General features: G+C 65.8%; 59 protein-coding genes, 1 pseudogene and 1 riboswitch (1 of these 61 cut by a window edge). Of the genes and pseudogenes, 27 read left to right on the forward strand and 33 right to left on the reverse strand.

The annotated features are described in order from the left end of the window. Positions 1-973 (reverse strand): aldehyde dehydrogenase family protein (locus G9373_RS10435; protein ID WP_167115056.1); only part of this gene is annotated, 973 nt, incomplete at its 3' end. Positions 974-1105: 132 nt separating this feature from the next. Between G9373_RS10435 and G9373_RS10440 the strand changes: the two genes are divergently transcribed. The 3 genes from G9373_RS10440 to G9373_RS10450 all read left to right on the forward strand — a co-directional run bounded on the left by G9373_RS10440 (position 1106) and on the right by G9373_RS10450 (position 4963). Then, positions 1106-2713 (forward strand): PucR family transcriptional regulator, encoded by a 1608-nt coding sequence (locus tag G9373_RS10440; protein ID WP_054248942.1) that lies wholly within the window; start codon positions 1106-1108, stop codon positions 2711-2713. A gap of 213 nt (positions 2714-2926) precedes the next feature. Next, a complete protein-coding gene (ald, locus tag G9373_RS10445; RefSeq protein WP_065488952.1) occupies positions 2927-4024 on the forward strand; it encodes an alanine dehydrogenase in 1098 nt (365 codons plus the stop codon). Positions 4025-4081: 57 nt separating this feature from the next. Continuing rightward, positions 4082-4963, forward strand: coding sequence for a biotin-dependent carboxyltransferase family protein (locus tag G9373_RS10450; protein ID WP_005262239.1), 882 nt, complete (start codon positions 4082-4084; stop codon positions 4961-4963). 4 nt (positions 4964-4967) lie between these two features. On the opposite strand, the gene G9373_RS10455 is transcribed toward G9373_RS10450, so the two are convergent. The 6 genes from G9373_RS10455 to carD all read right to left on the reverse strand — a co-directional run bounded on the left by G9373_RS10455 (position 4968) and on the right by carD (position 10377). Then, positions 4968-6164 (reverse strand): fatty acid desaturase, encoded by a 1197-nt coding sequence (locus G9373_RS10455; RefSeq protein ID WP_005262238.1) that lies wholly within the window; start codon positions 6162-6164, stop codon positions 4968-4970. Between the two features lie 172 nt (positions 6165-6336). Beyond that, complete coding sequence (gene rlmB, locus G9373_RS10460; RefSeq protein WP_005262235.1) at positions 6337-7305, reverse strand: 23S rRNA (guanosine(2251)-2'-O)-methyltransferase RlmB; 969 nt, start codon at positions 7303-7305, stop codon at positions 6337-6339. Between the two features lie 2 nt (positions 7306-7307). Beyond that, positions 7308-8702, reverse strand: coding sequence for a cysteine--tRNA ligase (gene cysS / locus G9373_RS10465; RefSeq protein ID WP_005262233.1), 1395 nt, complete (start codon positions 8700-8702; stop codon positions 7308-7310). 11 nt (positions 8703-8713) lie between these two features. Then, positions 8714-9190: a 2-C-methyl-D-erythritol 2,4-cyclodiphosphate synthase gene (ispF, locus tag G9373_RS10470; protein WP_005244898.1), complete on the reverse strand. Its 477-nt coding sequence runs from the start codon at positions 9188-9190 to the stop codon at positions 8714-8716. Then, the gene (ispD, locus tag G9373_RS10475; RefSeq protein ID WP_167115059.1) at positions 9190-9870 is read right to left on the reverse strand and encodes a 2-C-methyl-D-erythritol 4-phosphate cytidylyltransferase; all 681 of its coding nucleotides are present in this window, start codon (positions 9868-9870) and stop codon (positions 9190-9192) included. Before ispD ends, ispF begins: the two co-directional genes overlap by 1 nt. 18 nt (positions 9871-9888) lie before the next feature. Further along, positions 9889-10377 carry an RNA polymerase-binding transcription factor CarD gene (gene carD / locus G9373_RS10480; protein WP_005262216.1) on the reverse strand — a complete coding sequence of 163 codons (489 nt, stop codon included), beginning with the start codon at positions 10375-10377 and terminating at the stop codon, positions 9889-9891. A 263-nt stretch (positions 10378-10640) separates the two neighbouring features. Between carD and G9373_RS10485 the strand changes: the two genes are divergently transcribed. Next, positions 10641-11273, forward strand: coding sequence for an LpqE protein (locus G9373_RS10485; RefSeq protein ID WP_043794101.1), 633 nt, complete (start codon positions 10641-10643; stop codon positions 11271-11273). Positions 11274-11319: 46 nt separating this feature from the next. Continuing rightward, positions 11320-12702 carry a DNA repair protein RadA gene (radA, locus tag G9373_RS10490; protein WP_037206067.1) on the forward strand — a complete coding sequence of 461 codons (1383 nt, stop codon included), beginning with the start codon at positions 11320-11322 and terminating at the stop codon, positions 12700-12702. Positions 12703-12722: 20 nt separating this feature from the next. On the opposite strand, the gene G9373_RS10495 is transcribed toward radA, so the two are convergent. Further along, positions 12723-13286 carry a PaaI family thioesterase gene (locus tag G9373_RS10495; RefSeq protein ID WP_037179973.1) on the reverse strand — a complete coding sequence of 188 codons (564 nt, stop codon included), beginning with the start codon at positions 13284-13286 and terminating at the stop codon, positions 12723-12725. Positions 13287-13371: 85 nt separating this feature from the next. Between G9373_RS10495 and disA the strand changes: the two genes are divergently transcribed. Next, complete coding sequence (gene disA, locus G9373_RS10500) at positions 13372-14457, forward strand: DNA integrity scanning diadenylate cyclase DisA (protein WP_005572507.1); 1086 nt, start codon at positions 13372-13374, stop codon at positions 14455-14457. A 17-nt stretch (positions 14458-14474) separates the two neighbouring features. On the opposite strand, the gene G9373_RS10505 is transcribed toward disA, so the two are convergent. Together G9373_RS10505 and G9373_RS10510 are read right to left on the reverse strand one after the other, a co-directional pair. Then, entirely contained in the window at positions 14475-15260 is a 786-nt protein-coding gene (locus G9373_RS10505) for an aldolase/citrate lyase family protein (RefSeq protein ID WP_005572509.1), read from the reverse strand. 56 nt (positions 15261-15316) lie between these two features. Then, positions 15317-16036, reverse strand: a complete 720-nt coding sequence (locus G9373_RS10510) for a FadR/GntR family transcriptional regulator (RefSeq protein ID WP_005262204.1) — start codon at positions 16034-16036, stop codon at positions 15317-15319. 221 nt (positions 16037-16257) lie between these two features. Here G9373_RS10510 and G9373_RS10515 point away from each other — a divergent pair, with 221 nt between their 5' ends. From G9373_RS10515 to G9373_RS10525, 3 genes are read left to right on the forward strand one after another with little or no spacing between them, the layout of a single operon-like run. Further along, positions 16258-17706, forward strand: a complete 1449-nt coding sequence (locus G9373_RS10515; RefSeq protein WP_005572510.1) for an aspartate ammonia-lyase — start codon at positions 16258-16260, stop codon at positions 17704-17706. Then, positions 17703-19148 carry an amino acid permease gene (locus G9373_RS10520; protein ID WP_005262200.1) on the forward strand — a complete coding sequence of 482 codons (1446 nt, stop codon included), beginning with the start codon at positions 17703-17705 and terminating at the stop codon, positions 19146-19148. Before G9373_RS10515 ends, G9373_RS10520 begins: the two co-directional genes overlap by 4 nt. Positions 19149-19163: 15 nt before the next feature. Continuing rightward, positions 19164-20126, forward strand: coding sequence for an asparaginase (locus G9373_RS10525; RefSeq protein WP_005572514.1), 963 nt, complete (start codon positions 19164-19166; stop codon positions 20124-20126). Here G9373_RS10525 and G9373_RS10530 read toward each other — a convergent pair. Both G9373_RS10530 and G9373_RS10535 read right to left on the reverse strand, forming a co-directional pair. Then, the gene (locus G9373_RS10530) at positions 20119-20886 is read right to left on the reverse strand and encodes a hypothetical protein (protein ID WP_167115062.1); all 768 of its coding nucleotides are present in this window, start codon (positions 20884-20886) and stop codon (positions 20119-20121) included. The genes G9373_RS10525 and G9373_RS10530 overlap by 8 nt on opposite strands. A gap of 59 nt (positions 20887-20945) precedes the next feature. After that, on the reverse strand, positions 20946-21572 hold the full coding sequence (locus tag G9373_RS10535) for a carbonic anhydrase (protein WP_005262194.1): 627 nt from the start codon (positions 21570-21572) through the stop codon (positions 20946-20948). 100 nt (positions 21573-21672) lie between these two features. Here G9373_RS10535 and G9373_RS10540 point away from each other — a divergent pair, with 100 nt between their 5' ends. Beyond that, positions 21673-22551, forward strand: coding sequence for an A/G-specific adenine glycosylase (locus G9373_RS10540; protein WP_005572517.1), 879 nt, complete (start codon positions 21673-21675; stop codon positions 22549-22551). A gap of 1 nt (position 22552) precedes the next feature. On the opposite strand, the gene G9373_RS10545 is transcribed toward G9373_RS10540, so the two are convergent. Further along, positions 22553-23254: a methyltransferase gene (locus G9373_RS10545; RefSeq protein WP_240960454.1), complete on the reverse strand. Its 702-nt coding sequence runs from the start codon at positions 23252-23254 to the stop codon at positions 22553-22555. A 12-nt stretch (positions 23255-23266) separates the two neighbouring features. On the opposite strand from G9373_RS10545, the gene G9373_RS46340 reads away from it, so the two are divergent. Continuing rightward, entirely contained in the window at positions 23267-23485 is a 219-nt protein-coding gene (locus G9373_RS46340; protein WP_005572519.1) for a hypothetical protein, read from the forward strand. 65 nt (positions 23486-23550) lie between these two features. On the opposite strand, the gene G9373_RS10550 is transcribed toward G9373_RS46340, so the two are convergent. Further along, entirely contained in the window at positions 23551-24807 is a 1257-nt protein-coding gene (locus G9373_RS10550; RefSeq protein ID WP_167115065.1) for a hypothetical protein, read from the reverse strand. A 217-nt stretch (positions 24808-25024) separates the two neighbouring features. On the opposite strand from G9373_RS10550, the gene G9373_RS10555 reads away from it, so the two are divergent. The 6 genes and pseudogenes from G9373_RS10555 to G9373_RS10580 all read left to right on the forward strand — a co-directional run. Next, a complete protein-coding gene (locus G9373_RS10555; protein WP_005572524.1) occupies positions 25025-26077 on the forward strand; it encodes a cupin domain-containing protein in 1053 nt (350 codons plus the stop codon). Next, the gene (locus tag G9373_RS10560; RefSeq protein WP_005572526.1) at positions 26071-29514 is read left to right on the forward strand and encodes an ATP-binding cassette domain-containing protein; all 3444 of its coding nucleotides are present in this window, start codon (positions 26071-26073) and stop codon (positions 29512-29514) included. The genes G9373_RS10555 and G9373_RS10560 overlap by 7 nt, the downstream gene beginning before the upstream one ends. Beyond that, positions 29480-30406, forward strand: coding sequence for a hypothetical protein (locus tag G9373_RS10565; RefSeq protein ID WP_005572528.1), 927 nt, complete (start codon positions 29480-29482; stop codon positions 30404-30406). Before G9373_RS10560 ends, G9373_RS10565 begins: the two co-directional genes overlap by 35 nt. A gap of 37 nt (positions 30407-30443) precedes the next feature. After that, a complete protein-coding gene (locus G9373_RS10570) occupies positions 30444-31262 on the forward strand; it encodes an aminotransferase class IV (RefSeq protein WP_005262186.1) in 819 nt (272 codons plus the stop codon). 125 nt (positions 31263-31387) lie between these two features. Then, positions 31388-32647: a hypothetical protein gene (locus G9373_RS10575; RefSeq protein WP_005572530.1), complete on the forward strand. Its 1260-nt coding sequence runs from the start codon at positions 31388-31390 to the stop codon at positions 32645-32647. A 100-nt stretch (positions 32648-32747) separates the two neighbouring features. Continuing rightward, positions 32748-33922, forward strand: a pseudogene (locus G9373_RS10580) (zinc ribbon domain-containing protein); the annotation flags it as partial. On the opposite strand, the gene G9373_RS10585 reads toward G9373_RS10580, so the two are convergent. From G9373_RS10585 to G9373_RS10605, 5 genes are all read right to left on the reverse strand, one after another. Then, positions 33877-35103 (reverse strand): ATP-grasp domain-containing protein, encoded by a 1227-nt coding sequence (locus G9373_RS10585; RefSeq protein WP_167115068.1) that lies wholly within the window; start codon positions 35101-35103, stop codon positions 33877-33879. The pseudogene G9373_RS10580 and the gene G9373_RS10585 overlap by 46 nt on opposite strands. Before the next feature lie 58 nt (positions 35104-35161). Continuing rightward, positions 35162-36181 carry a methyltransferase gene (locus tag G9373_RS10590; protein ID WP_005262179.1) on the reverse strand — a complete coding sequence of 340 codons (1020 nt, stop codon included), beginning with the start codon at positions 36179-36181 and terminating at the stop codon, positions 35162-35164. A gap of 143 nt (positions 36182-36324) precedes the next feature. Next, on the reverse strand, positions 36325-36582 hold the full coding sequence (locus G9373_RS10595) for a hypothetical protein (protein WP_120659835.1): 258 nt from the start codon (positions 36580-36582) through the stop codon (positions 36325-36327). A 382-nt stretch (positions 36583-36964) separates the two neighbouring features. Further along, positions 36965-37423 (reverse strand): helix-turn-helix domain-containing protein, encoded by a 459-nt coding sequence (locus tag G9373_RS10600; protein WP_005573485.1) that lies wholly within the window; start codon positions 37421-37423, stop codon positions 36965-36967. A gap of 60 nt (positions 37424-37483) precedes the next feature. Next, positions 37484-38239: an alpha/beta hydrolase gene (locus tag G9373_RS10605; protein WP_005573486.1), complete on the reverse strand. Its 756-nt coding sequence runs from the start codon at positions 38237-38239 to the stop codon at positions 37484-37486. Positions 38240-38271: 32 nt separating this feature from the next. Here G9373_RS10605 and G9373_RS10610 point away from each other — a divergent pair, with 32 nt between their 5' ends. From G9373_RS10610 to G9373_RS10620, 3 genes are all read left to right on the forward strand, one after another. Beyond that, positions 38272-38586, forward strand: a complete 315-nt coding sequence (locus G9373_RS10610) for an antibiotic biosynthesis monooxygenase (protein WP_005262175.1) — start codon at positions 38272-38274, stop codon at positions 38584-38586. A gap of 51 nt (positions 38587-38637) precedes the next feature. Further along, positions 38638-38771: riboswitch (cobalamin riboswitch) on the forward strand. A gap of 22 nt (positions 38772-38793) precedes the next feature. After that, a complete protein-coding gene (locus G9373_RS10615; protein WP_005244930.1) occupies positions 38794-38988 on the forward strand; it encodes a CbtB domain-containing protein in 195 nt (64 codons plus the stop codon). Beyond that, complete coding sequence (locus tag G9373_RS10620; protein ID WP_167115070.1) at positions 38979-39770, forward strand: CbtA family protein; 792 nt, start codon at positions 38979-38981, stop codon at positions 39768-39770. Before G9373_RS10615 ends, G9373_RS10620 begins: the two co-directional genes overlap by 10 nt. 15 nt (positions 39771-39785) lie before the next feature. On the opposite strand, the gene G9373_RS10625 is transcribed toward G9373_RS10620, so the two are convergent. After that, entirely contained in the window at positions 39786-40727 is a 942-nt protein-coding gene (locus G9373_RS10625; RefSeq protein WP_167115073.1) for a DUF5996 family protein, read from the reverse strand. Between the two features lie 143 nt (positions 40728-40870). Here G9373_RS10625 and G9373_RS10630 point away from each other — a divergent pair, with 143 nt between their 5' ends. Further along, positions 40871-41326: a hypothetical protein gene (locus G9373_RS10630; RefSeq protein WP_133985998.1), complete on the forward strand. Its 456-nt coding sequence runs from the start codon at positions 40871-40873 to the stop codon at positions 41324-41326. On the opposite strand, the gene G9373_RS10635 is transcribed toward G9373_RS10630, so the two are convergent. Continuing rightward, positions 41323-41988, reverse strand: a complete 666-nt coding sequence (locus G9373_RS10635) for a DsbA family oxidoreductase (RefSeq protein ID WP_167115077.1) — start codon at positions 41986-41988, stop codon at positions 41323-41325. The genes G9373_RS10630 and G9373_RS10635 overlap by 4 nt on opposite strands. Before the next feature lie 236 nt (positions 41989-42224). Between G9373_RS10635 and G9373_RS10640 the strand changes: the two genes are divergently transcribed. The 5 genes from G9373_RS10640 to G9373_RS10660 are packed head-to-tail and all read left to right on the forward strand — an operon-like array spanning position 42225 to position 44203. After that, on the forward strand, positions 42225-42419 hold the full coding sequence (locus tag G9373_RS10640) for a CbtB domain-containing protein (RefSeq protein ID WP_005244942.1): 195 nt from the start codon (positions 42225-42227) through the stop codon (positions 42417-42419). 26 nt (positions 42420-42445) lie between these two features. Continuing rightward, on the forward strand, positions 42446-42889 hold the full coding sequence (locus G9373_RS47640) for an SH3-like domain-containing protein (protein ID WP_133985996.1): 444 nt from the start codon (positions 42446-42448) through the stop codon (positions 42887-42889). Continuing rightward, on the forward strand, positions 42886-43185 hold the full coding sequence (locus tag G9373_RS47645; protein ID WP_005262167.1) for an SH3-like domain-containing protein: 300 nt from the start codon (positions 42886-42888) through the stop codon (positions 43183-43185). Before G9373_RS47640 ends, G9373_RS47645 begins: the two co-directional genes overlap by 4 nt. Next, positions 43182-43871 (forward strand): thiocyanate hydrolase subunit gamma, encoded by a 690-nt coding sequence (scnC, locus tag G9373_RS10655; protein ID WP_133985995.1) that lies wholly within the window; start codon positions 43182-43184, stop codon positions 43869-43871. Before G9373_RS47645 ends, scnC begins: the two co-directional genes overlap by 4 nt. Further along, positions 43868-44203, forward strand: a complete 336-nt coding sequence (locus tag G9373_RS10660; RefSeq protein WP_043793481.1) for an SH3-like domain-containing protein — start codon at positions 43868-43870, stop codon at positions 44201-44203. Before scnC ends, G9373_RS10660 begins: the two co-directional genes overlap by 4 nt. A 10-nt stretch (positions 44204-44213) precedes the next feature. Here the strand turns inward: G9373_RS10660 and G9373_RS10665 are convergent, their stop codons facing one another. Then, positions 44214-44651: an OsmC family protein gene (locus G9373_RS10665; RefSeq protein ID WP_005244949.1), complete on the reverse strand. Its 438-nt coding sequence runs from the start codon at positions 44649-44651 to the stop codon at positions 44214-44216. Between the two features lie 39 nt (positions 44652-44690). Further along, positions 44691-45641 carry a YafY family protein gene (locus tag G9373_RS10670; RefSeq protein ID WP_167115080.1) on the reverse strand — a complete coding sequence of 317 codons (951 nt, stop codon included), beginning with the start codon at positions 45639-45641 and terminating at the stop codon, positions 44691-44693. Between the two features lie 61 nt (positions 45642-45702). Here G9373_RS10670 and G9373_RS10675 point away from each other — a divergent pair, with 61 nt between their 5' ends. Further along, entirely contained in the window at positions 45703-46284 is a 582-nt protein-coding gene (locus tag G9373_RS10675; protein WP_064079914.1) for a TIGR03086 family metal-binding protein, read from the forward strand. Between the two features lie 69 nt (positions 46285-46353). On the opposite strand, the gene G9373_RS10680 is transcribed toward G9373_RS10675, so the two are convergent. The 10 genes from G9373_RS10680 to G9373_RS10725 form a co-directional block, all read right to left on the reverse strand. Then, positions 46354-48891 carry an ATP-dependent Clp protease ATP-binding subunit gene (locus G9373_RS10680; RefSeq protein WP_005244954.1) on the reverse strand — a complete coding sequence of 846 codons (2538 nt, stop codon included), beginning with the start codon at positions 48889-48891 and terminating at the stop codon, positions 46354-46356. Positions 48892-49497: 606 nt separating this feature from the next. Then, positions 49498-50433 (reverse strand): alpha/beta fold hydrolase, encoded by a 936-nt coding sequence (locus G9373_RS10685; RefSeq protein ID WP_043794042.1) that lies wholly within the window; start codon positions 50431-50433, stop codon positions 49498-49500. 100 nt (positions 50434-50533) lie between these two features. Beyond that, complete coding sequence (locus tag G9373_RS10690) at positions 50534-50884, reverse strand: Lsr2 family protein (protein ID WP_005262159.1); 351 nt, start codon at positions 50882-50884, stop codon at positions 50534-50536. A gap of 138 nt (positions 50885-51022) precedes the next feature. Next, entirely contained in the window at positions 51023-52534 is a 1512-nt protein-coding gene (gene lysS / locus G9373_RS10695) for a lysine--tRNA ligase (protein WP_167115083.1), read from the reverse strand. A 61-nt stretch (positions 52535-52595) separates the two neighbouring features. Next, entirely contained in the window at positions 52596-53018 is a 423-nt protein-coding gene (locus tag G9373_RS10700; RefSeq protein WP_005244960.1) for a rhodanese-like domain-containing protein, read from the reverse strand. Further along, entirely contained in the window at positions 53015-53548 is a 534-nt protein-coding gene (locus G9373_RS10705) for a cysteine dioxygenase (RefSeq protein WP_005574778.1), read from the reverse strand. Before G9373_RS10705 ends, G9373_RS10700 begins: the two co-directional genes overlap by 4 nt. Before the next feature lie 122 nt (positions 53549-53670). Further along, on the reverse strand, positions 53671-54486 hold the full coding sequence (locus G9373_RS10710) for a type III pantothenate kinase (RefSeq protein ID WP_005244962.1): 816 nt from the start codon (positions 54484-54486) through the stop codon (positions 53671-53673). A gap of 3 nt (positions 54487-54489) precedes the next feature. Beyond that, positions 54490-54936, reverse strand: coding sequence for an aspartate 1-decarboxylase (gene panD / locus G9373_RS10715; protein WP_005262154.1), 447 nt, complete (start codon positions 54934-54936; stop codon positions 54490-54492). An 18-nt stretch (positions 54937-54954) separates the two neighbouring features. Next, a complete protein-coding gene (panC, locus tag G9373_RS10720) occupies positions 54955-55887 on the reverse strand; it encodes a pantoate--beta-alanine ligase (protein ID WP_054246599.1) in 933 nt (310 codons plus the stop codon). 5 nt (positions 55888-55892) lie between these two features. Next, positions 55893-56527, reverse strand: partial view of a DUF2520 domain-containing protein gene (locus tag G9373_RS10725; protein WP_037242324.1) — the 3' portion only. The gene runs 292 nt beyond the window's last position; 635 of the gene's 927 nt are visible here — the last part of the coding sequence; its start codon lies beyond the right edge, outside the window; its stop codon occupies positions 55893-55895.

Below are 56527 nucleotides of genomic sequence, written 5' to 3' on the forward strand. Positions count from 1 at the left end.
TGTCGGTGCGGTCCTTGATCTTGGCGACGAGTTCGTCGGCGATGTCGCCGACCGCGACCAGGGCGCTGATGGCCATGCAGCGTTCGCCGGCGGAGCCGAAGCCGGCGTTGACCATGGCGTCGGCGGCCAGGTCGAGGTCGGCGTCCGGGAGGACGATGGCGTGGTTCTTCGCCCCACCCAACGCTTGGACGCGTTTGCCGTGGGCGGTGCCGGTGGCGTAGACGTACTGGGCGATGGGGGTGGAGCCGACGAAACTGATGGCCTTGATGGCGGGGTGGGTGAGCAGTTCGTCGACGGCGGTCTTGTCGCCCTGCAGGACGTTGAACACCCCGGCGGGCAGTCCGGCTTCGGCCCAGAGTTCGGCCATCCAGATCGCGGCGGTCGGGTCCTTCTCGGACGGCTTCAACACCACGGTGTTGCCGGCGGCGATGGCGATGGGGAAGAACCACATCGGGACCATGGCGGGGAAGTTGAACGGGGAGATGATCCCGACCGGGCCGACGGGCTGGCGGATCGAGGAGACGTCGATGTTGGTGGAGGCGTTTTCGGTCATGCCGCCCTTGAGCAGGTGCGCGATGCCGCAGGCGAATTCGACGACTTCCTGGCCGCGGGAGACCTCACCGAGTGCGTCGGAGACGACCTTGCCGTGCTCGGCGGTGATGATCTCGGCCAACTCGCCTTTGCGGGCGTTGAGCAGTTCCCGGAAGTTGAAGATCACCTGGGTGCGCTTGGCGAGGGAGGTGTCGCGCCAGGCGGGGAACGCGGCGGCGGCGGCGTCGATCACGGCGCGGGCGTCCTCGACGCTGGCCAGGGCGACCTGACCGGTCACGGCACCGGTCGCCGGATTCGTGACCGGGGCGGTGTTGCCGCTGGTACCGGCGAACGTCTTGTTGTCGAACCAGTGCGAGATGGTCCGGCCTTCGGCGGAGGGCGAGATGGTCCGGGTCTGCGCTGCGCCATCGCTGTGTGTCATGGGTGTCCTTACCGAGAGAGCCGATACGCGGAAACTCCGCGCGAAGTGCGATGTCTTCACTGTGGTCCGTCAACGAGCGCCCGGAGCCCGACGATCTGTAAGGAAATCCGACCTCTGCTTTACACTGCGTAAATGCAGCCCACCATCGTCGACATCCTGGCGCTCCCGGTCGTGCAGGCGGGAACACCCGAGGTGATCGGCGGCGGACCGCTCGACAAGCCGGTGCGTTGGGTGCACGTCAGCGATCTACCCGATTTGTCGAACCTCCTCCAGGGTGGCGAACTCGTCCTCACCACCGGCCGGCCGCTCGCGGACGACTCGTCGAGCGTGGCGTACCTGGAGGGACTGGCCGCGGCGGGCGCAGCCGGACTCGTCGTCGAACTCGGCGTCCACGTCGACACTGTGCCGGAAGGGGTGGCGCGCGCCGCCGACAGACTGTCGTTCCCCGTCATCGCACTGCACCGCCAGATCCGGTTCGTCGAGGTCACCGAGGAAGTGCACCGATCGATCGTCGCGGAGCAGTACGACGAGGTCGCGTTCGCCCGGCACGTGCACGAGGTCTTCACCGACCTGAGCATGAAGCGGGCATCGCTCGGTGAGATCGTCGACGCCGCGGCCGGAATGCTCGGCGCCCCGATCGTGCTCGAGGACCTCAACCGGCAGGTGCTGGCCTTCGCGGCGCAGGGAACCACGGCGGCGGATCTCCTCGCCGAGTGGGAACGTCGGTCGCGGCTGACGCCCGTATCGCATCAGACCGCGATCGACGGCCCGGAGTCGTGGACGACGACGCCCGTCGGCGCGCATCGGCAGGAATGGGGACGACTCGTCGCCCCTCGCCCCGTCGCCGCCGAAGGTCGGGCGCGGATGGCCCTCGAGCGTGCCGCGCAGGCGCTCGCACTGAACCGCATGGTCGAGCAGGACCGGACCGCGCTCGAGCAGCAGGCCCAGAGCGGGCTCATCGACGAACTCCGCCGCGGACGCGTCCAGGACGAGGCCGAGGCGACGGCGCGCGCCCATGCGCTCGGCCTCCGGCCGGCACTGACCTACCTGCCGATGACGGTCCGGGTCAGCGAAACCGCCAGCGCCGACCAGGTTCTCGCGCAGCGGCGGCGTGTGAACATGCTGGACGCCGTCCGCCACGCGGTCCGGACGTCGCGGCAAACCGCACTCACCGCGAACACCCGCGCCGGACAGATCGACCTGCTCCTGTCGCATCCGCCGGCGTCGACACCCGACGCGCTGTCCGAACTCTGTGCGGCGATCCGTGCCGCGCTCACCCGGCTCGACGGCGTCCTCCACTGCACGATCGGCGTCGGTCCCGAATCGACCCGGCTCCTGGACGCCGCGGGCGGCCTGACGGAATCGGCTCACATCGCCGAGGTCGCGCTGTCGTTGCCACCGGGCGACAAGGTCTTTCACCGAGCTGCCGACATCCGGTTGCGCGGTCTGCTCGCCCTCATCCGGACCGATCCGCGGGTGCAGGCCTTCGCCGAGACCGAACTCCGCGGCCTGCTGGAGCATCAGGCGCGACACGGCGGCGACAGCGTCGACGTCCTGCGCAGCTTCCTCGAACTCGGTGGCAACAAGACGGAACTCGCGAAACAACTTCACCTCTCTCGCCCCACGCTCTACGCGAAACTGGCCACGATCCAGCGCCTGCTCGGTGTCGACCTGGACGACGCCGAGTCCCGGACGTCGCTGCACACGGCCATGCTGATCCTGCGGCTCCGCCACCCGTGAGTACTTGTTAACGGCGGGCGGTTAATAAGTACTCACGGGGCGGAGCCACTCTCCGAACATCCTTCGACGACGACCGGATCAGGGTGTCGGCATTCGAATAGCCGCGAGCCAGTACCCCAGTATCAAGAATTATCTTCACAACTATTGGCAGGAATGGACGCTTTCTTCACCATTGGCACCTACCAATCGAATTTCCGACAGCACGGAGCTCTCATGAAGATCGGCATCCCCCGCGAAATCAAGAACCACGAATACCGGGTGGCCATCACCCCCGCCGGTGTCCACGAACTCACCGAACGCGGCCATGAGGTGATCATCGAATCCGAAGCCGGCATCGGCTCCTCCTTCGCCGATGAGGACTTCAAAGCCGCAGGCGCCCACATCCTCCAGGCCGCCGACCAGGTATGGGACACCGCCGACCTGCTCCTGAAGGTCAAAGAACCCATCGCCGAGGAATACACCCGCCTGCGCCAGGACCAGGTGCTCTTCACTTACCTGCACCTCGCCGCCTCCAAGGACTGCACCGACGCCCTGCTCGCGTCCAAGACCACCGCCATCGCCTACGAAACCGTCATCGGCACCGACGGCTCCCTCCCCCTGCTCGCCCCGATGAGCGAGGTCGCCGGACGCCTCGCCCCACAGGCCGGCGCCTACCACCTCATGCGCCAGGGCGGCGGCCGCGGCGTCCTGATGGGCGGCGTCCCCGGCGTACGCCCGGCCAAGGTCGTCGTCATCGGCGCCGGCGTCTCCGGCCGCAACGCCATCGCCATCGCCCACGGCATGCACGCCGACGTCACCGTCCTCGACCTGTCCATCGCCCGCCTCCGCGAGATCGACGCCCTCTACCACGGCCAGGTCAAGACCATCACCTCCAACAGCCTCGAACTCGAACAGGCCGTCGAGGGCGCCGACCTGGTCATCGGCGCCGTCCTCGTCCCCGGCGCCAAGGCCCCCACCCTCGTCTCCAACAACCTCGTCTCACGGATGAAGCCCGGCTCGGTGCTCGTCGACATCGCCATCGACCAGGGCGGCTGCTTCGAGGACTCACGTCCCACCACCCACGCCGAACCCACCTACCAGGTCCACGACTCCGTCTTCTACTGCGTCGCCAACATGCCCGGCGCCGTCCCCCGCACCTCCACCTACGCCCTCACCAACGCCACCCTCCCCTACGTCGCCGCCCTCGCCGACAAGGGCTGGAAAGAGGCCACCGCGACCGTCCCCGGACTCGCCGAGGGCCTGTCCACCCACGACGGACAACTGCTGTCCGCCGAAGTCGCTGCCGCGCACAGCTACACCGCAGTCTCCTGAGCGATTGATCCGTCGAGAGCGTATCCAGCAGACCTGCGGTTGCGGGACAATCGAACGATGGCTTGGCTCGAGGTCGTGCGCACCGGACCCTTCACCACCGTGCAGGATCGGGGCCGCCCCGGTTACGCGTCGATCGGCGTCGGCGAGTCCGGTGCCGCCGACCGAGACGCACACGACAGCGCAAACAGGTTGGTGGGCAACCATTCCGGCGCAGCCACGCTGGAGGTCACACTGGGCGGGCTCGCGGTACGTGCGGCCGGGACCGTCTCTGTCGCCGTCACGGGCGCCCGGAACCCCGTCACCGTCAATTCCGAACCCCGGCCCACCTACACGATGCTGCACCTGAACACCGGCGACCTGCTGGAGATCGCGTTCACATCGGAAGGACTCCGCAGCTATGTCGCGGTGCGCGGAGGTTTCGACGTGCCCGCGGTGATGGGGAGCCGGTCCACCGACACTCTGTCGGGGATCGGCCCCGATCCCGTCGCCGAGGGTGATCGGCTGCTGGTCGGTGCGGATGCCGGCGACTGGCCTGCGGACGAGATCATCCCCCCACCGGCCGCCCCCGAGGATCCGCTGATGATGCGCGTCCGGCTCGGACCGCGGGACGACTGGTTCACCCCCGCGTCCGTCGAAGCCCTTCTCCGCGAGACGTGGACGGTCAGCTCCGACACCAATCGCGTGGGGGCACGACTCGAGGGTCCGGGACCGTTGCACCGCGCGGTGACGGAGGAGATGCCGAGCGAGGCCATGGTGGCGGGGGCGCTGCAGGTGCCGCCCAACGGTCAGCCCATCCTGTTCCTGGCCGATCATCCGGTGACCGGCGGCTATCCGGTGATCGCCGTGGTCGCCGAGGCCGATTTGCCGGTGGCCGCGCAGTTGCGGCCCGGGCACCGGGTCCGCTTCCACCGGATGGTGGCGCCGACCATTCCGCGGTGACGCCCTACCTCGCTGCCAGCGCGGTTCGGAGCCCGCGAAGCCGTCCGGTCACGGGATCGGCCCCGACCGCCGCCCGCCCACGGAACTTCACTTCCGAGGCCGTCTCCGGCGCGTCGTCCGACGTCGCCCGGAGGAATCGGTTGGGCAGCGCCAGTTTGTGAATGGTGCGCAGCGTCAGAAGGTATTGCCGCGCAAGCGAACCGGTGGTGTACGGCAGGTCGTACTTCTCGCACAGGCCGCGCACCGCGGTCGAGATCTCGGCGTACCGATTGCTGGGAATGTCAGGGAAGAGATGGTGCTCGATCTGATAGCACAGGTTGCCGCTCATGAAGGCCATGACGGCGCCGGCCCGGAAGTTCGCGGTGCCGAGCATCTGGCGGAGATACCACTCGGCCCGGCTTTCGTCCTCGAGTTCCGCAAGCGTGAACTTTTCGGCTCCGTCGGGGAAGTGCCCGCAGAAGATCACGACGTACGACCACACGTTCCGCAGCAGGTTGGCAACGAGATTCGCCTTCAACGTTCGTCGCCACCGCCGCCCGCTGAGAACGGGGAACAACACGTAGTCCTTGCCCATCTGCCGCGCGATCTTGCCGAGCAGATCTCGCACCGGTGGACGCAGACGCCGGCTCGCTTTGTCTTCGGCACTGGGCGGAAGCAGATCGTGGAGCGCGATGCCCCATTCGAACGACGCCGCGAGCAGAAGATTCTGAATCGGCTGTAGCAGGTGGATCGGACGCCATTCCTGATCACGAGTGACGCGCATGACGCCGAACCCGACGTCATCGTCCATCCCGAGCACGTTGGTGTACTTGTGGTGACGGAAGTTGTGCGCATACTTCCACTGCGACGACGGACCCACCTGATCCCACTCCCAGGTGCTCGAGTGGATCTCGGGATCGTTCATCCAGTCCCACTGCCCGTGCGAGACGTTGTGGCCGATCTCCATGTTCTCGACGCTCTTGGCCACACCCAGTGCCGTCGTCCCGAGGACCACGCCCGTGGACGACCGGCTGCCGTGGATCATCAGTCGGGCGAGTCCGTCGAGCACGCGCTGGAACGCGATGGTGCGGCGGATGTACGTCGCGTCCTTCGCCCCGAGGGACTCCGCGACGTCGCGGCGTAGTGCGTCGAGTTCGAATCCGAGCGCCTCGACGTCCTGCTGGGTGAGGTGCGCGTATTCCTTGATATCGGTGATTGCCACGACCGGCCTCCAACCTCGCGGTCACTGATGACCTCAGTGAACGCCGCTGGTAGCAGCCTGTCAACACTGTAGGTCTACGGTAGGTGCCGACAGTGTTGAAGCGGCACCCTCAGCCCGCTACCGACCGTGCGGGCTTGCCCGACGACGACCTGCTGTTCGCGGGTCGGGGAGCCTAGCCGCGGCGACGACGGGCGATGTCGGCGAGCACGACACCCGCGGCGACGGACGCGTTGAGCGATTCGACGGGGCCCGCCATCGGAATGCTGAGGATGGCGTCGCAGTTCTCGCGGACCAGGCGCGACAGTCCCTTGCCCTCCGAGCCGACCACGACCACCACGGGGCCGCTGCCGTCGAACTCGTCGAGGGTGGTATCGCCGCCCGCATCGAGACCAACCACCTGGACGCCCTTGGACGCCCAATCCTTCAGTGTGCGAGTGAGGTTGGTGGCGCGGGCGATCGGCAGGCGGGCTGCCGCGCCGGCGCTCGTCCGCCACGCGACCGCGGTGACCGACGCACTGCGGCGCTCCGGGATCACCACACCGTGACCACCGAACGCGGCCACCGAACGCACGACGGCACCGAGGTTGCGGGGATCGGTGATGTTGTCGAGGGCCACGAGCAGCGGCGCCTCCTGATGCTTGCGGGCTTCCGCGATCAGGTCGTCGGGGTGCGCGTAACGGTACGGGGGCACCTGCAACGCGATGCCCTGGTGCATGCCGTTGGCGCTGAGCCGGTCGAGATCGGTCCGGGGAACCTCGAGGATGGAGATGCCCGCGTCGGCAGCCCGCTGAACGGATTCCTTCAGGCGATCGTCGCTCTCGGTCCCGACCGCGACGTACAGCGCGGTCGCGGGGACGCCGGCGCGCAGGCACTCGACGACGGGGTTGCGGCCCAGCACGTTCTCGGGGCCGTCGAGCACCTTGCGTCCGGCGGTCTGACGACCGCGGCCGGGCTGCTTGTCGGCTTCCCTGGCCGCGCGGGCGGCGCGCTTGGCGGCGGGGTGCTTGGTGCGGGATTCCGCGGGCGGGGTGGCGCCGCGGCCTTCCAGTCCCTTGCGGCGCTGGCCACCGGAACCGGCGACCTGCCCCTTCTTGGTACCGGCCTTGCGGATGGCTCCGCGCCTACTCGAATTTCCAGCCATTACTACTGTCCTGCCTTGAGAGACCACTCGGGCCCGTTGGGGGTATCGGTGACCTCGATGCCCGCCCGGATGAGACGGTCACGCACCTCGTCGGCCACAGCCCAGTTCTTCTCGGCGCGGGCACTCTGCCTGCGCTCGAGTTCGGCCCGGACCAGAACGTCCAGGGCATCGGTTGCCGCGGACGCATCCGCGGTCTCCTGAGTCCAGTGCTCGTCCAGCGGGTCGACGCCGAGGATTCCGAGCATGGCCCGGACCTGCGACGCGATCTCGCGCGCACCCTCGAGATCTCCGCCGTCGAGGGCGATGTTGCCCTCGCGGACCTTGCCGTGCACCTCGGCGAGCGCGGCGGGGACGGCGAGGTCGTCGTCGAGCGCGCGAGCGAATGCCTCCGTCCACCGACCGACCGGCACCTCACCGGCACGCTCCTGCGTGCGCATGACGAACGACTCGATCCGGCGGAACGCCGCGGCCCCCTCGTCGAGCGCGGTGTCGGAGTACTCGAGCATCGACCGGTAGTGGGCACTGCCCAGGTAGTAGCGAAGCTCTTGCGGCCGAACCTTTTTCAACACGTTCGGCACCGAGAGAACGTTGCCGAGCGACTTCGACATCTTCTCGCCACCCATGGTGACCCAGCCGTTGTGCAGCCAGTACTGCGCGAAGTCGTCGCCGGAGCACTTGGCCTGCGCGATCTCGTTCTCGTGGTGCGGGAACACCAGGTCCAGGCCACCGCAGTGGATGTCGAACGCCGCCCCGAGATAGAACTCGGCCATCGCCGAGCACTCGAGGTGCCAGCCAGGCCGGCCCCGGCCCCACGGCGTCGGCCACGACGGCTCGCCCGGCTTCTCCGCCTTCCACAGCGTGAAGTCGCGGGGATCACGCTTGCATTCGCCGGCGCTCTCGCCCTGGTGCACGTCGTCGAGCTTGTGCCCGGACAGGCTGCCGTACCGGGGGTAGCTGCGGACGTCGAAGTAGACGTCCCCGCCCGCGGCGTACGCGTGGCCGTTGTCGATGAGGCGCTGCATCATCTCGACCATCTGCGTGATGTGACCGGTGGCTCGCGGCTCGACGGACGGCGGCAGCACACCCAGCTGCTGATAGGCCCACGTGAAGGACCGCTCGAACGTGGCGGCCCACTCCCACCACGGCCTGCCCGCCTCCGCGGCCTTGTTCAGGATCTTGTCTTCGATGTCCGTGACGTTGCGGACGAACGCCACGTCGTAGTCGTGGGCGAGCAGCCAGCGTCGCAGCACGTCGAATGCGACGCCGCTGCGTACGTGGCCGATATGGGGGTCGCCCTGCACCGTGGCGCCACACAGGTACACCGATGCGTGTCCAGGGGCCAGCGGAACGAAGTCACGCATGGCCCGCGTCTCGGTGTCGAATAGGCGCAGGGTCACGACCAGCGATCCTACCTGGCGCTTCGATCGGGAATGACCAACGCGGTGGCCATGGCGGCGATCCCCTCGCCGCGCCCGGTGAGGCCGAGCCCGTCCGTGGTGGTCGCGGACACCGAAACCGGCGCGCCCAAAATGTCGCTGAGCACCTTCTGCGCCTCGTTTCGGCGCGGGCCGATCTTCGGCCGGTTCCCGATTACCTGGACCGCGGCGTTGGCGACACCGAAGTCGTCTTCTTCGAGGAGGCGGCGTACCTCGGCGAGCATCGCGGCACCGCTCACCCCGGACCATTCGGGCCTGCCGGTTCCGAAGACGGAGCCGAGATCGCCGAGTCCGGCGGCGGAGAGGAGGGCGTCGCAGAGTGCGTGAACGGCCACGTCGCCGTCGGAATGGCCCGCGCAGCCGTTCTCGTCCTCGAAGAGCAGGCCGGCCATCCAGCACGGCCGTCCCTGCTCGATCGGGTGGACGTCCGTCCCGATTCCGACTCGCACTAGTGCGCTCCCTCTTCCACCAGCGCGCGGGCCAGCACGAGGTCCAGCGGCGTGGTGATCTTGAATGCTGTGGGTTCTCCGACGATGCTGCGGACCCGTTCCCCGAGGCGCTCCACCAGTCCGGCGTCGTCCGTGGCGATGCCGTCGGCGGCGTCGTAGGCGCGCCGGAGCAGTTCCGCGGTGAAACCCTGCGGCGTCTGCACGGCCCGCAGTTCGGACCGCTCGGGGGTGCCGGTGACCGAACCGAGAACGTCTACGGTCTTGATGGTGTCCGCCACCGGGAGGACTGGGATGACGGCGCTGCGGCCGCAGCGCAGCTCCGCGACCACCCGCGCGATGAGCGACGGTGGTGTGAGCGCTCGGGCGGCGTCGTGCACTAGCACGTATTCGGCGTCGTCCGCGACGGCGAGTCCGGCGCGAACCGAATCGGTCCGCTCGCTTCCGCCGGCCACGACGGTGACTTCACCGGGGAGGAGGGTTCGCGTCGACTCGACGAGCTCCTCCGGAACGATCACGACGACGCGGTCGACAGCCCCCGACTGCAGGAGCCCGTCGACCGCGCGTGTAAGCATGGTCGTCCCACCCAGATCAACGAATGCCTTGGGCTTGTTCTCGCCCAAACGCACTCCCTGACCTGCGGCGGGAACCAGTGCGACTACAGGACCTTTTCCCTCGGCCACTGTGGGTATCGCGACTGTCTAGGACGCGGCCGCGAGGACCTCGTCGAGGATGGTCTCGGCCTTGTCGCTGTCGGTGCCTTCGGCCAGTGCGAGTTCGCCGACAAGAATCTGCCGCGCCTTCGCGAGCATGCGCTTCTCTCCTGCGGACAGGCCGCGATCCTGCTCGCGACGCCACAGGTCCCGAACGACCTCGGCGACCTTGTTGACGTCACCTGACGCGAGCTTTTCGAGATTCGCCTTGTAACGGCGCGACCAGTTGGTGGGTTCTTCGGTGTGCGGTGCCCGCAGTACCTGGAAGACCTTGTCGAGACCTTCCTGGCCGACGACGTCGCGTACGCCCACGTACTCTGCGTTGTCTGCGGGAACCCGTACGGTGAGATCGCCCTGAGCAACCTTGAGAACGAGATATTCCTTCTGCTCACCCTTGATGGTGCGGGTTTCAATAGCTTCGATCAGCGCCGCACCGTGATGGGGGTATACGACGGTGTCTCCGACCTTAAAAATCATCTGTCCCGTGCCCCTTTCGATCATTCGAGTTTAACACGTGTCCGGAACCTGGTCTCATCAACGGTGCAGGTCAGGGGCATCATGGCCTGACCGTAGGGGTTGACAGGGTCCCCGATACGTGCATTCCGGACACCCCGATCGGGCGGTTCTCCAGCGCCGAAACCGCACGCAGACAACCATTGTGAGTACCCAGCGAGCAGGCCACGCGGACGAACTACTACTCTGCCTAGTTGAAGTGCGAACCTGACACCGGAGGACAACTCGTGACTGCTCTCGACAAGTCGACTCGCCGAGTCGCTACCGCCGTCGCTCTCGCTGCCGGCGCAGCACTCGTGCTGTCCGCCTGCAGCGCGGGCCAGATCACTCAGACGTCGAGTCAGGTCGCCGCGGTCAACGGCAACAGCGCGGACGTCGGGTCGATCGCCCTGCGCAACGTGCACGTGGTCTACCCCAACTCCGCCGAGTACAGCCTCGAGCCGGGCGGCACCGCCGTCCTCGCGTTCACCGCGATCAACAACAACGAGGACACCCCGGACAAGCTGACCCGGATCAGCACCGACTTCGCGCAGTCCGTCACCCTCGGCGACAAGGCGGGCGGCCTCGAGATCGCGCCGCAGACCGCGCTCGTCGCCGGACTTCCGGGCGAGGAAGCCGCTGAGGGCGCGGAGGCCGCGGGCCAGAAGGACGCCAGTGCCGACGCACCGGCCGACGTCGTCCTCGTCACCCTGGACGGCCTGAAGGAAGGCGTCCGCCCGGGCCTCACCTTCCCCGTCACGTTCGCGTTCGAGAAGGCCGGCGACGTCACCGTGTCCGTTCCCGTCGACGCGGGCCACGAGACCGAGCGCCACGTCTCCGACACGTCCCCCGGAGCCGAAGCCGAGGGCGGCGGACACTAGCAGCCGGACCGGGTCCGCTGTCGGACCCGATACCTAGGCTGGCCCGGTGGCCAAACTCAAAACCAGCTTCCGCTGCTCGTCGTGCCAGTGCACCGTTCCCAAATGGGTCGGCCGGTGCCCCGAGTGCGGTAGCTGGGGATCGATGGACGAGGCCCCGATCGTTGCGTCCGTCGCCAGCCGCCCCGGCGCCTCGCTCGCAAAAGCCGGGGCCGGAGCGGTACTTCCGTCCACCCCGGCCACTCCGATCACGCGGATCGACAGCACCTCCACCCGTGCCAAGCCCACGGGCATCGACGAACTGGACCGTGTCCTCGGCGGCGGGGTGGTGCCCGGTTCCGTCGTTCTCCTCGCCGGCGAACCCGGCGTCGGCAAGTCCACCCTCCTCCTCGAGGTGGTCCACCAGTGGGCCCGCCGCGGCCCGGACGACCGGTCCCTCTACGTCACCGGTGAGGAATCCGCCGGACAGGTGCGACTGCGGGCCGACCGCACCGGCGCCGTTCACGAGCGGGTCTATCTCGCCGCCGAATCCGACCTCGCGACCATCCTCGGCCACGTGGAGCAGGTGCGTCCCACCCTGCTGATCGTCGACTCCGTGCAGACCATGCTGGCCGCGGACGTCGACGGCGTGGTCGGCGGAGTCACCCAGGTGAAGGCCGTCACCAGCGCCCTCACCTCCCTCGCCAAGGCCAGCGGCGTGCCAGTGCTCCTCATCGGCCACGTCACCAAGGACGGCGCGGTCGCCGGACCGCGGTCGCTCGAGCATCTCGTCGACGTGGTGCTGCACTTCGAGGGCGACAAACACTCCACGCTGCGGATGGTGCGCGGCGTCAAGAACCGTTTCGGCGCCGCCGACGAGGTCGGTTGCTTCGAACTGCGGGAAGACGGCATCGCCGGCATCAGCGACCCGTCCGGACTGTTCCTCCATCACCGTGCCGAGGCCGTTCCCGGAACCGCCGTCACCGTCATGATGGACGGCAAACGGCCCCTCCTCGGTGAGGTGCAGGCCCTCGTGGCCGCCACGTCCATGCCCGCACCCCGGCGTGCCGTGAGCGGACTCGACAGCGCCCGCGTGGCCATGGTGCTGGCCGTGCTCGACCGCCGGTGCGGGGTGCCGATCGCGAAGAACGACGTCTACGCGGCCACCGTCGGCGGAATGCGGATGACCGAGCCCTCCGCCGATCTCGCGTTGGCGCTCGCCGTCGCGTCCGCCGTGAAGGACAAGCCCGTTCCCGACGGACTGGTGATCCTCGGCGAAGTGGGACTGGCCGGCGAGGTTCGCCGGGTACCCGGCGTCGGGCGCAGGCTCGCCGAGGCCTACCGCCTCGGATTCACCCGCGCGATCGTTCCCCTCGACTCCGGGGCGGCCCCGAAGGGCATGAAGGTCACCGAGGTCGGAAACCTGGGGGCAGCCATCGCGTCACTGCGGTGACGCTCGGATCGCGGTGACGCTCAGATCGACGACGTGCCGAACGGGCGCTCCGGCACACCGTCGACGAAGTCCTTGGTCTTCTCGAAGTGCTCGGCCGTCACGGTGAGGAACAGCCCCCGCGACGTCGCCACGACCACGTCGGGATCGGCCGTCGGCCCCTCGACGATGCGCGCCTCGGCGCTCGCGTACACCTTGCGGCGGATCGACCCGTCGATGCGCGCGTGGAATTCGAGGACGGAACCCAGCGGGATGGGCTTGGCGAAGTCGATCTCCAGATGACCCGTCACCACCGGTCCGTCGACGATCGATCGGCACACCATCCCCAGCGCCTCATCGAACGCGGTCGAGAGGATGCCGCCGTGGATCACTCCCGGACCGCCCTGGTAGCGAGGAGCCACCTCGAGCCGGCCCCACACGTCGAGCCCTTCCCCGGCCGTGAAGCTCATCGACATCCCGGCAGGCGACTGGTCGCCGCACCCGAAGCACCGTGACCAGTGCTGCGGCACGGGCTGACCTGCAGCGGGGAAGCTGCCGACCGGTGCGGGCAGGGTCAGGTCGTCGGGCAAAGTCCAGGTACTACTCATGGATAGGTAATCTAAACGCGGGTCCGGACGTGTTTCCGCGGCGGGCCCCGACAAGTGACGTCTACCTCAGCGGGAGTATTGCGCGATGAACGATGCCGAGTCGTCGTCTGCGCTGCGCGAAACGATAGCCCGGCTGGCTCCCGGAACGGCACTCCGCGACGGCCTGGAGCGCATTCTGCGCGGACGCACGGGCGCCCTGATCGTCCTCGGCTACGACGAGCAGATGGAAGAGATCTGCGACGGCGGCTTCGAGCTCGACGTGGAGTTCGCGCCGACCCGCCTGCGTGAGCTGTCGAAGATGGACGGCGCCGTGGTTCTGTCCACCGACGGGTCCCGCATCGTGCGCGCCAACGTCCAGCTGGTCCCCGACCACAAGATCCCGACCGTCGAGTCCGGCACGCGTCACCGCGCCGCCGAGCGGACGGCCATGCAGACCGGGTACCCCGTGGTGTCGGTCAGCCAGTCGATGAGCATCGTCAGCGTGTACGTCGGCGGCATCCGGCACGTCATCGACGGGTCCGCCACGATCCTGTCGCGTGCCAATCAGGCGGTGGCCACCCTCGAGCGGTACAAGGCGCGGCTCGACGAGGTGACCCGCCAGCTGTCGGTGGTCGAGATCGAGGATTTCGTCACGCTCCGCGACGCCCTGACCGTGGTGCAGCGACTGGAGATGGTGCGGCGCGTGTCCGTCGAGATCGAGCAGGACGTGCTCGAGCTCGGCACGGACGGACGTCAGCTCGCACTGCAACTCGAGGAACTCGTCGGCGACAACGACGTGGCGAGGGAACTCATCGTGCGCGACTACCTGGCCGGCACCGGCCCGGCGCCCGCGGAGGACGTCGAGAAGTCGCTCGCCGCGCTCGACAGGATCACGGACGCAGACCTCCTCGACCTCACGACGTTGGCCCGGGCATTCGGGTACCCGGGCACCATCGAAGCGCTCGAGGCGCCGATGAGTCCTCGCGGCTACCGCGTCCTCACCCGCGTTCCCCGACTGCAGTTCAACCAGATTCACCGGCTCGTCGGCTCGTTCGGGACGCTGCAGTCACTGCTGGCCGCGACGGCCGCCGATCTGCAGTCGGTGGAGGGGATCGGCGGGCTGTGGGCCCGGCACATCCGCGAGGGCCTGTCCCGGCTCGCCGAGACATCGATCTCGGGCCCGTACGACTAGATCTCCGGTCCGGACGACTAGTAGGACAGCCGCAGCGCGTCCAGGCGGGTGCGGATGGTCAGTGCACGCGCGAGTTGCGGGCGGTCGCTGCCACTCCGGACACCCGAACCGTCGACGCCGAGACGGTCGATCACCTCGGCCGCCCAGGCCGCGTCCGCGGCGGAGGGGCTCAGCTCGCGGTTGACGTCGCCCGTGTGCGCGGCCTTCATGCACAGTTTTCCGGACATTCCCATCGACCGCGTGACGCCCAGATCCGCGATCCGGGTGCGCTGGTCGTCGACCAGAGTCGGTCCGTCGACGGGTGCCGCGATACCGGCGGCGCCGCTCGCGACGACGAGGCGTCCCCGGGCGTAGGCAAGCGCGTCCGGCTCTGCGCTCGCGCCGGTGTCCCGCCGGAAATCGCCACTGCCGAACGCCAATCGCAGTGTTGCCGGCTCGCAGGCGATCTCGAACGCGAACTCGATTCCCCGCGCGGACTCGACGAGGGCGAGCACCGGAACCGCACCGCCGAGCCGGGCAGCGGTGTCCCGGACCTGTTGCCCCGATTCACTTTTCGCCAGCATGACACCCTGCAACCCGGGGAGGCCGCGGAGCGCGTCCACGTCGGCCCACCAGTCTTCGGTGGTCGCGGCGTTGATCCGGACCCAGGCGGCGCCGCCACCGGACAGCCACGCGGCGACCGACCGCCGGGCATCGGAGCGTTCCGCGGTGACCACACCGTCCTCCAGATCGAGGATGACGGCGTCGGCGCCGCTGCGTTCGGCGAGGTCGAAATCCTCGGTCCGCGAGGCAGATACCAGCAACCATGACCTCGCGTGCCGAGCGTCGAGGGGAGTCGTTGTGAGAATGGTTCTCGTCCTTACTGTCGGTGGTCCGGGCCGGCTTCTCCGACCACGGTTTCCAGTGCGATCCGGACGGCATCCAGGTGTTCGGCCATGGCGCGGGCGGCCTTGTCGTAACTCTTGGAGGCGATGCCCTCCACGATCCGGTCGTGCTCGTCGTTCGACTTCTGCTGCCGCCCCGCAACGAGATTCAGCGTCTCGGACTGCCGGGTGAGGGCCTCGCGAATATCGACGATCACGGATTCGAACACGCGGTTGCGGCTCGTCCTGGCGATGAACGCGTGGAACTGCGCATCCAGGGACACCCACACGAGGGGATCGTCCTCGTCCCGCATCTGGTCCACGAGGCCGCGCAGGGCGGCCAGGTCTTCGGCGGTGTGCCGCTGCGCCGCCCATCCGGCGGCGGGAATCTCCACGTGCGGACGCGCCTCCACGAGCTCGTTGGCCGCGTAGTTCCCGAAGTCGAGGTCGCGAGCGATCGAATCGCTGACGACGAACGTTCCGAGGCCCGACTTCGTCTCCGTGAGCCCGAGCGCATGGCAGGACCGCAGGGCCTCCCGGATCACCGACCGGCTGACCCCGTGCCGCGCGGCGAGGGACGCTTCGGAGGGAAGTCGTTCGCCGACCGTCAGCTCACCCGACGTGATCGCGGCACGAAGGTCCGCGAGGACCGCCTCCGCGGCGCTGACCCGCGCCGTGACCGGGCGCCTGGCTGCCCAGCTGTCTGACAGGTTCATGTGGATATTCTGCTCACGCACCGGCGACAACGTCAATACGAGGCACTGCCGGGGGTTGACGCCTGCGAGTGAGCGCGGTAACAATTGCACCTGTCTGACAGCCTGGCAGGTGGATAGCCGGGTGGCTCGACCGAGAAATCTACCCTCTTCGAGCAGCAGACTCCATCCGCCGCATCCGTGCAGAGCAACGGCTCGCGCGAATCCCCGTGAGGAATGATCAAGTGCTCGAAACGCGAACAGAACACGATCTGCTCGGCGACCGCCAAGTGCCCGCGGATTCCTACTGGGGAATCCACACGCTGCGGGCCGTGGAGAACTTCCCCATTACCGGCCGGCCGATCTCCACCAACCCGTATCTGATTCGCGGGCTCGCCTACGTCAAATGGGCCGCGGCAACCGCCAACGAGAAACTCGGGATCCTCGATCACCGCCGGGCCGACGCTATCGGGCAGGCGTGCCGGGAGATCGTCGACGGCCGCTGGCACGAGCAGTTCGTCGTCGATGTCATCCAGGGCGGCGCCGGGACGTCGACCAACATGAACGCCAACGAGGTGATCGCCAACCGGGCACTCGAGATCCTCGGACACGGGCGCGGGGAGTACGCGGAGCTCCACCCCAACGAGCACGTGAACCTCAGCCAGTCGACCAACGACGTCTACCCCAGCGCGGTCAACATCGCGACGATCTTCGCGATCGACGACCTGCTGGACGCGATGCGCGTCCTGCAGGAGGCCTTCGCGACGAAGGCGGTCGAGTTCGCCGACACCGTGAAGATGGGGCGCACCCAACTCCAGGACGCGGTACCGATGACGCTCGGCCAGGAATTCGCCACGTACTCCGTGATGATCGACGAGGACCGCACCCGCCTCGACGAGGCCGCTCTCCTCGTCCACGAGATCAATCTCGGCGCCACCGCGATCGGCACGGGCCTGAACGCACCCGCCGGCTACGCCGAGGCAGCGTGCGACACGCTGCGGGAACTCACCGGATTCCCCCTCGTCCTGGCCACGGACCTGGTCGAGGCAACACAGGACGTCGGTCAGTTCGTCCACCTCTCGGGCGTGCTCAAGCGGATCGCGGTCAAGTTGTCGAAGGTGTGCAACGACCTCCGCCTGCTGTCGTCGGGACCGCGCGCGGGCCTGAACGAGATCAATCTCCCACCGGTACAAGCTGGTTCGTCGATCATGCCCGGCAAGGTCAATCCGGTGATCCCGGAAGTCCTCAACCAGGTGGCCTACGAGGTCATCGGCAACGACGTCACCATCACGATGGCCGCCGAATCCGGCCAGCTCCAGCTCAATGCGTTCGAACCGATCATCGTGCACTCCCTGTCCGAGGGGATGCGCCACCTCGGCGCCGCCTGCCGGATCCTGGCCGACCGCTGCGTACTCGGCATCACGGCCAACACCGATCTGCTGCGTGCCCGGGTCGAGGACTCCATCGGACTCGTCACCGCGCTCAACCCGTACATCGGTTACACCGCCTCGACCCGGATCGCGCAGGAAGCGCTGGTCTCCGGCCGCCGGGTCGCCGACCTCGTGATCGAGGCCGGTCTGCTCGACCGTGAAGAACTCGACCGCCTCCTCAGCCCCGAGCATCTCGCCAACTTGAGAGCGTCCGGTTCGCCACGGCAGACACCCGTCGCCGCTGCCGCGGAGGTGGTCTCGTGACGATCGAGAAGGACGACACCTCCGGCGTCGACATCTTCGTCGAGGAAGACCTCGGCTACCGGAAAGCGCTCGGCCCCAGACAGATCCAGATGATTGCGATCGGCGGAGCGATCGGCACCGGCCTGTTCATGGGCGCGGGCGGACGCCTCCACCAAGCAGGCCCCGCACTCGTCCTCGTCTACGCTCTCTGCGGGTTCTTCGCCTTCCTGATCCTGCGGGCCCTGGGCGAACTCGTGATGCACCGACCCACCTCCGGGTCGTTCGTGTCGTACTCGCGGGAATTCTTCGGCGAGAAGATGGCCTTCGCCGCGGGCTGGCTGTACTGGATGAACTGGGCGATGACCGCCGTCGTCGACGTCACCGCAGTCGCGCTGTACATGAACTTCTTCAAGAAGTACTGGGCACCGCTCGGGAACGTCGACCAATGGGTCTTCGCCCTCGCCGCGGTCGTACTGGTCCTCGGCCTGAATCTCGTCTCCGTCAAGGTGTTCGGTGAACTGGAGTTCTGGTTCGCCCTCATCAAGGTCGTCGCCCTCGCCGCGTTCCTCGGCTTCGGCATCTACTTCGTGCTGTTCGGAACGCCGATCGAAGGACATTCGTCGGGCTTCAGCATGATCACCGACAACGGCGGACTCTTCCCCAACGGAATCCTGCCCGCCGTCGTGGTGATCCAGGGCGTCGTCTTCGCCTACGCCTCGATCGAACTCGTGGGAACCACTGCGGGCGAGACGAAGAACCCACAGAAGGTCATCCCCAAGGCGATCAACACTGTCATCATCCGGATCCTCGTCTTCTACGTCGGATCCGTCCTGCTGCTGTCGCTGCTGCTCCCCTACACCGAGTACCACGCCGGCGAGAGCCCGTTCGTCACGTTCTTCGGCTCCATCAATGTGCAGGGCGCCGACGCGATTATGAACCTCGTGGTGCTCACGGCCGCGCTGTCCTCACTCAACGCGGGCCTGTACTCCACCGGCCGAATACTGCACTCGATGGCCATGGCCGGATCGGCGCCCTCGTTCGCCGCCCGGATGAACAAGGCAGGAGTGCCCTACGGCGGCATCGCCCTCACCGGATTCGTCATCCTGCTCGGCGTCGGACTCAACGCCGTCGTTCCCGCGCAAGCGTTCGAGATCGTCCTGAACCTCGCTGCGCTCGGGATCATCAGCGCCTGGGCCGTGATCGTGCTGTGCCAGCTGAAACTGTGGAAATTCGCCAAGGAAGGGAAACTCGCCCGGCCCGGTTTCCGGATGTTCGGCGCCCCCTACACCGGGCTCCTGACCCTGGCCTTCCTCGCGTGCGTCGTCATATTGATGGCGTTCGATCACCCCGTGGGAACCTGGACCGTCGGGTCCATCGCGATCATCGCCCCGCTGTTGGTGATCGGCTGGTTCGCCGCGCGGAACCGCATCCGCACCCTGGCCTCGGACCGCCCGACCGTTTAGCGAGAAAGGACAACAGTGCCGAAAGTCGCCGTCGTCACCACCGGAGGCACCATCGCCAGCAGGCGGGACGGGCAGGGTGTCAGCAGACCGGTGGTCGCAGGCCCGGATCTACTGGGCAGTGCGTGGACCGGGACGGAACTCCGTGTCGTCGACGTGATGTCGAAGGACAGTTCGAGCATGACGTTCGCCGATATGGACCGGGTCCGCGACGCCGTCACCGCGGAACTGCGCGATCCCGATCTCGACGCGGTGGTCGTGCTCCACGGAACCGACACCATGGAGGAGACCGCGTACCTGGTCGACCTCCACCACGCCGACCCGCGGCCGGTGGTGTTCACGGGTGCGCAGCGCACGTTCGACCACCCGGAATCCGATGCCCAGGCCAATCTGGCCGACGCGGTCGCCGCGGGATCGGACCCCGCTCTGCGCGGAGCGGGTGTCCTCATCGCGTTCGGAGGCGCCCTGCACCGGGCGGCAGGAACGCGGAAGGTCGACACGACGTCGCTCGCCGCGTTCCGATCCGTCCACCCCGCCGGTGTCACCCCGCGGCGAAGTCTCGATCCGCTGCCGTGGCATCCGATCTCCGGAACCCGCGTCGACATCGTCGCCGCCTATCCGGGGGCCGACCGCGTCCAGATCGACGCGTGCCGGGCCGCCGGGGCCCAGGGACTGGTGCTCGACGGGCTCGGATCCGGGAACGCGAACCCGGCGATCGTCGAGTCGGTCCGGGACTGCGCGACCGCCGGGATCCCGGTCGTGGTCACCACCCGGGTGCCGCAGGGCCCCACCTCCGCCACGTACGGCGGTGGGGGCGGCGGGCACGACCTCGTTTCGGCGGGTGCACTGTTCTCCACCGACCTCAGAGCAGGTCAGGCCCGCATCCTCCTCGCGGCGCTGCTCGCCGACCCCGAGCACACCGACCTCGACAAGGAATTCGATCGGCGCTCGCGCCTCGACCCCGCACCGAGGATCAGCTGAGGTTGAACGGCTCCGGCGCGCTGCGGAGCTGACCGAGCTGGCCGACCACGGTGTACGCACCGGGCCCCACCGGATCACGCTGGGGTTCCGGTTGCGTCAGGCAGTCGGGGGCGGACGTCTTGGCCGACCACTTCACGGTGAACTGAGCCTGCTCGCCGGGCGCGAGGGTGCGGACGTCGGCCGCGGACTGCGGGAAGCAGTCGATGTTGGACCACAGCCGCACGGCACCGTCGATCGTGTAGACGAGCACCTGCTGGAGGCTGCTGCCCAGATCACGTTCGCACGGTGTGGTGCCGATGTTGGTGACGACCGTCGTGAAGCTCGGCTCCTCACCCGCCAGGTACGTCGGCTTGTCGGCGGCCACCTTGATGGCCAGCGACTGGTCCGGGCACTGTCCCGCGGCGACCGGCTGGCCGCTGGGAGCCGCGCTGCTCGAGGTACCGCTGCTCGACGCCCCGGACGAACCGGACGCGCCCGAGGAGGCCTCGCCGCCGGCGGCAGCGGCGCCGCCGCCGCCGCCACCACCGGAACCGCCCGAACTGCCGCTGGACGTGGACGAACCCGAGGCTGTCGGGGAAATCGACACAGGAGTGGTCAACGAGGAACTCGCTGCCGCCGGATCCGTCTCGGAGTCACCGCCACCACGTAGCGAGTTGATCAACCACACCACGAGCAGCAACACGACGATGGCGCCGCCGATCGCCAGCGCCCTGCGGCGCCAGTAAATCTCGGGGGGCAACGGTCCATTCGGTTCCAGCACGACGTCAACGGTAGTTCGGCGTCGCGCGGCAGCGGCTCAGCGGGTGCGGCGTGTCGCGGTCAGTCCGTGAGCTCACCGATGTCCCCGACGGCGCCCTGCAGGTGAGTCCGGCCGTCGGACAGCTTGTACGTGACACCCGCGATGGCGCACGCGCCGCTCTCCACCTTCTCCGCGATGATGCGCGACCGCTGCATGAGCAGCGCCCCGGTCTCCACCACGTGGCGGCCCTCGAGTTCGTCGACGGTGGTAAGGCCCTCACGGCGTCCCATGAGGATCGACGGCGCGACACGTTCCACGATGCTGCGGATGAACCCGGGCGGCACGTTGCCGTCGTCGAGGGCGTCGAGCGTCGCCTTGACGGCACCGCAGCTGTCGTGACCGAGCACGACGATGAGCGGCACGTTCAGCACGCCGACTGCGTACTCGATGGACCCGAGCACGGCGTCGTCGATCACGTGACCGGCGGTGCGGACGACGAACATGTCGCCCAGACCCTGGTCGAAGATGATCTCGGCGGCGACGCGGGAGTCTCCGCATCCGAACAGGACGGCCGTGGGGTGCTGGCCGCCGACGAGCTTCGCGCGATCGGCGATGCCCTGGCTGGGATGGAGCGAGGTACCGCTCACGAATCTGTCGTTACCCTGACGCAGGGCCTTCCACGCGGACACGGGGTTGGAATTAGGCATGGGACCATTGTGCACCGGGCGTGTCGCACCGTCGCGACGGGAATGTGACAACCGCGGAAAATCCGTTTCCCCCGTGAACGAAGGGACTTGTGAGGACGAAGTGGCCGTTGACTCCTCCGCGCTGATCAACTGGTACGACGTACAGGCCCGGGATCTGCCGTGGCGCCGCGACGGCGTCACCGCCTGGCACATCCTGATGAGCGAGATCATGCTGCAGCAGACGCCCGTCGTCCGGGTGGCCCCGATCTGGGAGGAATGGGTGCAGCGCTGGCCCGTCCCCTCCCGCATGGCCGCGTCGAGTCAGGCCGACGTACTGCGCGCGTGGGGCAAGCTCGGCTACCCGCGCCGCGCGCTGCGACTCCACGAGTGCGCCGCAGTACTGGCCGCCGAGCACGGCGACGTGGTTCCGAGCGACGTCGACACCCTCCTCGGCCTGCCCGGCATCGGTGCCTACACCGCGCGGGCCGTCGCCTGCTTCGCCTACGGACAGCGCGTCCCCGTCGTCGACACGAACGTCCGGCGGGTGGTCGCCAGGGCCGTGCACGGACGCGCCGAGCCGGGAAATCCCTCGACCACGCGTGACCTCGCCGACGTGTCCGCGCTGCTCCCCCGCACCCGGGCGCGGGCCGCCACGTTCTCCGCGGCCATCATGGAACTGGGGGCCACCGTGTGCACCGCCCGCTCCCCCGAATGCGCTGACTGCCCGCTGCCCAGCTGCGCCTGGGTGGATGCCGGACGTCCCGCGCACACCGGTGAGCGCCGGAAGGTCCAGAAGTTCGCCGGCACCGACCGTCAGGTGCGCGGCAAGCTTATGGCCGTACTCCGTGAAAGCTCCGCCCCGGTCGAACGCGTGCGGCTCGACCAGGTGTGGCCTGGCGATCCGGGCCAACGCGACCGCGCCCTCCACTCCCTGCTGATCGACGGCCTCGTCGAACAGACCGACGACGGACTCTTCGCCCTCGCGGGCGAGGGCAGCTAGCTCACACCGGAACCGCTTCGATGACGGATGACCGGGGACCTTGCGTGATCGAATCCAGCGTGAATCCGTGGTCGGTCAACAGTCGGCGCCATTCGGTGATCGTGCGCTCGCGACCTCCCAGGAGAACCAGCATGTGGAGATCCAGCAGAGCCATGGGGTGGGTTGTCGCCGATTCCGGCAGGACCTGCTCGACAATCATCAATCGTCCACCTGGCGGGATCGCTTGCCGGCAACTGCTGAGGATCTTGCCGGCGGACGCGTCATCCCAGTCGTGGAGAATCTGAGACAGCACGTACACGTCACCATTGCCTGGGACGTCGTCGAAGAAACTTCCGCCCACGACTGTCGTTCGTTCACCGATGCCCGCCGAACCAAACGTCGACGGCGCTTCCGCGACCACATGAGGCAGATCGAACAAAATTCCGCGTAGATGCGCGTGCCGATCGAGCAACCGGGTGATCAACGCGCCGGTCCCGCCACCGACGTCGACGACCGTTCCCACGTCAGACCAGTCGTGGTCGAGCAAAGGCAGCAAACGCAACTCGACCAGCCCTGCTTGGCCCCGTGCGAACTCATCGGCTGCCGACGGATTCTCGGACAACCATTCGAAGTACGGCTTTCCGAACGCCGCTGAAAACGATTCCTTCCCCGTCCGGATCGAATGCGCTGCGTGCCCCCACACGAGGTAGGCCTCGTTCGACATCAAGCCGACCAAGTGACGAAGCGAGCCCGGAGCGTCTGCCCGCAGAAGCTCACCGGCCTCCGTCAACGCAAATCGCCCTCCACCGACTTCCGCAAACAAGCCTTCCGCGACGAGGACCCGCAGGAATCGACCGAGTGCGTCGGCGTCGGCGCCCACGCTCGCCGCGAGATCGCCGAGCAAGCACGCACCGTCCGCCAATCGGTCGGGCACACCCAGTTCGCAGACAGCTGAAATAGATTGGGACACGATGTATCCCATGATCTGTTTTCTCACTCGGTGGTTGACATCGCTCATGTTCACGCCACCTCGGACAGCCGCGGGAAGAGTGACATCATCGCAGCATTCTTCAAATACGACGCGCCTGCCGTACCGCCGGTGCCAGGTACCGTTCCGATGACTTTCAGGGTGATGCCCCAGTGGCCGCGCTTCATCGCAACCCACGCACGGTCCAGGCGCCGCATCGCCTCCTCGAGAACGTGTGCATCCGGATGCGTCTTCCGCATCGAGAGATACACGTCCTGCAACGTAGTGTCCCCGACATCGATCTTCCCAATATGCTCGAAGTCACGGGGATCGAGTGGAGCGCAGGCGAACTCGACTTCACGAAACGCGCGCGACTGCACCGCGCTCCGCCCATGGGTGAAGCCGCGAATAATCGAGAAGGCGTCAACCGGCATCGTCGTGAGAACCCGGAAGAGCGCAGGCACCGCTTCGAGGCGGATCGATGCCCGGTCGAGGCGACTCTTTGCCGCTGCGGCCAGACCGTGGCGCAGGTCACGGATCGCCATCGAAATCGCTGTCGCGACTTGCCGATACAGACCTTCGAAGATCTGGATGCAGCGGATGAACATCTGCTCGTCGTGCAGGCGCGTCGTCGGCAACAACGTCAGCCGAACTGCACTTCCGATCTCTTCGGGGACGCCGTTCAGCGCCGGCGCGGCGTGTGAAGCAAACGAACTGTAGTCGGCGCCCGGCTGAGCCAGCGCCGCAAGACCGGCCGCAGCGACGGAAGGATCGAGCGAGAAATCGGGTGCGAGCCTGTCGAGTTGGGTCACGACCCGTGTCACTGCACGCGTCCGGACCACCTGGGGGGCGTGTGCCGACCTCCCGAGTGCTCGCGCCTCCAGCAACGCGAGGTCCATGGCCGCGGCAGCAACGAATGCGTCCACGCGCTGCGCGTCATCGGACCGGACGACCTGGTCGAAATAGTCGAGCCCGACATATGACAGATAGTCGCCATCCTGAGCATCGAACGTCATCGGTAGCCAGGCACCGAGAACATGATGCGCACGGTTGTTGTTATGGAAGTTTTGCAGCATGGCGACCAGGTGGGGCCGGACCCCGTTACGCCCGACCGTCTGATAATGGGCCGCGACAGCCGCATGGGGAAACTCCGCGTGTCCCGCCTCCCATTGTCGGAGCGCATTCTCGATATTGCGTCCAGACAATTCATCGGTCGTCGCTTCAGCAGCCTGAAGGCACGTGCCTCCGACGCCGATCACGCCGGAACGAACAAATTTCTGCTCGGCTTCGAGCAGTGTTTCGGAAATCAATGCGAAACTCGCCTCTCATCCGTACTGCGGTGTTCAGCTATCTTCGACGACGCGCGGCGAATGCGGATAGACACCCTAGGGAGACTTCTCGACACCCTTTCCGCTGGGGGGGTGACGTTTTCAACCCTGGGGTGCCTGTTCCGCCCGTAGGCACGTGCCCAGGATTGGGAGCGATACAGAACTCGAGGCAGGTCGATCCCACAGAAGGAAGAAATCTATGCACATAATCGCCAGAAGCGCACTCGAGACGATCAACGAAGCCGTTGTCGGCGCGAGCGCCCACAACCTGGGTGTCGTCAAGATATTCAGCCAACACCCTCAGTTGGCGCAATTCATTCCTGCTTCCAGCAATTTGGCGATCAGCTGGGTCAGGTTGGAGTGCGGTGAGGTGCTGGCGGTGCACAAGCACCCGGAGCCCAGTCTGATCCTGATCTGCGAGGGTTCCGGACGAACGATGGGCGGTGCGGAGCAGGAGGTCGCTGCCGGAGACATGATCCTCGTCCCCGGCGACTCCTGGCACGGCTTCGAAGGAACCCGGGACGGTTTCTGGGCGCTCTCGATCCAGTTCAACGGCAAGGCACTCTACGAGGACGCCGAGAAGCCCAACGCGGTGTTTGCAGGCGAGGTACCGAATCGGGCGGCTGTGCTCCTGGCGGACAACGAGAAGTACCTGCAGCAATTTGGTACCAGCAGCCTGTTGCAGCTGATCGATGCCCCCTCGTTCGACGACCCCCACGTTCGGGAACGGCTGCTCGACTGCCAGCAGACCTGGTCGGACGTGTTTCAGGACCTGCTGCACCTGCGTGTCGCGATGACTACCGATACGGCGCACAAGCAGGTGGCGCTCGACCATCTGGTCGAGGAACTGGGCCATAACGACAACCTGCGCAACCAACGGGGATCAGCGCACGCGCCGGTCACCGATGAGACGTTCGTATCGACAATGGAGTGGTTCAGGCATCAAATGCTGTACCGGAGCGACATGGTGCGCACTCTGCTGATGCATGTGGTGCTTGAAGGTAGTGGCGAAATCTGGCACCGGGAAGCGGCGCGAGCGTTTCCGGCAATTCCGCACTTCCAAGAACACGGAGAAGACGACGGCCAGCACGTGAGTATGGGGATCGATCTGCTCGATCGCGCAACGCCGGCCGAGATTCGAGAACTCCGCGAAGCACTCGCCGAGGGATGGAAGATGATCACGCAATTGTGCGACAGAATCGCGTCGCTCGCCCTGGCCGACACGGCGGTCCCCACGTACTCCACATGCTGAGCGTCCTCAGGAAAGTCGTCTGGTTCGAGGTTCCCAAACCCCGAACTCGACTCGACCCTGTGCCCAACGCCTCGCACCTTGCCAGATGGCAGCGGTGGTGTGACGCGGCGCAGCGGGACAGCGTGAACGCGCTCCGAGGCGAGCGACTGAGCAGATCCGTCTTCGGCGGACTTCGTCGTGACATCATGCTCGGGCTCGTGGCCATCGCGGTCAATGCAGGATGCGCCTTTGGTGCTGCGATCACGCTGAAATCGCTGATCCAGCACCTCGTCACCGGCGATCCAGCACTCACGACGAACCTCACGCTTGGTATCACCTGCATCGTGCTGACCTACTTGGCGTGGCTTGCATTGAATCACACCTTCATGCAAGCCGACGTGGTAGGCATCGGAGCCCGGACATACATCGAACAAAGGCTGCTGCACAAGAAACGCAGCATTGCCCCTTCCGACCAACCGGCCGACCTGGTCACGCTCCTGGACCGGGAGGCAGCACGCGTCGAAAATGCTTGGTCGGGACTCATTTTCATCATTCTGGCACTCGCAACTATCACCTTTACCTCCGCGTACTTCTTCGTGGCGTTGGGACTGAGCGCTCTGGCGGCACTGTCGGTGATTCTCGTCAGTTCCGCGGTGATCTACTGGAACGCCAAACAATTGAATGCCGCGCACGCTGCACTGTCGGTGACGGCGGCAGATCGCATCGAAGTCGGCCTGTTTTCGCTGAACAATCGCCTGCTCGCGTGGCTCAAGAACTGGAACGACGAACTATTTCGGCGCTATGCCGAGAAGCGAGATGGCGAGGAGCGCGCGCTCCTGAAAGCGGCGCGTCTCATCGCGCGGATCAACCTCATATCGACACTCACTCCGATCGTTGCCATGCTTGCCGCGGTGTTTACCCAGCTGGCCCACGTTGGTTACGTCGATCCAGCAGGCCTGTTGTCCACAATGGCGCTGGTCGGAGGCTTGAAATCCGTCGCCAACAATATCCCCTTCATTGTTCAGAGTCTGTCCCAGGGCATTGTCGGGCACTCCAACGTTGCGAAGTATCTATCCAGTCCGCACTCGCTGGACACCGATGCGACCGCAACGCGCCTACCGGCAACAACGGCGAAGCACATCGCCGTCGTCGGCGCCGCAGGCAGTGGCAAGACATCCGTTCTGAAAATCGGTGCACGCCACAGCAGCCAGGTGAACAGCAAAACGTTCTTCGTACCGGATGAACCGTGGATATTCCCTGGCGGGCTCTACGAGAATTTGTGTCTCTATCGAAGCGAATTTACCGACGACGAGGCCCGTCGAGCCTTGACACTGTCCCGACTTCCCGGAACCTTCTACGGCGATTACCTCTCGAGCAAGTCACGCGACCGGACCGGGGGCTGGAACGTGTCCCGCGGGCAGGGGAAGCGGCTGGAACTGGCACGGGCAATATTGGCCGAACCGAAGTTCGTTTACCTGGATCAGCCCACAGCAGGGCTGGACGACGACCTGGCGAATGGGCTGTTGGCCTCCCTTCTGCGCGGGCCGTGGCACGACACCACGGTCATATATGCAACGGACAAGCCCGATGAAAAAGATGCTGCAGACGAGATATGGGTAATGGCCGGAGGCGAAGTCGTGGAGGTGATGCGAAACCTCACACCACGTGCGGCGAATCCTGCTCGAGAACGCAAAAGGCATCTCGCTCGAGAGGATCGGTCGGTCGCTCGCTGTCCCCAGGGCCTGGACCGAGCGGAATTCTCGACTTCGTCACGCCGCAGTCTGATGAGCCTGGGCGTCGCGAAGGTCGCGGTTGTCGCATGCGTCCTGTTTGCGTGCCGCGACGTTCTGACGATTGTCGGTGACTACACGGCTGCCAGCGGCATTTCGACCACGAATGCGCGGACAGCAGCGACAACCCTCATCGCCGCACTGTCCGCCGGGGCCCTCCTGTCGATTTTCACCTCCCTGTTCATAGTCAAACGCAGCATCGTGGCGGCATCCCGAAAATGTCGGAATTACTTCTCGACCGTCATGAGTCCAAAGCCCTCCAGGCCGGCCTTCGACGAGGTCGATCAGGACTATCAGAGCAAACTGACTTGGGATCAACGACGTATCGACGAACTTCTGCCAGAAGTACTTCTGAATACGCTGGGTGCGGTTACATTGCTGCTCACGACCGCCGCGTTCGTATTGAGCAAGAACATTTTCGTCCTGCTGCCCCTTGTCGGGATGTGCTTCGCCTACTGGCACAGTTCGAAGCGGTCGGGAAGGCGACTGCAGGACTTCAACGATAGAGAGATCGGTACGACGTCGACCGTGTTGGAGCGGGTCGAGGCCATTACCTGGAGCTCAGCGAGATTCGACTTGGCACGCGACAACTCGGCCCTCGTCAATTGGCTGAACAAGAGTTTGATGAATCGCGCCTTCGCTTCGATGGACAATGCGGGCGCACGCCGCTGGTTCAACTACAAGCTCGATTTGATGGGTGTGCTCTTCCTGTCGATCGTCGTCGGTTCAACCGTGCTTGTCCAGGCCGGCGGCGGACCCGGCCTCAGCGGTGTTCTCGCGCTCAGTCTCTCGTACAGCCTCATCGCTGTTTTCGCCCGAGTGGGCCGTTGTCTGGTGGACCTCAGACAGGTTCTCGACAGCGCGGATCGTCTCCTCACGCCTCCGACCGGCCCGGCGCCGCGCTGGACCGGCTCAGCAGTTGAAGACGCAGCGCTCGTATCCTTTTCGGAGGTAACGTACGTCGCGCCGCAGACCGGGGCGGTGCTGCTGGAAGAGCTTTCCGAGTCCTTTGCCAGCCGAGACGTCGTGGTCATCATGGGCCCGAGCGGGGTCGGTAAGTCGACATTTGCGAAGCTGGTTGTGGGCAGTCTGCAGCCGACAACAGGCGTCCTCTCGACATTGGGCCGGACGACGGGATACGTCTCGAATTCCCACGCCGAAGACATCCTCCTCCTGACGTCGAGTCCGATCTTCAAGCCAGGCAGATTGATCGAACACTTCAACAGCCCGTTACCGCTCGAATTGGCTCGCGTCGTCGACTATCTCGACGTGGCAGACGTCGTCGGGCGACTACCGTCCGGATTCGACGAGCCCGTCCCTGCCACGGGTCAGTTGAATCTGAGCAAGACGGAACTGCAGCGGCTGGCGCTCCTCGACCTGTTGATCAATCGCCCGGCGGTCGCAATTCTCGACGAAGCGACTTCCGAGTTGAGTACAACAGCAGAGCTCTCGATATTGCAGGCCGTGATCTCTGCCTTGCCGGACACGCTCTTCTTCATCATCACGCACAATCCCGGGCTGACCGAACTTGCCAACCGAGTCTTCCACTTCAACGGCGAGCGACGCCTCCTCGAGAATTCTGGCCAGTCGCACACGACAGCCGATCGGAACTGGAATGGAAAGGAGGAAGACCATGGAATGGCTGCCCCAACGCGATGCGTTCTGTAACAGTCACAACGTTCCACGGCCACAACTTCCGCTGAGGAACATCGCGCACTGGAACGCGGTACTCCAGGGCAGCGTGAGCAGCAATGACGCCCTGCATCACGAGCGAGCGTACGTCGCACCCGGATACTTCTACATGCCCGTGTGCGACGAGCCCGACGATCGGACATTGGCGGAGTTGTCGAGCCTGGCGTCAACCGCCGACTGGTTGTTGGTCCCTTCCCTTCGCAGATCCGATCGCCGTCGGCGCGCCGACGTCATTGCAGTTCCATTCATGAAGGCGGCATTCTTCCGGTCTTCGCGAAGTGTGGACCTCGCCTTGCGAACCGCGGTAGGACCCAGCCAATACAAATCAATCGTCAGGCTCACGAGGAAGGCCGAAGCGGCGTGCACAACCGAGATACACCGTCTCTCGGACGTGGCAGAAGACAATCGGGTCCTGCGCGATTTCGCCTGCCTTCAGGCCTTGAATGTGGCCAAGTACGGACACGCCAAGAACCTCTATACGAGCGATGTGCTGCGTATGCTGGCACGCTCGTCCGAAGGTGAGAAATATTTCGTGAAGCTGGACTACGACAAGTATTCGAATACTCCGTTGGCCGGATCACTGAGCTACGCCGACGATCACCGTGGCGTGTTTACGAAACTCGTTCGGGGACTGGACCACGACCGAATTCCGCGTGGGTTGAATCTGTATATCGCCGACTACTACCAAATGTATCATTTCGCGGATCGGCTGGGTTTCGCGGACGTCTGCCTCGGCCGAGGCGCCATCGACGCGAAGGTCCGGGTGGGCGCAATTCACATTGTCAACCTGGACAACTGGCTGATTCCGGTCAACACACAGCGTACACAGGCGATGCAGGACTACGCGAGATCGCGACATGGAGACTGAGATGATCAGCGAAATAGCCTGGGCAGATGGAAGATGCGTGCGATTCGACGAGGTGATCCTGTCACCTGCCACCCATGGGTTGTCGTATGCCACGTCGGTGTTCGACGGTATCCGCACGTACGGCGGCAGCATCTTCAAATGCGACGACCACATAGCGAGGTTGCGGCGGTCCGCCGAGTTGTTCGGGCACACCGTGCACTATTCGAATGCGGACTTGGCCGACGCTTGCCACGAATTGGTGAGGGCCAACGATCTGGCCGATGCGTACATCAAGTGCTTGGTCTTCTATGACGACACCGATGTGAGTTTCAAGGCGCAGGGCTCTTCCAGCAAGGTGGTCCTGTTTGCCCTGCCCTTTCCTTCGAATTCGGCCGCGGAGCAATATCGGCTGTCGACGGCAACGTGGCGGCGTGCACCCGCCTCCTGTCACCCGTATCAGGCGAAGACGTCGTCTACCTACGCGTTGAGCTACTTGAGCCACCGCGGGCGGGCCGACGGCTACGATGACGTGCTCTTCCTCTCGACAGCCGACGCTGTGTGCGAGTCGAGCGGCTCGAACGTGTTCTTCGTCAAGGGGAACGCATTGTTCACGCCGACTGCCGAATTGGCCCTCGACGGGATTACCCGAAGGGTGATAATCGATGAGCTGTGTCCGCGACTGAAGCTCTCGGTAACGGAACGCGACATCGCCTACGGCGAGATCGGATCGTTCGACGCCGCATTTCTGTGCGGGACTGCGATCGAAATCATGGAGGTTTCCGGCATCGACGAGATCCGGTATGCGAAGTCCGCAGTGGTCGATGCGATTGCAACCGAGTATCGACACTTGACCAACGGCCGGTCCGCGATCCGATGACAAACAAGCAAGGTGGGTAAACCTTCCCCCCAGGGTTCCTAGCTTCACGGCCGTCGGACCGGGATAGTACTGGAAGGTGAAAGTCCATTTCGCCGAACGATATTCCATCCAGCGGGGTCTTCTGAATGAAACTGCTCATTCTCCATCGCGTTCCGTATTCCTTCATCGAATACCATCGTGTAATCGATCATGGAATTCACGATGTCGTCTACGTGGGCTCGAGCGCGCAACTTGCGACCGTGCCGCCCGACCTTCCTTGCACGAGGGTTGAACGCCCGGGTCGAGCAGGTCTGGCCGAGGAAGTTCGCACCCTGTTCTCCCCCGACGATGCCTTCGACCGAGTCATCAGCGTCTCCCAATACGAGATGATGGAGGCAGCGCAGATAAGACGGAGCCTCGGAATAGAAGGAGTATCACCGGAGCAGGTCCACATCGTGAACGACAAGATAGCGATGAAAGCCGCAGTCGCAGGATGCGGACTTCGCGTGCCCAGATTTGTTCGCTGCGATGAGGCGCTCACCGCTTCGTCCGCCGATGTCACTCCGTGGGCTGGGAAGACGGTGCTCAAACCACTCGATGGAACCGCCAGCAAGGATGTTGTCGTCTTCGCCACCTACGCTGACGCCGGCAGTGCGATCCTCAACCACCCTACGGGTCTGGAGGACTGGGATCCGGAACGCTTCCAGCTCGAAGAATATGTGGAGGGGCCGATCTTCCACTTCGATGGCGTGATGCTTGCCGGTGCGCCGGTGGCGATCATCGCCAGCAGATATCTGGGCACTTGCCTCGAGTTTGCCCAGGGAGTTCCGCAGGGATCGATTCAAGTCGACGACGACGGTGGGCGTTGCAAGGTAGCGGTCGAGTACCTTCGGGCCGTGGGTATCGACAATGGCCCATTCCATCTCGAAATGATCGAGGCCGCAGATGGAATGGTTTTCCTGGAGGTCGGCGCCCGCCCTGGCGGCGGACATATCAAGGAGACATTCCGGCTTGCCACAGGCATCGACTTGGTCGCGGCCGGTTTGGCCTGCAACCTCGATTGGTCACCTCTCGAAATCAATCCACTGAAACGGTGGTTCGAAAGTACGGCGAGCAGTACGGTCTACGGGGATTTCATGTTCCCGGGTCACCTGCTTCCGTCGCGGTACTGCGCGATATCGGGTGGAGAACGGTTTCAGGCCCACCCAGACGTTGTTCGATGGAAGGAGCTGGATGCGGGCGCTTCTCTTCCGGAGACCGTGAGCTATTTCGATTTCGAATTGCCCGTCAGCGGTATCGTCGCCGGCCGGTCGAGCTCTGAAGTGACCTCACTCATTCGCGAAATCCTGACGACCGTGCAAGTCGTACCGATTGAGCAACCCACGCAATGCCCCACACCTGGCTGACCGGACAGAACGTAAATCTGCTCGGTAAATACGTGGGTTGTCGGTCATTGGGGTGCGCAAGGTCGCCGCCGGAAGGCCGGTTGCCTTCTCTGCGTATCGGTTGGTGTTGACGGTTAAGCTGCCGACCTGCTCGGCCCCGGCGGGGGCGGGCGCAGTGGCGGCGGGTCCGGCTGACCGCCGCCATCCCCGCACACCTGCACGGCCGGGCGATCACCGACTGGCATCTGCCGACCCTCGTCCTCGACCGCCGGGGTCTGTTGTTGCGGTGCGCCGCGACCGAACTCGTCCCCGCCGCCGATCTGATGGCCAGCACGGTCGCGGTCGGGGTCGACTGGTCCCCGTCCACACTCGGCGCCGCCGCCATCACCGCTGACGGCCCGGCCGGGTTGTCGTCGGATTACCGGGGCTGGACGTACGACGACCGCGGCCTCGGAATCACACTGGCCCGCCTACAGACCGAAGGCCAGATGCTGCACCGCAAGGCGGCCCGGTTGACGCGGCTGGCCGTCGCCGAACCCGAGGTCCGCGCCCAACTCGAGGGGAAGATCGCCGTCCTCAACGTGCATCGGACTGCGGTGGGCGTCAAACGGGGCAAGATCAACCGGGAACTGGGATTCCACTTCGCCCGCCAGGTCACCGACTACGCCGCCACCGCGGGTGCGCAGGTGATCGCGGTCGAGGACCTCACCACCCTCGAGACCCGCGGACACGGACGAGTCAACAACAACCGGGCCCGCGCAGCCCGCCCGCCGTAATGCGACCGCCGCCCTCACGCACACCGCCGCGGGTGTGGGTGTCGCGGTGGTCACGGTGCCCGCCCGCGGATCCTCGGCACAGTGTCCGGGGTGCGACGAACCGCTCACCCGCCCCGGCGGCTGTCACACCGCATGGTGTCCCCGCTGCCTGGTCGGCGGCAACCGCGACCAGATTGCCGGGGTGAACCTGGCCACACGCGCGCTGCTCGGTAAGAACAAAGTGACCCGGCGGCGGGGGCAGCTGCCCGCGGTCCGGGTCGCCGAGCACGCGCCGGTCCGAAAGTCCCGGGACAAGACCAGTCCGACACCGCGTCGGCCGCGGCATCGCCGGGTTCGCCGCAGCCTCCGCACCGTCACACCGCGGGCGGGGGTGACTCCGAAACAGCATGTTCCTGCACCCGAAGCGTCGGTGTGGGACACGGTCCAACCCACACCACCACACGGTGATGCGGGTAGCCGTGACACACGTACATCTCAACCATCAGCCACACCAGTGGCAGATAGTACGAGATCTACGTAGACGCTCGTCTCCACCCGAATCCGAGCCTGCGCCTCAGCCAACCGGCGCTCGGCGTCCACGAGATCAGTGCCGACCGCGACTATGACACCTTGACGATCCGCAGAGGACCGGAGCGGACCGAGGAGTTGCCCTGGTTCGAGAGAACACTGCAACCGGATGACCCCCTCGGCCTGACGCGCGGCTTCGATGCCCTGCACGCGTTCGATCACCACATTCTCGTAACCAAAGAATGCGACGCAGCCTGCACCGCGCCCGGGTGCTCGCGATTGCGGCGGCAGCCCGGCAAGATGACAGATCGACTCCCGGACCAGATCGCGACCCATCGCACGGTGCACCAGCTCCCAAATGAAATCGCCTCCAGGACGGGTATTGCCCTCGATGATCCGTGGCCCGGCCGAACCGATACGCACTTCGGTATGGGCCGGCCCAAAGGAATGACCGATCGAACTGAGGAAATCGGTGACGAGACCGCGGAGCTCGGCAAGGGCCGATGCCGCGAGCACGGCCGGCATCAGATGACCGGTTTCGATATACCGTGGCGGGCCGGTGGTGGTTTTTGCGGTCACCGCGATGATGTCGTGCCGGCCATCCGTGGTGAAGGATTCGACGCTGTATTCGGGGCCGTCGATGAACTCTTCGACGAGGGTCGGCCCGGGGTACTCGCCGCGAGAGCAGGCGAATGCGGATTCGACCTGGTCAAGGCTGGAGACGCGAAGAACACCGGAGCTGCCGGCGCCTTCAGCCGGCTTGACGATGATCGGGCCGCCCACTGACTGAAGAAAGCTCCGTACCTCGGAGGCCGAATCGCAGCTTCGGGTCAGCACAGCTCCGAGATCACGGCCGGCCAGGTGCTCGCGCATGGCGATCTTGTCGCGGGTCAACCGGACGGCTTTCCGCGCATTGCCCTTGATGCCCAATGCCTCTTTGATCACGGCGGCCGGCATGAGGCCATGCTCGGTGAATGACACGACGGCATCGACGGGTTTAACCTCGTGCAGCTCCTGCGCCATGCTGAGCGCCTCTGCCTGGTTGCGGTAGTCGAATACGCACAGCCGGTGGGCGCGTCTGGCCTGCCGCGCGGTGACCGATTCGGAATTCTGAAACACAGACAGCTCGACCGGTAGATCTTCGATCATTCGGAAAGTCTCGTCATGTCCGCCGACGATCAAAATGTGAGCCATGCCGACCCACCTCCTCGAGGTCCGCTGATTCCCGGAGGTCGCGCTCGTCCGGCCGGTCTCACTTCCGGCCCTCGATTGCGCTGAAGCCGCAGGGCAGGAGCGTACTGCCGGTGAGTTCGAGGCCTGCGCGCTCGTATAGGCGCGCGTAGTCCTGAATCGTTCGCTCCCGGCCGCCCGTCATGACCAGCATGGCGACGTCCACCACATTTCCCCAGACGTATCCGCCATCCTCGCTGATCACCCGCTCCAGGACCAGGATCCTGCCGCCGGGCGCGAGTGCGTTCGCGCAATTGATGAGGACGCGTACCGAGTCGTCGTCGTTCATCGTGTGGAGAACGCTCTTGAGCAGGTGGACGTCGCCCCCGCCAGGCACCTCTGTGAAACCGTCGCCGGGCACAATGCCACACCGCTCATCGACGCCATATTCCCGCAAGGTGTGACCGGCCCTGGCCAGCGAGAACTCCAGGTCGTAAATCGTGCCCCGCAGATGATCGTATTTGCGCAACAGCTGGGCGGTCACGATGCCGTAGCCACCGCCGACATCGACGACGTGCCGATTGTCCGTAAAATCGATCGCTTCCGCGGTCTCGAGACCGGCGCGGATCGAGATCTCGTGCCAGCCCAGATGGAAGCGCTGGGCGGAGTCGGGGTGCTCGGCCAGGTAGTCGAAGAGGGATTTGCCGAAGAACTGGCCGAATCCTGTCTGTCCCGTACGTGCGCATTGGAGCAGCTCGCTCCAGGCCAGGTACGTTTCTGCGCCGGCAAAGAGCTCCACCTCGCTTGCGATCGATTCCGGATTATCCCTGCGCAAGAATTCGGCTCGCGGCGTGAGTGCGCATCTGTCATGCTCGTCCACGGAGAAGATCCCCGCGCTCATGAGTAGGCGGAGGATCCGCTTCAGCGCATCGGGATCAGTGCCGCTTCGTTGGGCGAGGTCGGCAAGCGCCATTGGGCCCCCCGCCAGCAGATCGGCGAGCTCCAGCTCGACGGCTACGAACAAGCAGCTGGATATGTTGTAGCCATGAACCATTTCTTTGACACAGAGACGGTCGGGCTTGTCACGGAAGTCGAAATACATGTGCGCCTTCGAAAGGTCGTGGAGTACAGCAATACGTGGAACTCCCGGACTCCCGGGCGTTCAACCAGCGTGAGGTTTCAGCGCGTCGCGCGATAGATACCCAGGGGCTGGCAACCATCCACCCCCGCCCGCACCACGTAGGTTCAGGTGGTAATCGCAGGGTCCGATTCCGACCCCAGATTTCGCACCAGCCAACGCCCGTCGACGAGATGCATGAGGACCGGGCACACGTACCGGGGATCGTTCGGCTGCCACAGACCGCCCTCCAGCGCCGAGGCGTCGAGTACGTAGAGCGCCTCGACCCCCGGGGCGACCATCCTGGTGGCTGAACCGATTCCCCACGTCGCCGGATCTGGCAGCATCGCCCCGAACGACCGCACATGCACGCGCTCGAAATGCACCCACAGCGGATGATCCGGCGGCCCGGCAAGGGCCGCCTCAACCGCCTCACCATCCCACCGTCAACAGTCATCTGATAGTGGTTGCACACACCCACTTCTGCGCCAGTACCGCCCGGAAGTCGGGATCCACGTTCGGCCATATCGACCGGTTGAGTTCGCCCCGTCCACACACACCGGCATCAGGAATGCCCACGCCGCATTCACCAGATCTGTATGCCCGAGAAACCGCACCAGTTCGGCCGGATCCACCGCACGAAGCTGCCGGTACGTCTGCCGCACCTCGAGCGGCAACGAGTCGATCTGCTCGTCGGTCAGCTGAAGAAGCCGGACGCACGCGTCGAGAACTACCCGACAGGCAGCCACCGGTTGCCCTGCCCCTCGATCAACGGGTCGAGACGAAGCCGTCAGCGGCGTCGCCGGGGTCTGGGGTTTCCTCGTGCGCCATCTCCTCGAACACTTGACCGCGTCGCGCGCGCTCGTGTTGTCGAAAGGCCCGCACGTCCGCCAACTCCACCCGCCGGTGCCTGCCCGGCGACGAGTACGGAATCTTCCCGGCCTCCAGCAACCGCACCAACGTCGGCCGGGAAATGCCCAGCAGTTCCGCGGCCTCCTGCGTCGTCAACACCGTCCGATGCGGCTCCACCGTCACCGCCTGCCCCCGATCCAGAGTCGTGACCGCGTCGACGAGCAGCCTCCGGACACTGTCCGGCAACGGCGCCGAACCCTCCGGAGTCGAGATCGTCACATCATCCTGACCAGCGATAACATACTTCAACGCGGTGAGAAGGTCCCGATCGTCGGCGCCCGGCGGCAACACCGTGTGGTTCATCAGAGCGGCCATACCTCAACCATAAAGCGAAAAAAACGAACACAATCTCCTGCGCAGAGGACGAGGTAGCTCTCAGCCCAGCCCGTCGAGGAATGCCTCGACCACTTTCCGGTACTGCTCCGGTTGGTCGTCGTGGACGAGGTGCCCGGCCCGCTCGATGCGGACGTACTCGGCGCCGGGATGCCGCTCCGCCATGGTCCGCATCTGACCGTCGGGGGTGATCGTGAACTCCCCCTCGATCAGCAGGGCCGGAATCGTGATCGACGCCCACTGGTCCCAGAAGTGCCTGCCGCCCCACTCCTCGGAGATGTCGCGGAACGTGTCGACGTCCCCGTGCAGGTACCAGCCGTCGGCGCGCTTCTCGAAAGAATCCAGGAAGTACTGTCCGGCAACCGGACCGAAGAACTCGAACAGGTCTTCCCGGGTCGCGAACGGCTGCGGCCAGTTCGAGATCATCGCCGCCCAGTCCGCGGCGGTCCGGCCCCGGAAGTCGGGGGCCATGTCTTCGAGCACGAGCGCCGACACCTTCTCGGGGTGTTCGGCCGCCAGGCACCACGCGTGCAGGGCGCCCATCGAATGACCGATCACCACCCACGGCTCGGCGAAAGGCGCGAGTACGGCGGCCAGATCTTCCACGAACGCTTCCGTCGTCAACCGCGACGGTGCGGGCCTGCCGTGACCTGCGGCGTCGAACGTGAAGACGTGGCCGTGCTCGCGCAACCACGGCACGTGCCGACCCCAGGTCCGCGCGCTGCCCATCAGCCCGTGCAACAGCAGAATCGGCTGCCCCGTCCCACCCTCGTCGTGCAACGCACTCTCACCTGCCACCCCTCCGACGCTAGCGGAGTAATCTCGCCCGCATGGCAGTGGTGAAGATCAACGCAATCGAAATCCCCGAGGGCGCAGGCCCCGAACTCGAGAAGCGCTTCGCAGCGCGCGCGCACGCCGTGGAGAACTCCCCCGGCTTCCTCGGATTCCAGCTTCTGCGCCCCGTCAAGGGCGAGAACCGCTACTTCGTCGTCACCCAGTGGGAGAGCGAAGAGGCATTCGCGGCGTGGCGCGACGGTCCGGCCCGGGAAGCACACGCGGGTGAGCAGAAGAAGCCGGTGGCGTCCGGAGCTTCGCTGCTCGAGTTCGAGGTCGTTCTCGACGTCGCGGCAGCGAACAAGGGCTGAGAGACGGGGCCGAGCGGGAGGATTGACACGACGGCCCGCCGGGTGCAAAAGTTCGCAGGACAAAGCGATGGTTCGGCAGGAATCCGGTGCAATCCCGGAGCGGTCGCGCCACTGTAAATCGGAGTAGTCCTTCACGGGAGCCACCTCGACAGCCAGATACTGCGGCCATCGCCTGGACCTAGGGGACGCGAAATCCCAGGAGGAACTATGGCACTCGCCTACGCACCCGGCTCGTCGGTCGACACGACCCGTCTCGCCGTCATCTCTTTCGCGATCGTTCTGTTCGCGATGCTCGCTCTCTATCTCGTTGGCTTCGACCAGGGCGCGATTTCGCGCAGTGGCATGTACATGCATGAACTGATGCACGACGGCCGCCACCTCCTGGGTCTGCCATGCCACTGACCGATTCCTTCGCGAAACTCCTCATCCGCGGTCTGCTGGCCGGCCTGATCGCAGGCATCCTGGCCGGTGGCGTCGCGTTCGTCCTCGGTGAGTCGCACATCGATGCGGCCATCGCGATCGAAGAGTCGAACAGCGCCGCCGAAGCCGAAGTCCACTCGCACGATGCCACTCAGGCGGCCGAGCCGGCCGGGCACTCGCACGACGAGGAAGAGGCACTGGTCAGCCGTGACGGACAGCGCTTCGGGCTGTTCCTCGCCACGTCCCTCGCGGGCCTGGCTCTGGGAGCGATCTTCGCCGTCGTCGCGAATTACGCACGTCGAGTGACGACGCTGTCGGGACCATTGCTCGGTCTGACATTGGCCACATTGGGCTGGTTGGCAATCGAGGCGGTGCCGTTCTTCAAGTACCCCGCCAACCCACCGGCTGTCGGAGACCCCGAAACGATCACTCAGCGCACCTGGCTGTGGCTCGCCGCAGTCGTGCTGGGTCTGCTCGCGGTGGTGGCCTCCGTCTTCGCGGCGAAGGTCGCAGCGCAGGAATTCCTGTCGCTGCGAATCGCGGCGCCGGTTCTCGCCTTCCTCGTGGTGGTGACCATCGGCTACCTCGTGCTGCCCACCGTCAATGAAGTGGGCGACGACTTCCCCGCAGTGCTGCTGTGGCAGTTCCGCCTGTCGTCACTCGCGACGCAGGCCACGTTGTGGCTGGTTCTCGGACTGGCATTCGCGTTCCTCACGGAGCGTGCCACCCGGGCCACGACGCCCGCGTCGGCGAACGTCGCCTGACCCACCGTCAAGGCGTCAGCGGGACTCGTCCCATCGGGCCGGGTCCGCCTCCAGGGCGGCCCGGTCCCAGCCACCCCGCTCGGCCGCCGCGTCGTACGTGCTGTGCAGGAACTTCAGCAGTGCGGCATCGGGATCGTCTGCGGTTCGGACGGTCTCGTACGGCAGCAGGAACTGTCCGTTCTCCTTGCTGTAGAAGGCTCCGTCGGGCCCGACGGAGTAGTCGGCGAAACCGTCCGGTTCCGGGTAGGCGTACGCGTAGAACGCGCCTTCGACGCCACCACCGGGCCAGAAACCGCAGCTGCTCAGCTCGTGCGAGTAGCCCTCGACCATCACCCAGTCTCCGCAGTTCGGTGCTCCCCCAGGATGAGTCGGTGCGGTTCGCCCGGAGAACCGGGTGCAGGCCAGGTCGAGCGCACCCCAGAAGAAGTGCACCGGACTGACCTTCCCGATGAAATGGGAACGGAACTCGTGCAGGACGCGGTCCGCCTGCACGAGCTGCCGCCAGAACTGATGCACCGACTCACCGTCGTACGAACAGTGCTGGTTGTCCTCCGCGAACGGGACGGCGGGGTCCACCTCGTTGGGCCGGGCCAGAATCGTCGTCGCCACACCCAGTTCGGCCAGCGTGGCCATCGTCTCCGCATAGAAATCGGACACCGACTTCGGTTCGAGGGCAACCGTCCCGGTGCCGCCCGTACTCGTGCGGATCACCAGTCGATGGTCGGCGAAGTCGAATTCGATGTCGAAGCAGTCGGTGCCGTACGGGACTGTCGACGTCGTGAGACCGCGGGGGCTCACGTACAGCGGAACCTGCCACCAGTGGTTGATCAACGGTGCGTGGGCCAAGCGGATCTTCCCGACTATCTGCGTCCACATGTGCAGGGTGTCCCGCGTCGACGTCCAGTCGTCCACCTTCAACGCCGGCCATGCATCTCCGGGTCGTGTCTGCTCGCGCACAGTGCCTCCCTGCCGACGACGTGCTTTTCAATGTGCCCCCTCGTCCGGGGTGATGGCAAGCACGTCGCATCGATACCCGGGTAGGGGTGAACTCCACTCCGTGGGGTGATGTGCCGCGACGTCGCCGATACCAGCATGGGGACATGACCACTCGTACTGCACCCTCGGTCCCGCAGACGGTCGAGCGCGCGTACTGGCTGCTCGGACTCGCCCTGTTCGCCGGCGTGGTCGAGGCCATCGCGCACACATCGACGGCGTTGGAGGGCCCGGACGCCGACGTCGGCAGCCTCGCCGGACAACTCGCGGTCCGCGTCGTCGTCTACGGCGCGGTGCTGTTCGTCATGACCCGATTCCGCAGTGGCAGGGCGTGGGCGCGGAACACTCTCGCGATCGGTCTCGGCGTCTTCGGCGTCGCTTCGCTCGTGATGGAGCCGCTCGCCTGGCTGTCGGCCGGCAACGACCCGATGTCCGCCGTCGCGGGTCTGACGCTCGACGCCGCGGTGATCGCGACCGCCCGGCTCACCCATCTCGTGGCGGTGATCGCGGCGGTGGCACTCATGTTCCGGCCCGAAGCCAACCGGTACTTCACGCGCCGCTAGTTCACCTGGGCCGCGCTCGCCTGCGTCAGAAGCTGCAGGAACACGTCCTTCGGCTGCGCGCCGGACACGGCGACGCGGCGGTTGGCGACGAAGAACGGCACCGCCGATACCTGCAGTCGACGGGCGGTCTCGAGGTCGGCGCGGACCGCGTCCGCACCGGCATCGGATTCGAGTTCGGCGCGGACGGTGTCGGCGTCGAGCCCGGCCCGCGACGCGATGTCGACGAGCACCTCGCGATCGTCGATCACGGCTCCCGCACCGAAGTGGGCGCGGAACAGTTCCTCTACCATGGCATCTCGCTCGTCGCCCGCCAGGTGGATCAACCGGTGGGCGTCGAAGGTGTTGGCGGCGATCACGGTGTCGAAGTCGACATTCAGCCCCTCGCCGGCCGCCGTGCGCGCAACGTGTCCGAACATCTGACGGACCTGCTCGGCAGGCATGCCCTTGCTCTCCGCCAGGGCGTCGAGTTCGCTGCGCCGCTCCCCCACCGGCGTCTCCGGCGACAGCTGATACGACCGCCACACCACGTTCACCTGGTCGCGCCCCTCGAACTCCGCGAGGGCCGACAGGAAACGGTGCTTGCCGATGTAGCACCAGGGGCAGGCGACGTCGGACCAGATCTCGATCTCGATGTCGCCGTCGGTGTTCTGCTGTGTCGTCACAGTTCAGTGGAACGAATCGCCGGTGCATTCTGTTCCGCCGGGTTCGACACGGTGTTTGTCTTGGTTCGCCGCGCTGCATTTCCGCACGCCGGATTCGACCGAACGGTACGGTGATGGAATCGACACGGCGAGAGTAACGTCGTATCGATCGTGCCGCTGAGCAAGGGGCGCTCGTCGCGATGCCCGGACAATCGACGGCCGACAGTTGCGGAACCCGAACTCCTCCAGGAGTAGCCATGGTTTACGTCTCTTCACCGAGCAAGTCCGTCGAGTCACTCGGAATCGTGCTGATCGCCGTCGGAGTCGTCCTGCTCGCCCTGCTCACCCTCTACCTGGTCGGATTCGACCAGGGTGCGATCTCCCGAAGTGGCATGTACCTGCACGAATTGATGCACGACGGCCGCCATCTCCTGGGAGTTCCCTGTCACTAGTTCCACCACCACCACTGGAGCACGCGATGAACTCTCCAGCAGATTTCGAAGCACAGGCGAACAGGGTCGCGGAGTACGGCCCGATCCATCACGCAGAGATGGATTCGCCGTATTACCTGTCCAATTCCGCGTTCGACGCGTTGCGACACGTTCTCCACGACGTCGGCGGCCAGGCCGCCCTTCCCGTCAAGTACGAGGAGAAGGTCGAAGAGGACTGGGAGATGAGTACGTACGTGACGTGCGAATGCCTCGGATGGCGCGGTGTGTGGAACTCCGAGGAGCGCCGCCGCGCCGAGAACGACCTGGGCGCAACGCTGTACTTCGGGTTGCCGTACTACGCGCGGTGGATCACGGTGGCCGCCAAGACACTCATCAACAAGGGCCTGATCACGCCCGACGAACTCTCCGCCAAGATCGACGAGGTCCGGACCCGGTCGGGTGGCGGAAACGCGACCGGAGGCCAGTCATGACGAAGTTCGAGATCGGCGACCGGGTCACCGTCAAGGACGCGACCTCGATGTTCCACACCCGAACCCAGGCATTCATCCGCGGGCGCACCGGAGTCGTCGTCGAGCACCGCCCGGAGTGGGTGATTCCCGAGGACGAGGCGTGGGGTCGCGTGGAAGACGGCCGGACCGAGCCGTTCTACGTCGTCCGCTTCCGGCAGACCGACCTCTGGCCCCGCTACACCGGATTCGAGATCGACACGTTGGAAACCGAGTGCTCCGAGCGGTGGCTCGAGCCGGCAGGAGAGGCGGACACATGACGCATTCGCACGACGATCACGCCCCGATCCAGGCCTCGGAGGAGGTCAGCGAGTTCGAGATCCTGGAGACCGCCATTCGGGAACTGTCCATCGAACACGGACTGTTCTCCCGGGAGGATCACCGCCGCTTCTCCGAATGGGCCGAATCGGTAGGGCCCTCGGGTGGTTCGAAATTGGTCGCGAAAGCGTGGGTCGACCCGGAATTCAAGAAGCGGCTGCTGGCCGACGGCACCGAAACCTGCAAAGAAGTGGGGATCGACTGGCGCGACCCGACCGGAACGGGCACGCCGAGCGACTACACGTACTTCTACGTGCTGGAGAACACCCCGAAGGTCCACAACGTCATCGTCTGCACGTTGTGTTCGTGCTATCCGCGGCCCGTTCTCGGTATGTCTCCGGACTGGTACCGCACCCCCAACTATCGCCGCCGGTTGGTGCGCTGGCCCCGCGAGGTAATCGCGGAGTTCGGCTTGCACTTCCCGTCGGATGTCGAAGTGCGCGTGCATGATTCGAACCAGAAATCACGGTTCATGGTGATGCCGATGCGCCCCGAGGGCACCGAGGGGTGGAGCGAGGAACAACTGGCGTCGATCGTCACCCGCGACACCATGATCGGTGTTGCCGTCCCACAGGTCGATTGGACTGCGACCACACCACCCTCGGACAACGGAGGAACCGCGCGATGATGACGGACAAGGCATACGACGTCATCCTGAACACGCTGACGCCGGAGACGACCCGCGACGACGTGACGCTGCCGGACCTCGACCGCAAGCCCGACCCGTGGGAATCGAGCATGCAGGCCACCGCGGAATGCCTGTCCTGGCGTGGCGCCTGGGACAATCTCGACAGGCGCCACACCGAGGACCAGCTGGGCGAAACCGTCTACCGCGACTTCCCCGTCCGCTCCCGGTCCGTCGTCGCCACCGCTCACGCGTTGATGGACAAGGGCGTCATCAGCCCAGACGAACTCCAGGCGAAGATGGAGGAAGTGCGGGCACGGTTCAACCGTCGGTAGCCGGCCGCACTCAGGACTCGAGTGCCGCGTCCAGCGTGATCTCGACTCCGGTGAGCGCCTTGCTCACGGGGCACGACTCCTTGGCGGCCTGAGCGGCCTTCGCGAAGCCGTCGGCGTCGAGACCGTCCACCTCGCCGCGGACCGTCAGCTTGATGCCGGTGAGCTTGAAACCCGGGTTGTCCGGTCCGAGTGAGACATCCGCCTTCACCTCGAGGCTCTGCGGGGTGCCGCCTGCCTCTGCGATGAGTGCGGACAGCTGCATCGCGTAGCAGGAGGAATGCGCCGCGGCGATCAGCTCCTCCGGGCTGGTGGTTCCCCCCGCCTCTTCGGCCGCCCGCTTGGGGAACGAGACGTCGAACGTCGCGACACCGGAACTGGTGAGTTCCACCTGGCCGCTTCCCTGTTCGAGCGATCCGTTCCAAGCGGTCCGTGCGGTACGTGTCGGCATGCCACATCCTCTCGTGGTTCTTCGGTTTACGTGTCGAACCTACTCGTACCGGGCGGCCATCCGCAGCGCGCGGGAACGCAGGGCGGCCCGCAGAGCGTCCGGTGCCAGCACTTCCGCGTCCTCACCGAACGCCCACAGAACCCCGCGTGCGTGGGAGTCGTCGCCGAACACCACTTCCAGGCGCACCCGGTCGCCGTCGACCGACTGCTCGGATCGGACGGCATAGGCACGCTCCACCAGGTCGTCGCGACGCTCACGGTGCACGAGAACATCGGCGACCACCGGTGTCCCGCGCGCCCGGAACGCCGAACGGCGACGCTCCCAGATCGCGGCGAGGTCGATGTCGGCCGATCTCTGCGCCGGCTCGTCGAGTTCACGGACGTCCTCGATCCGCTCGAGCCGGTACGTCCGGTCGCGGCCGGCGTCCGTCGCCACCAGATACCACCGTCCCGCCGCATGGATGAGGCCCTGCGGGTCGATGACGCGCCACACCGCATCGTTGCCCCGCGACGGGTAGAGGATGCTCAGCCGCCGGCCCACGAAAACCGCCTGCTGGATCAGCCCGAGGTGATGGTCGACCGGTTCCGGATCGGTCAGCCACGTTCCCTGGGTGACGAACACCCGCTCCGCCACCTTCGTCGCCGCGGCCCGGTGCGCGTCCGGCATCGCCGCCACCACCTTGCGCATCGCCGACGCGAACGCCGGCGCCATGCCCAGCGATTCCGACGTCACCGCCGAGCCGGCCGCCAGCAGGGCCTTGGCCTCGTCGACAGTCAGGCCTGTGAGGTCGGTGGTGAATCCCGGCAGCAACCCGAAGCCGCCGTCACGGCCGCGTTCGGCGTACACAGGTATCCCCGCCGTCGACAATGCGTCGATGTCCCGCAGCACGGTGCGCGGGGACACCTCGAGTTCGCGGGCCAGCGCCGACGCCGACATTCGCCCGCGGTTGCGGAGCAGGAGGACGAGCGAGAGCAGGCGGTCGGCGCGCATGGGAAAAGTCTGTCAGAAATACATGACAGAAGATGTCATGTTTTGCGGCGATAGTTGCCTCATGACGAACACGACAGATCCCCGGCCCCTGTACCTCGAAGCCCTCACCTGGACGACCGGCCTCATCGAGAAAGTCCGCGAGGACCAGCTGACGGCATCCACTCCGTGCGCCGACTTCGACGTCCGCACCCTGCTCGGCCACCTGGTCGCCACCGTGGAGCGTGCGCGCGTGATCGGTGAGGGCGGTGACCCGAGCACCGTTCCGCTCGTCGTCACCGACTACCCCGGCGACGGCTACGCGGACGCCTACCGGTCCGCCACGGACCGCGTGTGGTCCGTCTGGACCGACGACAGCCGGCTCGACGCGACGGTGACGGCGCCGTGGGGCACGGTCCCCGGCCGTGCCGCTATCTGGGGCTACATCAACGAGACCCTCGTGCACGGATGGGACCTGGCCGTCGCCACCAGCCAACCCTCCGAAACCCGCCCGGAGCTCGCCGAGGCCATGCTCGCCGTCGCACGGCACGCGATCCCGGCGGATACGCGCGGCGGGCACGTGCCGTTCGCGGACGTGGTCGAGCCGCACCCCACCGCCGGTCCCACCGAGCGCCTCGCCAACTGGTCGGGACGCAAGAGCATCTGACCCCGCACACACGAACGGGCCGCCGGTGGAAACCACCGGCGGCCCGTTGTCGTTCGACTACTGCCTTGTCTACTCCGAGTCTGCTGCGCCCGACTTGGCCAGGTCGACCGGAACCTCGTCGGGGACCGTGACCGGCTTCGTCTCGCCGCGGAACGTGAACTTCGCGTCCTCGCCCGCGCCTTCGCCGTCCCAGTTCTCGACGTCGACGTACACGATCTGACCGGGGCCGACCTCGCCGAAGAGAATCTTCTCCGACAGCTGGTCCTCGATCTCGCGCTGGATGGTGCGACGCAGCGGCCGCGCACCCAGGACCGGATCGAAGCCACGCTTGGCCAGCAGCGACTTGGCCTTGTCGGTGACCTCCATCGTCATGTCCTTGTTCTTCAAGGCCACCTCGACGCGTGCCACCATCAGGTCCACCATCTGAACGATCTGCTCGGTGGTGAGCTGGTGGAACACGACGATGTCGTCGATGCGGTTGAGGAACTCGGGACGGAAGTGCTTCTTCAGCTCGTCGTGGACCTTGAGCTTCATCCGCTCGTAGTTCGACTCGTCGCCCTTACCGGACGTGAAGCCGAGACCCACAGCCTTGGAGATGTCCGAGGTACCGAGGTTCGAGGTGAAGATGAGCACCGTGTTCTTGAAGTCCACGGTCCGGCCCTGACCGTCGGTGAGACGGCCGTCTTCGAGCACCTGCAGGAGCGTGTTGTAGATCTCCTGGTGTGCCTTCTCGATCTCGTCGAACAGCACCACGCTGAACGGCTTGCGGCGCACCTTCTCGGTGAGCTGGCCGCCCTCTTCGTAGCCGACGTAGCCGGGAGGGGCACCGAACAGCCGCGACGCGGTGAAGCGGTCGTGGAACTCACCCATGTCGATCTGGATGAGAGCGTCGTCCTCACCGAACAGGAAGTTGGCGAGCGACTTGGCCAGCTCGGTCTTACCGACACCGGACGGGCCGGCGAAGATGAACGAACCGGACGGACGCTTCGGGTCCTTCAGGCCGGCACGGGTACGACGGATGGCCTTGGCGACAGCCTTGACCGCGTCTTCCTGACCGATGATCCGCTTGTGCAGCTCCTCCTCCATGCGGAGCAGACGCGTGGTCTCCTCCTCGGTGAGCTTGAACACGGGGATGCCGGTCCAGTTACCCAGGACCTCGGCGATCTGCTCGTCGTCGACCTCGGCGATGACGTCCAGGTCACCGGAACGCCACTGCTTCTCCCGCTCTGCACGCTGAGCGACGAGGGTCTTCTCCTTGTCGCGCAGGTTCGCGGCCTTCTCGAAGTCCTGCGCGTCGATCGCGGACTCCTTCTCGCGGCGGGCGTCGGCGATCTTGTCGTCGAACTCGCGGAGGTCCGGCGGTGCGGTCATCCGGCGGATGCGCATCCGGGCTCCGGCCTCGTCGATGAGGTCGATGGCCTTGTCCGGCAGGAAGCGGTCGTTGATGTAGCGATCGGCCAGGGTGGCCGCGGCGACGAGTGCACCGTCCGTGATGGACACGCGGTGGTGCGCCTCGTAACGGTCGCGAAGACCCTTGAGGATCTCGATGGTGTGTTCCACCGTCGGCTCGCCGACCTGCACCGGCTGGAAGCGGCGCTCGAGTGCGGCGTCCTTCTCGATGTACTTGCGGTACTCGTCGAGGGTGGTGGCACCGATGGTCTGCAGCTCACCGCGGGCGAGCTTCGGCTTGAGGATCGAGGCCGCGTCGATGGCGCCCTCGGCCGCGCCTGCACCCACGAGGGTGTGCAGCTCGTCGATGAACAGGATGATGTCGCCGCGGGTGTTGATCTCCTTGAGGACCTTCTTCAGGCGCTCTTCGAAGTCACCGCGGTAACGGCTGCCGGCCACGAGCGACCCGAGGTCGAGCGTGTACAGCTGCTTGTCCTTGAGCGTCTCGGGGACCTCGCCGTTGACGATGGCCTGAGCGAGACCCTCGACGACGGCGGTCTTACCGACACCGGGCTCGCCGATCAGCACCGGGTTGTTCTTGGTACGGCGCGACAGCACCTGCATGACGCGCTCGATTTCCTTCGAGCGGCCGATGACGGGGTCGAGCTTGCCTTCGAGGGCGGCCTGGGTGAGGTTGCGACCGAACTGGTCGAGCACCAGCGACGTGGACGGGGTGCCCGCCTCGCCGCGAGTGCCGCCGGCCTCGGCCGGCTCCTTGCCTTGGTAGCCGGAGAGCAGCTGGATCACCTGCTGACGCACCCGATTGAGGTCGGCACCGAGCTTGACCAGCACCTGCGCTGCGACGCCTTCACCCTCGCGGATGAGGCCGAGCAGGATGTGCTCCGTACCGATGTAGTTGTGTCCGAGCTGCAGTGCCTCGCGCAGGCTGAGCTCCAGGACTTTTTTGGCACGCGGGGTGAAGGGGATGTGGCCGGACGGGGCCTGCTGGCCCTGGCCGATGATCTCCTCGACCTGGCTGCGCACTCCTTCGAGGGAGATGCCCAACGACTCCAGCGACTTGGCAGCGACACCTTCGCCCTCGTGAATGAGGCCGAGCAGGATGTGCTCCGTACCGATGTAGTTGTGGTTGAGCATCCTGGCTTCTTCTTGAGCCAGGACAACAACGCGCCGTGCGCGATCGGTGAACCTCTCGAACATCGCTCTCCCTCACACTTTCCGACGTGCAGTCACGAGACCGGGTGTCTCGTCCCTGTTCGCCGCGTTTCGCTCCGGCACTACAAGCAGATCGCCAGCGCCTGCTCCGAGGGCCGAAGGCCCCGAACCGACGAAGGTTCCACGACCCCAGCTATTACTCTAGTTGGCTGCCGATCGACCTGCTGCCCCTCCACCCCATTAGATGGACGAGCAGGCCTGCTTACCCGTATTTAACGCCCCAGCTCCGGCAATCGTTTCCCGTTCGCTGTACGCCTGGAGCGAACAGGCTCCGCGATGCCGATGTGGACCACCATTTCGTAGCCGCCGGGACTGGCTCGAATGGACACTTCTTTCCAGTTGTTCACCATCCAGACGTACCTGGACGGGACCCTGCGGGTACGTCGTGACCGTGGTGTCGCAGAAATGCGACAACCTCTTGCCCGCGAAGTTCGCGACCCGTTCCCCGAAGGAAGCGAGACCTGCGTGTCCGGACAGGGTATGTCGATGAGCTGTGAGTTCGCCACCCATACCTTTCCGCCGGCGTCGGCCGCCGTTACCCAGCGGGTTGCTCAAGACTCCCCCGGTAACCGGCTAGGAGGCGAGAAAGGGCTACCCCGCGACGGGGGCGACGAAACGGCACGGCACGTCGCGCGGGTGGGCGGGATCGAGCGCGTTGAGCACGAATCCGGCGGCCCGTGCCGAACCGGCGACGGCGACGTGGTCGGAGTAGTCCTGCTCGCAATCGTCCTGGACGACGATGTTCGTGGTGTTCGGACCCGGCTCGATGCCGCTCGTGTACGGGACGACCAGTTCGTCGTAGCGGGTGGCGATATTCGTGTACTCGATGCCGGGAACGTAGACCCCGTCCGCCCGCATGCGGTCGATGAACGCGGACCCCTGGAACATCTCGGGGCAGGCCCCACAGACGGGGAAACCTGCCGCCACCTCGTCGTCGATGCCGAGCGCCCGCATGGACCGCCCGACGCTGATCTGATCGTTGCCGTACGTTCCGTGCCACGGCGGTGCCAGTGACACGATCTTCGAGACCTTGTCTGCGCCGCCGAAGAACTTCACGTAGTTGTTCGCCTGCAGGGTGCCCTGGGAATGTCCGACGAGATCGACTTTCGAGGCCCCCGTGCTCGACAGCACCTGATCGACGAACGTGGCGATCTGAGCGGTGCCGGTGTCGATGGGAGTCATCCCGCCGATCGCATCGAGCGGCCACGGCAGTTCGGGGAAGTTGCCGTAGGTGAGGGAATACACGCAGTAGCCCTCGTTGGCGAGAAGCGGCGCGTATACCGCCCAGTTGGTCTGGCGTGCGCCTCCCGTCCCGTGGACGAGGACCACCGGTTCGGGATGCGCGTCACTCGGCACGCAGGACCAGTCGTTCGAACCCGGGGCCGAACCGCCCGGATTTCCCAATTCGAGGGGCACTCCGGCGAGGAAGGAATCCGGCACCGGATAGGTAGGCGCTGCGGACGCCACCCCGGACCACATCACGAACGCCAGGAACAGAATCACTGAAACGGTCACGCAGCGCCGCACAGCTACCCCCCGAACTTCCCGATTAACGGATCAGTGCGGGACGGTAACAGTCCAGGTCACGTCGCGGAGCGAATCAGCGAATTCGGTCCCCAGCTAACTTTCAGTTCGCCTTGTTGTAGGCGTCGATAATTTCCGCGGAGATACGCCCGCGCGCAGAAACCTTTTTGTTGTTCTTGCGCGCCCATTCCCGGATAGCGGCGCTCTGTTCCCGATCGACCGAAACTCGGGACTTGGTGGCGGCCGGAGCCGCCACGGTCTTGCCGCGCTTGCGCGAGCTCACCTTGCGCGCGTGGGAAACCCACACGTCGAGCTGCTCGCGCAATTTCGCCGCATTCTCCGAGGAAAGGTCGATCTCGTACTGAACACCGTCGAGTCCGAACTCGACCGTCTCGTCGGCAGACGCCTCTTGATCGACATCGTCGATCAGGGTGACAGTGACCTTCTTAGCCATGGGATGAAATTCCTCTCGAATGAAGCGACGTCTCATCGTCAACGTGAGCTACGACCCGGAGATAACCATACCCCTGTTCTTCCGATTCGGAATACGAGGAATGGATCGAATTTATCCGCGCGAATTCACCCTGGTGAATCAGCGAGTGGAAGGACGAACAATGGGAAAGAGGATTGTTTCGCGGATTCCCAATCCCGTCAAAGCCATGAGCAGACGGTCGATTCCCATTCCGGTACCGGTAGTCGGCGGCATTCCCTGCTCCATTGCGGCGAGGAATTCTTCGTCGAGGGCCATCGCCTCGTCGTCGCCGGCCGACGCGAGACGCGCCTGATCGACGAACCGCTCACGCTGGATGACCGGATCGACCAATTCCGAATAGCCCGTGGCCAACTCGAACCCGCGGATGTAGAGGTCCCACTTCTCGGTCACCCCGGCCTTGCTGCGGTGGTCACGAGTCAGCGGCGACGTCTCGACCGGGAAATCACGGACGAACGTCGGCTCGAACAACTGGTCGCCGCACTGGTGCTCCCACAGTTCCTCGACGAGCTTTCCGTGCCCGTACCCCTTGTCCTTGGGGACCTCCAGGCCTACCTTCTCGGCGAGCGCCAGTAAATCCTCGACGGTGCTATACGGAGTGACCTCGACACCGATCGCCTGCGACAGCGACGGGTACATCTCGAGGGTCTTCCATTCACCACTGAAGTCGTATTCGGTGCCGTCGGCGAGAGTGACGACCTGCGAACCGAAAGCGGCCTGCGCCACTTCCTGGACGAGTTCGCGGATCATGACGGCGGAATCGTCGTACGTGCCGTACGCCTCGTACGTCTCGAGCATCGCGAATTCCGGCGAGTGCGTCGAGTCGACACCCTCGTTGCGGAAATTCCGGTTGATCTCGAAGACCTTCTCGATACCGCCGACGACGCACCGCTTCAGGAACAGTTCGGGCGCGATACGGAGGTAGAGATCGATATCGAGGGCATTGGAACGCGTGATGAAGGGACGGGCCGCCGCGCCACCCGCCACCGTCTGCAGCATCGGCGTCTCGACCTCGAGGAACCCGCGACGCTCGAGCGCGTTCCGGAGCTCACGGACGACAGCCACCCGCTTACGCGCATTCTCCCGCGCCTCGGAGCGCACGATCAGATCGGCGTAGCGCTGCCGGACCCGCGACTCCTCGTTCATCTCCTTGTGCGCAACCGGCAGCGGCCGGAGCGACTTGGACGCGATCTGCCACGAATCGGCCATGACGCTCAGCTCACCGCGACGCGAACTGATCACCTCACCGTGCACGAACACGAAGTCACCGAGGTCGACATCGGCCTTCCACGAGGCCAGAGCGTCCTCCCCGACCGCGGCGAGACTGATCATCGCCTGCAGCTGGGTTCCGTCGCCTTCCTGCAGCGTCGCGAAGCACAACTTGCCCGTGTTGCGCACGAAGATCACCCGGCCGACGACGCCGACCTGGTCACCGGTGGCCGTGTCGGGCTCGAGTTCCGGGTACTTGGCCCGGATCTCCGCCAGCGAGTGGGTGCGCGCCACCGACACCGGGTACGCCTCGCGTCCCTCCGCGAGGATGCGCTCACGCTTCTCCTGGCGGATCCGAAGCTGCTCGGGGGTGTCGTCGACTGGCTGGGCTGCTACTTCACTCACGGGTCACCAGCCTAATCGACGCCCGCGCGTGCCCCTATTCAGAGGTCAGTGAGTTCAGAGGTCAGTGAGCCGAGACGGTGGCCAGCTCCCGCACGCAGTGCTGCGTGGCGATGAGGGAGCCCAGCAGTCCCGCCGCCTTGATCGCCTTGTACCCGCCGACGAGATCGGTCGCCTTGTGCAGACCCAGCTGCTGCAGCGCCGCCGCGGCGAGACTCGACGTGTAGCCCTCGGAGCAGACGATGATCCACTCGACGTCGTGGTCCACTGCCAGCGCCAGGTGCGCCGAGCTGGTGGGATCGCAACGCCACTCGAGAACGTTGCGTTCGATCGCGAGCGCACCGGGAAGCGTTCCCTCGATCGCTCGCTGCGCCTGCGGGCGGATGTCCACCACGATCGCGCCGCGAGCCACGGCCTCGGGCAGCTCGAATGCGTACATGCGGTCGATCTGGGTGCGGGCCTCTTCGAGCATCTGGTCGATGTTCACTTCGAACCACCCTCGGGGAGATCGGTGAGCTCGGTCCGGGTACGGCGCAGCGTGCCGTGGTCGGTGACCTCGTAATAGGACATGGCCGACAGCGGCGGCGAGTAGGCGTGCACGCTCAGCGTCGGCGTCACCACCTCCGCCCCCGGTGCGTCCGGCGCCCGCACGACGTCGTGAACCCAGCCGAGCGGGAACGAGGCCTGATCGCCTGCCTCGAGAGTGCGGTGACGCAGACGGTCACCCGCCCAACGGAACTCGGACAACGCGCCGCTGAGAACGGTGAGCGCGCCGAAAGAGCCTGCGTGGTCGTGCAATTCGGTGTTCAGGTCGGGAACCCAGCTGATCAGCCAGACGTCGACGTCGTCGTCCGAGTAGAGCCGGGTCGACCAGCGCTCGTGGGTGGGCCAGCTCTGCGGGAGCAGGACGTCGTGGCGGCCGTCGAGGACCTCGGAAGCACCCTGGTCGGTGATGCGCAGCAGGTCAGCCGGGCGAAGACGGGTGGGTACAGATGCAGAAGAATACGTTGCGAGCACGAGAGAGACTCCCAGAAGTGTGAATTGGTCAAGGCAGCGTTCAGCCTCGACAACACTCCTGAGCACTCGTGCAGAGATTCACGGGGACCATTCTGACATAACTTCCGCGAAGAGGGAACCCGTCACTCGAGCGGGCTGCGACGCGCCCCCCGGCGAGCCTGATTCCGCTCGTAGACCAGGCGCAGCCCTTCGAGCGTGAGATCCGGTTCGTGCTCGTCGACGGTTTCCGTCTCGGGCATGATCAGCGGCGCGCGGTCACCGGTCGCGATCACCACCACGTCGGAACCGGAGAAGGCGGGCAGTTCCTTGCGTACGCGGCGGACCAGCCCGTCGACGAGCCCGGCGAAACCGAACACCGCACCCGACTGCATGCACTCGACGGTGTTCTTGCCGACGACGGAGCGGGGACGCACCAGTTCGACCTTGCGCAGAGCCGCCGACTGCGACGCGAGTGCGTCCGAGGAGATCTCGAGGCCCGGCGCGATGGCGCCGCCGAGGAACTCACCCTTGGCGGACACGACGTCGACGCACGTGGACGTCCCGAAGTCGACCACGATGCACGGTGCGTCGTAGAGGTGATGCGCCGCAAGACTGTTCACGATCCGGTCGGCGCCCACCTCCTTGGGGTTGTCGACGAGCAGCGGAACACCGGTTCGCACCCCGGGTTCCACCAGCACGTGCGGGACGTGCCCCCAGTACCGCGTCAGCATCACGCGGATCTCCCGCAGCACCGACGGCACCGTCGACAGCGCGGACACACCGGTGATCTGATCGGTGTGCGCGCCGAGGAGCCCCCGGAAGATGAGGGCCAGCTCGTCGGCCGTCATCCTCGCGTCGGTGCGCATCCGCCAGTCCTGCACCAACTTCGAGTGTTCACCGGTACCGGTGAACAGTCCGAGAACGATGTTCGTGTTCCGGACGTCGACGGTGAGGAGCATGGGTTACACCAAACTGGATTCGCGCTCGGCGTCGAGCGTCGACAGCATGCGCGGGGTGATGAGACCGGAGCCCTCCGGCGCGTGCGCCGGGTCGGCACCGAGCTCGATCGGCGAGTTGGCGGCGTCGACGAACACGACGCGCGGCTCGTAGTCGCGCACCTCCTGCTCGTTCATGACGCCGTAGGCGATGAGGATGACGAGGTCGCCGGGCTTGACCAGATGCGCTGCCGCACCGTTGATCCCGATGACGCCACTTCCCCGCTCGCCGGCGATCACATAGGTTTCGAGCCGCGCGCCGTTGTCGATGTCGACGATGCACACCTGCTCGCCCTCGAGGAGGTCGGCGGCGTCCATCAGATCCTGGTCGACCGTCACCGAGCCCACGTAGTGCAGGTCGGCGTGTGTGACGGTGGCGCGGTGGATCTTCGACTTCATCATGGTGCGAAACATGTTCCGGTCCTTACTCTTCTAGCGGGAAAGAAGTTCTGTGGCCGCGCCCGACGGTGGTTCGGCGTCGCGTTCGAGGAAACCGGTGCCGACGGCGACACCGACGTTGTCGATCAATCGGGTGGTTCCGAGCTTGGCGGCGACGAGCAGCCGGCCGTCGCCTCGTTCGGGGGCGGGGCCGAGATCGACGCCCCGCACTTCGAGGTAGTCGACCTCCACCTCCGGGACGGAGGCCAGCACCTCGCGCGCGGTGGCCAGGATCGCCTCGGCGCCACCGGCCGCGGCGTGGGCGCCGGCGATGAGCGCCGCGGACAGTGCCGTCGCCGCGGTGCGCTGCGCCTCGTCGAGGTAGCGGTTGCGCGAGGACAGTGCCAGACCGTCGTGTTCACGCACCGTGGGCACGCCGAAGATCCGGACGTCGAAGTTCAGGTCGGTCACCATCTGCCGGATCAGCGTCAGCTGCTGGTAGTCCTTCTCGCCGAAATACGCGACGTTCGGCGCCGCGATCTGCAGCAGCTTGGCGACGACGGTGAGCATGCCCGCGAAGTGCGTCGGCCGGGACGCGCCCTCCAGCTCGGCACCCAGCGGTCCGGGATGGATCGTGGTCCGCGGTCCTGCCGGGTACATGGTGGCTGCGGTGGGCACGAACGCCAGCTCGACTCCGGCCTCGCGCAGCAGTTCGAGATCGGCGTCGAGGGTGCGCGGGTAGGCGTCGAGGTCTTCGCCGGCGCCGAACTGCAACGGGTTGACGAAGATCGAGACGATCACCACCGCGCCGGTGAGCTTGGCCTGCCGCACCAGTTCCAGGTGACCCGTGTGGAGGGCTCCCATCGTCGGCACGAGCGCGACCTGGCGGCCGACACCGCGGAGCGCCTTCGAGACCCGGGTCAGCACGTTCGGGTCGTGGTGCACGGTCAGTTCGCCGCGCTTGTATCCGCCCTGCAGATCGCTCACGGAACTCACCTCCGGTCTTCCAGGATTTCCAGCAGTTCAGGTGTCGCGCCGGCGCGTTGCGCCGACCTCAGAGACAGGGCACGGTAGCCGGCCGCGATCCGCGGATCGACCTCTTCGAGTACCCGCAGATGCGTGGCAACCGCTTCCGAATCGCCCCGCGCGACCGGCCCGGTCAGTGCCGACGGCCCGCGCCGCAGGGCGTTGTCGAGCGCCGCGGAGAGCAGCGGCTGGAGGACTCGTTCGGCCAGGCCGTTCGGATCGTCGCCGATCAGCTCCTGGCCGAGCAGTTCCTGGCCTTCGAGGGCGACGCGCAGCGCGGCCACGGCGTCGACGACGAGCGTCACCAGGTGGTTGCTGCCGTGCGCGAGAGCGGCGTGGTACAGCGGTCGCATGTCCTCGCGGACCCGGACGGGCTCGCCGCCGATCTCGAGGACCAGCGACTGTGCGATCGCGTAACCGATGTCGTCGGCGGCAGTGATGCCGAAACAGGCGGACGCGAGACGGACGGTGTCCTCGTCGTGCCCGGTGAACGTCATTGCGGGGTGAATCGCGAGCGGAACGACACCCTGCTCGGTGAGGGGGTCGAGGATCCCGATGCCGTTCGCGCCGGAGGTGTGCGCCACGATCGCGCGACTCGGCA

It is taken from the genome of Rhodococcus sp. A14, from assembly GCF_011603105.1.
In the GTDB taxonomy this organism is placed as follows: Bacteria; Actinomycetota; Actinomycetes; order Mycobacteriales; family Mycobacteriaceae; genus Rhodococcus_F; species Rhodococcus_F opacus.

Excerpts from the sequence above, each read along its gene's own strand:
- G9373_RS10660 (WP_043793481.1), top strand. The coding sequence starts at position 43,868 with ATGATGACGGACAAGGCATACGACGTCATCCTGAACACGCTGACGCCG.
- G9373_RS10560 (WP_005572526.1), top strand. The coding sequence starts at position 26,071 with ATGCTGAGCGTCCTCAGGAAAGTCGTCTGGTTCGAGGTTCCCAAACCC.
- G9373_RS10665 (WP_005244949.1), bottom strand. The coding sequence starts at position 44,651 with ATGCCGACACGTACCGCACGGACCGCTTGGAACGGATCGCTCGAACAG.
- G9373_RS10440 (WP_054248942.1), top strand. The coding sequence starts at position 1,106 with ATGCAGCCCACCATCGTCGACATCCTGGCGCTCCCGGTCGTGCAGGCG.
- G9373_RS10565 (WP_005572528.1), top strand. The coding sequence starts at position 29,480 with ATGGAATGGCTGCCCCAACGCGATGCGTTCTGTAACAGTCACAACGTT.
- G9373_RS10610 (WP_005262175.1), top strand. The coding sequence starts at position 38,272 with ATGGCAGTGGTGAAGATCAACGCAATCGAAATCCCCGAGGGCGCAGGC.
- G9373_RS10450 (WP_005262239.1), top strand. The coding sequence starts at position 4,082 with ATGGCTTGGCTCGAGGTCGTGCGCACCGGACCCTTCACCACCGTGCAG.
- G9373_RS10535 (WP_005262194.1), bottom strand. The coding sequence starts at position 21,572 with ATGCCTAATTCCAACCCCGTGTCCGCGTGGAAGGCCCTGCGTCAGGGT.
- disA (WP_005572507.1), top strand. The coding sequence starts at position 13,372 with ATGAACGATGCCGAGTCGTCGTCTGCGCTGCGCGAAACGATAGCCCGG.
- G9373_RS10690 (WP_005262159.1), bottom strand. The coding sequence starts at position 50,884 with ATGGCTAAGAAGGTCACTGTCACCCTGATCGACGATGTCGATCAAGAG.
- G9373_RS10620 (WP_167115070.1), top strand. The coding sequence starts at position 38,979 with ATGCCACTGACCGATTCCTTCGCGAAACTCCTCATCCGCGGTCTGCTG.
- G9373_RS10555 (WP_005572524.1), top strand. The coding sequence starts at position 25,025 with ATGCACATAATCGCCAGAAGCGCACTCGAGACGATCAACGAAGCCGTT.
- G9373_RS10615 (WP_005244930.1), top strand. The coding sequence starts at position 38,794 with ATGGCACTCGCCTACGCACCCGGCTCGTCGGTCGACACGACCCGTCTC.
- G9373_RS10545 (WP_240960454.1), bottom strand. The coding sequence starts at position 23,254 with ATGTCGAACGAGGCCTACCTCGTGTGGGGGCACGCAGCGCATTCGATC.
- G9373_RS10675 (WP_064079914.1), top strand. The coding sequence starts at position 45,703 with ATGACGAACACGACAGATCCCCGGCCCCTGTACCTCGAAGCCCTCACC.
- G9373_RS47640 (WP_133985996.1), top strand. The coding sequence starts at position 42,446 with ATGAACTCTCCAGCAGATTTCGAAGCACAGGCGAACAGGGTCGCGGAG.
- panD (WP_005262154.1), bottom strand. The coding sequence starts at position 54,936 with ATGTTTCGCACCATGATGAAGTCGAAGATCCACCGCGCCACCGTCACA.
- ald (WP_065488952.1), top strand. The coding sequence starts at position 2,927 with ATGAAGATCGGCATCCCCCGCGAAATCAAGAACCACGAATACCGGGTG.
- G9373_RS10600 (WP_005573485.1), bottom strand. The coding sequence starts at position 37,423 with ATGGCCGCTCTGATGAACCACACGGTGTTGCCGCCGGGCGCCGACGAT.
- G9373_RS10630 (WP_133985998.1), top strand. The coding sequence starts at position 40,871 with ATGACCACTCGTACTGCACCCTCGGTCCCGCAGACGGTCGAGCGCGCG.
- G9373_RS10575 (WP_005572530.1), top strand. The coding sequence starts at position 31,388 with ATGAAACTGCTCATTCTCCATCGCGTTCCGTATTCCTTCATCGAATAC.
- carD (WP_005262216.1), bottom strand. The coding sequence starts at position 10,377 with ATGATTTTTAAGGTCGGAGACACCGTCGTATACCCCCATCACGGTGCG.
- G9373_RS10585 (WP_167115068.1), bottom strand. The coding sequence starts at position 35,103 with ATGGCTCACATTTTGATCGTCGGCGGACATGACGAGACTTTCCGAATG.
- G9373_RS10680 (WP_005244954.1), bottom strand. The coding sequence starts at position 48,891 with ATGTTCGAGAGGTTCACCGATCGCGCACGGCGCGTTGTTGTCCTGGCT.
- G9373_RS10710 (WP_005244962.1), bottom strand. The coding sequence starts at position 54,486 with ATGCTCCTCACCGTCGACGTCCGGAACACGAACATCGTTCTCGGACTG.
- G9373_RS10640 (WP_005244942.1), top strand. The coding sequence starts at position 42,225 with ATGGTTTACGTCTCTTCACCGAGCAAGTCCGTCGAGTCACTCGGAATC.
- G9373_RS10590 (WP_005262179.1), bottom strand. The coding sequence starts at position 36,181 with ATGTATTTCGACTTCCGTGACAAGCCCGACCGTCTCTGTGTCAAAGAA.
- G9373_RS10510 (WP_005262204.1), bottom strand. The coding sequence starts at position 16,036 with ATGAACCTGTCAGACAGCTGGGCAGCCAGGCGCCCGGTCACGGCGCGG.
- G9373_RS47645 (WP_005262167.1), top strand. The coding sequence starts at position 42,886 with ATGACGAAGTTCGAGATCGGCGACCGGGTCACCGTCAAGGACGCGACC.
- scnC (WP_133985995.1), top strand. The coding sequence starts at position 43,182 with ATGACGCATTCGCACGACGATCACGCCCCGATCCAGGCCTCGGAGGAG.
- G9373_RS10670 (WP_167115080.1), bottom strand. The coding sequence starts at position 45,641 with ATGCGCGCCGACCGCCTGCTCTCGCTCGTCCTCCTGCTCCGCAACCGC.
- rlmB (WP_005262235.1), bottom strand. The coding sequence starts at position 7,305 with ATGGCTGGAAATTCGAGTAGGCGCGGAGCCATCCGCAAGGCCGGTACC.
- G9373_RS10495 (WP_037179973.1), bottom strand. The coding sequence starts at position 13,286 with ATGAGTAGTACCTGGACTTTGCCCGACGACCTGACCCTGCCCGCACCG.